Here is a 40,689-nt window from a genome sequence, read left to right as displayed (position 1 = left end):
AATTGACGTAGAACCAGTTTTTGGATTTCTGAAGGCTAATTTAGGTTTCACTCGATTCTCCGTCCGAGGAAAATCGAAAGTAAAAAATGAAATTGGCCTCGCATTAATGGCGACAAACTTAAGAAAATACGCAATAAGGGAATGGTAATTCCCAATTTGCGCATAAAAATAGAGAAGGTGATGTCAAATTCGACATCACCTTCTCTATTAAAGACTGGAATTTTTACTTATGTCCCAGCCTCTTCTTTTTATAGTGTTATATAAAAACCGCACTTACTTATGATACGGTTCATTTTTCATAATTCTAAAACTACGATACACCTGCTCAACTAACACAAGCTTCATTAACTGATGAGGCAGCGTCATTTTACCGAATGATAACAGGTCATTTGCGCGGCCTAGAACATCATCATGTAGTCCGAGTGAGCCGCCGATGACGAAGACGATTTTACTATGGCCGTATGTCATGCAGTTTTCGATGTCTTTTGAGAGCTGTTCAGATGAGCGCATTTTGCCGTTGATTGCGAGTGCAAAAACGTAGGCATCTTGTGGAATTTTCGCTAGGATGCGCTCGCCTTCTTTTTTCTTCACAATCTCCATCTCGGCATCGCTTAATTGCTCGGGTGCTTTTTCGTCTGGCACCTCAACTAAATCGATTTTTGTGTAGCCATTTAGACGCTTCACATACTCTTCAATGCCCATCTTTAAATATTTCTCTTTTAATTTCCCAACCGAAATAATGGTCACGCTCAATGCGAGTTCCTCCTTAAATTTACAAAGCAATTATCTGAGTTATCCACAGAATTCTGAAAGTTATCCACAGGCTACACTAGATATTGTAGGGGCTCATTTGTTCGCCACAATATATGTTGCTTTCGCGTCACAATACGCGCATTTTTGCGTTTCTTCGTCGTTTTCTTCGAGTTTATCCATAATTGGAAAATCTTTCTCATTCGCTACAAACATGTCAAGCGCGTGGCCTACGTGGTCCTCACAGCTATATGTTTTCATTTAATTACGTCCTTTCACGTCTATCCGTTGTTATGTCCATTTTAACAAACAAAAAGTGGATAGAAAAGCATTGTACGACTTTTCTATCCACTGAGTTATCCACATCTTGTGGATTACTTACTTTCGCTCAATGAGCCAGTGAGTGTTAATGTTTTATTAATTATTTCCCCGTTACGATATGCCTTCACTTTCATTTCATCGCCGACTTTTTTATCGTTGTATAAAATTTTGCGAAGACCAATCGCATCGTCTATTTTTTGACCATCAATTTCGACGATGACATCATATTTTTCAAGACCCGCTTTTGCGGCAGCTGTGCCACTTTGAACACCTGAAATAACGACACCTTTTGTAATATCTGATGGTAATTTTAATTGTCCTTGTTGGTAGTAAGAAGGGACATCTGTTAGATCTGCTAATGTGATCCCCATCGATGGACGTTCCACTTTACCATTTTTCTCAAGCTCATTGATAATTGGTACGGCTGTATCACTTGGAATCGCAAAGCCGATACCTTCTACAGATTCTTGTGTATTTGAGATTTTCATTGAGTTAATACCGATGACTTGGCCTGCCATATTAATTAGCGCGCCGCCTGAGTTCCCTGGGTTAATGGCCGCATCTGTTTGAAGAACATCGGCATTCCAGTCTGCTGTGCCGTCAGAATTTAAATCAACCGGTACAGAACGGTTTAAGCCTGAGATAACACCTGTTGTCACAGAGCCGTAGTAATCAAGGCCAAGTGGGTTCCCAATCGCGATAACCGATTCACCTTTTTTCAGTTTTGATGAGTCACCAAATGTTGCGACAGCTTTTACATCCTTACTTGGAATCGAAATAACAGCTAAGTCTGTCCAAATATCAGTACCGACTAATTTAGCCTTGACCTTTGTGCCGTCTGCTAATTTTACTTCTAATTCATCTGCGTCTTCGACAACGTGATTATTTGTAACAACATATGCTTTATCGCCATCTTTTTTATAGATAACGCCTGAGCCTGTGCCCGCTTCTTCTGTAATGGATGATTCGTTATTATCCTGTGTTGTACCACCTTGTTGGCTACCACCGAATGGTGATGAGCCCCATAGGTCCTGCTGTGTTTTTTGCATATTTACAACGCCAACAACCGCGCTATCAACCTTTTCGACAACCTTCGTTGTATCCGTTGAAACGTCCGTTGAAAGTTGAACGGGCTCTGTTGTTTGAACTTGTGTTTCTGAATTGCTCGCTACATTATTTGTCGTATTCATCACATTTGGAATAATCAGCCACACAAGTAATGCGCCGATGAGTACACCAATAAGCCCTGTAAAGAAATAGCCTGCCTTACTGCCTCCTTTACTGCGTCTTGGCGCTTGATTTGGATCTTGGTCGTAATACCCCATAATTGTTACCTCCTACGTATTTTGTTGTTAGTTATAGTTTAATAGCCGAACATGAAAATTAGATTAAAATCACTTAAAAATTTGTTCAAAATTAATGTGCCCGCTTTCCATTAAAAAAAACCTCCATCTCTGGAGGTTTTTTGTCTAAACAAGCACAAGTGGTGTCGGCTTCTCAGCGTCTGTATCATGTAAGTGCAGAAATTCACCAGCACGAATACCACATGATTCAAGCGTTTGAGAGACACTCATACGTGCGAGCTCTTTCATATTATTATCTTTACTTAAATGGGCTAAGTAAATTTGTGTTTCTTTTTCAGCAACGACTTCACTCATCGCAACCGCTGCATCCTCATTACTCACATGGCCCACATCGCTTAAAATACGACGTTTGATTTTCCACGGGTATGGCCCCATCTGCAGCATGCTCACGTCATGGTTGCTTTCAAACACATACGCATCAGCTGTTGAAATGAACCCTTTCATACGGTCGCTCACATAGCCCGTATCCGTCATCACAACGAGTTTACGGCCATCTTCTTGGAATGTGTAGAACATCGGCTCTGCCGCATCGTGAGACACCGCAAACGACTGGATATCGAGTCCACCGAATGTTTTCACTTCGTCGGTCTTCCATTCAAAGCGTTGGTCAAGGGGGATATTCCCAATCGATGAGTTCATCGCTTCCCATGTTTTAGCATTCGCGAATACAGGGATGTTATGCTTACGTGCAAGCACGCCAACTCCTTTAATATGATCTGAATGCTCATGCGTCACAAGAATGCCGCTTAGCTGTTTTGCCTCACGGTCGATTTGTGCAAGTAGCGCTTCCATCTTTTTACCGGTTAAACCCGCATCGACGATAAACGCGTGCTGACCATTCTCAACATAAATGGAGTTTCCTGTACTCCCACTTGCTAAAACACTAAACTTCATCGCTAAAACCCCTTAATTTGATTCAATTGATTCCTTGTTTTCCTGCATATCGATCACTTGTCCATCGACTGCATTGGCGTTCACGAAGAAATCGGCTTCTCTTATTGTATCATCTTTCTCTTTTAGTTCCACATGGATGCGCCAAGTTGGCGACAATACACGCGTTTCTGTTAGTGGCACAAGCGTTGAGTAGCCAAGCTCTGCAGATTTTACATGTGCATACTCTGGTAAATAGCCTTTTTCAAATAAAGTTTTCACAGCCTGATTCGCACCAATCAGCGTATTTTTCTCACCGAATGTTTTTAAATTTTGAAAGGCCGTTTGTTCATAACCGGTAATCGCATTGTCTTCATTCCAGGTAACTTTAATATACGCACTTTCATTATAGAAAATCGTATGGTTTTGAATCGTTTGGAAGAAGATAGCGATTCGTTTTTCATTATCAATTGAAAATAGCTTATACTCCTCACCTAGTGGCGCATAGCTCGCAACAAATGCACTTAATGACTGCTCATTAAATTCCTTCACTGGATAAGGTGTAATCAGCGCGCTTCGAAGAATTAACCCCGAGGTGCTAATCACAAACTTTTGATTCTCTTTATAAGATGCTAAATCCGCTTCTTCAAACGGTCTTGTTTTACCGGAAATATACGAGATTTTTTTGACATCTGTTGGAAGTTGGTCAATTGTAATATGCGATGCTTTTAGCTCATCATCCACATTGATTTGGCCAAGTGTTTCGAGTTTTTTTGCCTCATTGTAGCTGTTGACATACATCGAATAAAGAAAGACATTTAAAATCGAAAAGACGATAATAAAAATCGTTTTCGTCTTATTCCAATCCATATTGGTCACCTCCAACAGTTGCTTGTTCTGGCGCGACCGTAATCCAGTCCTCTTTTACTTTATAAAACCATGTTGGCTCAAGCGTAAAGACGACGGCACCGTTATCGCGTTCTTTAAACGACATACTGTACCCAAGGCGTAAATCTTCAATTTGATTTCTTTTTACAACCTGTTCTGTCACAAGCATACGATACACTTGACGCGCTGTTTTGAGCATCGTTAAGTTATTGCTTTCATCATCTGGAATCGTTTCAAGCTGATAATAAGGACGTGCATAACGCGCGACTGTGCCATTATTAATTTTCACTTCGATTTCCGTTGATGTCGTTTGCGTCGCTGGCTCTACCGGTAAATCAGACATAAAGAGCTGATACAGTACCTTCTGCTCGCCGTAATTGACGCTTTCATAGCGATAGTCATTCGTGAAGCCACCATGCTCATTGACGAAGCTCATCGTATGATCAATTAAATGTGATTTTGAAATTCGTTCATCGCTTTCAGCAGACATATTCGCAAAGTTCAATGTGTACTGGTTATTGTAAATCGTCATAACAGAGCGGTCATCAGAGTATTTATCAATATTCGTCATGGAGTCCTGACTCGTTTTTACGATTTTAGGATTCGTGAACAAGGCATTTTTAAATTGATCGACCTTCGCACTAACATTACGCGCAAAGTATTGCTGCTTCGCAAATTTTGGCTTATCAGCAAGCACATACATGATACGGCCACTAGATGTTTCAATGACGGTATATTCATCATATTTCTTCGTCATTTTTAACTGTTTCGCAATGAATGCTTCTGATTTTTTAAGATGCAGCTTCGCGCTATAGAGTTCATGTGTTTCTGGTGATGCAAAATAAACGTCTAGCTCATTATCATTAATGCTTTCATTATTTGGTTTCTTTAATGAAATTATCATTTGTGAAAACTCAATGCCTGACACTTTTTTATTCACAGTCGGTAAAATACTTTGGAAAATCGACATCGGTACTTCATCTGAAAACATAAGAGATACCGTATCATTCGCCTTCATTAGCTCATACATTTTTTCGTGTGATAGCTTTTCACTAATCATTGATAAATCCGATAGCTGTGAGTTTTTAAGCACATCGTATAATGCATCGATATCACTTGTCTTCACCGTACCTGAAAATTCATCGTCGTGCTGGGCAATGAGTTTATATGGTTTCACGACTTGTGAGATAGTTTTCTTTTTATCAATTACCACATTTTGTGGGACTGTTTTTTCGATTGTTTGGTAATTTGGGCTGTATGACCAAATTGAAAACGTTAACGTAATACTTAGTAGCACAAGGATGATTAACACAAATGTTTTGATTGGCTCAATATATTTCATCAATCCCATTCATCCTCCTCATCTACAAGACCATATGGCAGTGTAAAGAAGATGGATGTCCCTTTTCCTTCGATACTTTCCGCCCAAATCTTCCCGTTATGGGCAATAATCATTTCGCGTGAGATGGCCAGGCCAAGACCTGTACCACCCATCGAACGAGCACGCGCACGGTCAACACGGTAGAAACGGTCAAAGATGCGGTCCACTTGTTCTTTTGGAATCCCCATTCCTGTATCTTTGATTTCGACAAGAAGCTCGCCGTCATTTGCTGTTACCGTAAAGCGAATGCTCCCACCATCTGGTGAATATTTTTGCGCATTCGAAATAATATTGTCGATTACTTGCGTCACCTTATCCGTATCAATCTCCACATATAATGGCGTCACCGGAAGTTCACGAATAAACGTGATTTCCTTTGATTTCGCCATTTCAAAGCGGTCGATAATCCGATTAAAGAATTTCACAAAATCCACAAAATCAGTATTCAGCTCATATTCGCGGCTATCCATACGTGACAGCTGCAGTAAATCCGTCACAAGACGAATCATACGCTCTGTCTCCGTCTGTGCCACGCTAAGGAATTGCTTCCCAAGCTCTGGCTCATTGATTGCACCGTCAGATAATGCCTCTAAGTAACTACGCATCGTCGTTAGCGGCGTACGCAGCTCATGCGATACATTCGATACGAAATCGCGGCGCTCCATTTCGATTTTTTCTTGCTCTGTAATATCATGCAGCACCGTAATCAGACCGTTAACAAAGCCTGTTTCCTTTTGAATAACTGAAAATGTTGCACGCCAAATATACGGCTGTTCTAATGTGCTAAAGTTGAGGTTAATCGATTCTTGCATATGAATTAAATCCTCAAATGTATATTCCTCATCTAGCCCAAGCACTGCTGTAAGTGAACGACCCATTAACTCGTTTTGCTCACTCTTTAATAGCTTTTGCGCTGGGGCATTAATCAACATAATTTTCCCTTTACGGTCAGTCGCAATCACACCATCTGTCATATTTGTTAATACAGATGCGAGCTTACGCTTTTCCCCTTCCGTCGTCGATTGTGCCTCTTGCAGTCGGTTCGTTAAATGGTTAAACGCTACCGCAAGCTGACCAATCTCGTCATCACCATACACTTTTACTTTACGCGAATAGTTTCCCTTCGCCATTGCCTGTGCTTGGCGACGCATGTCTGAAATTGGCTTCGTAATCGTTTTTGAAATGAAGATTCCGAGCACCATCGTAATTAATAGTGCGAGTGCAGTACCACCAGCAAGAATTTTGTTAATTGTATTCATCTGGTCAAATACCGATTCGATATTTGCCTTCACATATAACGCGCCAATGACCTTGCCACCGGACTGAATCGGCTTCGCCACAACCCAAATACGCTTAGAGGAATCATCAAGTGCGATGTTTTCCATTTGTGTCGCAGAATTGAGCGCTGACTGGACAATAGCCTCACTTGAGCGCTGGCCTATGCTCTTTTGGTTATTCTCATCACTTGTCGCTAAAATACGCGAATGTGTACTGATAATTTGTACTTCTGTAATATCACCCGATGATAGCCCATTAATAATCGATGATAGATTGTCTTCAAGCTGGGTACCATCTTCATTTTGCGTTTTATTCATCTCTTCCTTGACGCTAAACTCTACAATTTTCAGGCGCTCTAAAATTGATGTTTCAAAATTCGTCTTCAACGTAGCTTCTAGTTTATTGGCAAAGTAGAGACCCATAATTTGCATCGCAATGATGATTAAAAGCATATAAATCAGTACAATTTTCATTTGTACTGATTTATAGAATCTCACTTTTTGCATTGGCTCCTACTCCTGTTCAGGGTTTCTTAAATAGTAACCGACACCACGACGTGTCACAATCCATGCAGGATGACTTGGGTTGTCCTCGATTTTTTCACGTAGACGACGAATCGTTACGTCGACTGTACGGACATCACCGAAGTAATCATAGCCCCACACAGTTTGTAGTAAATGCTCACGTGTCATCACTTGACCAATATGACGCGCTAAGTAATGCAGTAATTCAAATTCACGGTGTGTTAATTCAATTGTTTGGTCGCGTTTTAGCACTAAGTAGGCATCTGGTTGAATGGTTAATGAACCAACAACAATGTCATTGTTTTCTTCAACTTCTTCCTCTGGCTGCGCCACGGCTTGGTGACGACGCATATTGGCTTTTACACGCGCGATTAATTCACGTGTACTAAATGGTTTTGTGACATAGTCATCTGCACCTAATTCAAGGCCTAATACTTTATCGATTTCTGAATCCTTCGCTGTTAGCATAATGATTGGAATATCGTATTTTTTACGTACTTCACGACATACTTCCATCCCATCGCGCTTTGGTAGCATAATATCTAACAGCATTAAATCCGGTTGAACTTCCTCTACCTTCTCGAGTGCTTCCTCACCATCATATGCACAAACTACTTTGTAGCCCTCTTTAATTAAGTTAAACTGCAGAATATCTGCAATCGGTTTTTCATCATCTACAACTAAAATTGTTTTTTCCAAACTGTTTCTTCCTTTCGAAATATAATCTATATCAATATATTTTTGACGTTATTTACTAGGAATATCTAAAGATTCCCATTCCCTTATTTTAACGTATCATAAAAGAACTAGCTAGTTTACTGATTTTACACACTTGTAACGAACTTGAAAAATAACCTTCCAATTAAAGACAAACATGACAATTTTATAATAAAATAAAGACAGGTAGTTATTAAAGATGAGGAGGTACTTATGGACAATCCGCTTAAGCATGCGCAGCCTCTCTCGAAACCCGTACCAAAGTCTCGAGTCTTCATGCGCATTATCATGGTCATTATCGGTGCCATTATTATGGCACTTGGCCTCGAACAATTTCTCGTACCGAATAAAATTTTAGATGGTGGTATTGTCGGCATTTCAATCATTGCCTCACATCTTTTTGGCATTCCATTAGGCGTCTTTATTTTTATTTTGAATATTCCTTTTTTCTTTATTGGCTACAAGCAAATCGGTAAAACATTCGCATTATCGACAGCACTCGGTATTACGGTGCTATCGTTTGCGACAATCATGCTGCACCCTGTTGCCGCCTTTACAGATGACCTGCTGCTTAGCACCGTCTTTGGTGGCGTCATTCTCGGTACAGGTGTCGGTATCGTCATTCGCTACGGTGGCTCACTCGACGGTACAGAGATTATGGCGATTTTATTCAACCGAAAGTTGCCTTTTTCTGTTGGAGAAATCATTATGTTCTTTAATATTCTCATTTTCATCGTCGCCGGCTTTGTTTTTAATTGGGAGCAAACGATGTATTCAATGCTCGCTTATTTTATCGCCTATAAGACGATTGATATTGTCATTGAAGGGCTTGAAGAGTCTAAGGCGATTTACATTATTAGCGACGAATACGAGGAAATCGGCTCTGCTATTATGAATCGTCTAGGACGTGGTGTAACGTTTTTAAATGGTGCTGGTGGCTATACGGGAGACCCGAAAAATGTCATCTTCACCGTTGTCACACGTCTTGAGGAGTCAAAGCTCATCTCGATTGTTGAAGAGAAGGATCCGACTGCCTTCCTTGCAATTGGCAATATCGCCGAAGTGCGCGGCGGTCGCTTTAAAAAGAAAAACATTCACTAAAATGCAAGAGGCCAGGGATTACTCCTGACCTCTTTTTTGATGAAATAAAAAGACACCCGCCTTTGCCGAGCGGATGCCTTTTCTGCAATTATTTTGTACGTTATTGAAACGCTTCACTATCTAAAAGATAGGGAGCAATAGTACCGTATTTCATTTCTTACTTCTATTATCGATGATAGAGGAAAATTTAAACAATTGCAATGCTTAAATGGATTAGTTATCCCAAACGTCTACTAATACATTTGTTTGGTCACGGTCTGGACCTACAGAGAAAGTCGCAATGCTAATACCAGTTAATTCGCTTACACGTTTCACATAGTTTTGTGCGTTTTCTGGAAGGTCTTCTAGACGGCGTACGCCTGTGATATCCTCTTCCCAACCAGGAAGTTCTTCGTAGATTGGTTTACAATCTTCGATGATGTGGTTGTTTGCAGGATATTCAGTGATGCGTTCACCATTGTAATCATATGCTACACAGATTTTAACTGTATCTAAACCTGTTAATACGTCAATTGAGTTAAGTGCTAAGTCTGTAATACCAGATACACGACGAGAGTGACGTACGACTACTGAGTCAAACCAACCTACACGACGTGGACGGCCTGTAGTTGTACCGTATTCACGGCCTACTTCACGGATTTGGTGACCTACTTCGTCAAATAATTCAGTAGGGAATGGACCATCACCTACACGAGAAGTGTACGCTTTTGAAACGCCGATTACGCGTGTTACAGCAGAAGGTCCGATACCAGTACCAGTTGTAACACCACCCGCTACAGGGTTAGAAGATGTTACGTATGGGTACGTACCATGGTCAACGTCTAATAATACGCCTTGAGCGCCTTCAAATAATACTTTGCCTTCTGAATCGATTACGTCGTTTAATACTTTAGAAGTATCCGTTACGTATTTCGCGATTTGTTGGCCATATTCGTAGAACTGTTCGAACATATCATCGAAGTTTAAAGGTTCTACTTCATAGAATTTCGTGAATAGACGGTTTTTCATTTCTAGGTTAGAGCGAAGTTTTTGTTCAAATACTTCTTTATCTAAAAGATCAGCTACACGGATACCCATACGTTGTACTTTGTCTGTGTAACATGGTCCGATACCTTTACAAGTCGTACCAATTTTAGCGTCGCCGCGTGATTCTTCATCCACTTTATCTTGGTACACGTGGTAAGGAAGAATTACGTGAGCACGGTTAGAGATACGTAAGTTAGAAGTATCGATACCGCGGTCTTGAAGACCAGTCAATTCTTTAACTAAAGATTGTGGGTTGATAACCATACCGTTACCCATTACTGACGTTTTGTCGCTATAGAAAATACCTGATGGAATCAAGTGTAATTTATACGTTTCGCCTTCGAATTGAATTGTGTGTCCTGCGTTGTCGCCACCTGAGTAACGGGCAATCGCGTCTGCTTGTTTAGATAGGAAGTCAGTAATTTTACCTTTACCTTCGTCTCCCCATTGTGTTCCTACTACTACAACTGATGTCATTTAATCAGCACCTCCGTCAGGCAAATTATGTATGCCCTGATTCAAACAGACTTATTGTATCAACCAAATCGATAATAGTCAACCAAAAATGCGAAAAAACACGAACGTGATGCCAAGGTCAGACATCATTGTTCGTGTTTTGAGAAAATTAATAGCTTGACGGTGGCATCTGTTGAGACCAATCCACACTGACAAACTTATTATATTCTTTTTTAAATGCCAGTTTTACCGTATCGGTTGGACCGTTACGTTGTTTTGCTACAATAATTTCAATTGTATTAGCATCTTCAGTTTCTTTATCATAGTAGTCTTCACGATATAGGAAGGCTACGATATCGGCATCTTGCTCGATCGAACCTGATTCACGTAAATCACTCATCATCGGGCGCTTGTCTTGACGTTGCTCAACACCACGAGATAACTGAGATAACGCGATTACAGGAACTTCTAATTCACGGGCAAGCCCTTTTAATGAACGTGAAATATCCGATACTTCTTGTTGACGGTTTTGACCGGCTTTTCCGGGTCCTTGAATCAATTGAAGATAATCAATCAAAATCATGCCAAGGCCATGCTCTTGTTTCAGACGACGACATTTTGCTCGTATATCATTTATACGAATGCCAGCCGCATCATCAATGTAAATGCCCGCACGCGATAGTGCACCCATCGCAAGCGTCAATTTACCCCAGTCTTCTGTCGTTAGTGCACCCGTACGCAGCACCTGTGCATCAATATTTCCTTCTGCACAAAGCATACGCATAACAAGTTGTTCTGCACCCATCTCTAGTGAGAAGATGGCGACATTTTCATCGGTTTTTGTACCAACCGCCTGTGCTACATTTAGCGCAAACGCCGTTTTACCTACCGATGGACGTGCCGCAACGATAATTAAATCGCCACGCTGAAATCCTGCCGTTAACTTATCTAAATCTCGGAAGCCTGTTGGAATCCCTGTGATATCTCCTTGGCGATTTTGAAGTTGCTCCACATGGTCATACGTTTCTACAAGAACACCCTTGATGTGCTTGAAGTCAGACGAGTTTTTACGGCTCGCCACTTCCATGATTTGCTTCTCCGCTTCGCCTAAAAGCTCAGTGACTTCATCCTCACGCGTATAGCCATCTTCAACGATTTTTGTAGCGGTACGAATTAAGCGACGTAGTACCGATTTTTCCGCAACAATGCTTGCGTAAAACGCGACGTTTGCTGCAGTTGGTACCGCACTCGCAATTTCCGTAATGTACATGATACCACCGACATCATCCAGCATATTTTTGTTCGATAGCTCTTCTGCTACCGTCACTGTATCAATCGCTGTACGTTGGTCGTTCAATGTGAGCATCGTTTCAAAGATGAGCTTATGTGCAGCATTATAGAAATCCTCTGGCACCAATACCTCCGATGCAGTCACAAGTGCTTGTGGCTCTAAGAAAATAGCACCGATAACAGATTGCTCCGCCTCCTCATTGTGAGGCATGACGCGGTCCATTTCGTTCATACGCGTCTCCCTTTCTTACGCTTCTTCTGCAACATGTACTTTAAGAACAGCCGTTACTTCATGGTGTAATTTTACGTTCACATTCGTTACACCTAATGTACGGATAGCATCTTTTAAATCCATTTTACGTTTATCGATTTTGATGCCGTGATCTTTTTGCAGTTGTTCAGCAATTTGTTTTGATGTAATTGAACCGAATAAGCGACCATCTTTCCCTGGTTTCGCTGTTAATTCAATTGTTAATTTTTCTAATGTTTCTTTTAATTGTTTTGCATCTTCAAGCTCTTGTGCAGCGTTTTCTTCAGCGCGTTTATTGTTAGCGCGTAATTTCGCCATTTCAGCACTTGTTGCTTCAACTGCTTTTTTTTGTTTTAGTAAAACGTTACGTGCGTATCCATCCGATACTTCTTTCACTTCACCTTTTTTACCTTTACCTTTTACGTCTTCTAAGAAAATAACTTTCATTATTCCGAGCTCCCTTCTATTACATGATCGATTGCTGTTTTTAAGCGTGTCATTGCCTCTTCAATTGTATCCGCTTCAAGCTGACTTGCGGCGTTCGTTAAATGCCCACCGCCGCCAAGCTCTTCCATTACGAGTTGTACATTAATATCCCCTAATGAACGTGCAGAAATACCGATACGGCCATCTGCACGATGCGCGACAACAAAGGATGCGGAAATGCCTTGCATCGACAATAAAATATCCGCTGTTTGTGCAATCAATACTGAGTTATATACTTTTGTCCCTTGCCCACGAGCAATAGCAATCGTCTTGTGATAAATCTCTGCCGTTTCGACAATTTTTGAACGCATAATATACGTATCCATATCTTCCTTCAGTAAGTTCTGCACGAGCACAGTGTCTGCGCCGTTTGTACGAAGGTAAGATGCAGCCTCAAATGTACGCGCCCCTGTACGAAGCGTAAAGCTTTTCGTATCAACGATGATTCCCGCAAGAAGAGATGTTGCTTCCAACATAGTTAGTTTATCATTTTTTGGCTGATATTCGAGTAATTCGGTCACAAGTTCCGCTGTTGATGAAGCATAAGGCTCCATATAAACAAGCATCGGTCTATTAACGAACTCCTCACCACGTCGGTGATGGTCGATAACGACGACTTTATCGGTACGCTCTAATAAACGCTCATCAATCGTCATCGACGGCTTATGCGTATCGACAATGACTAATAATGATTTCTCCGTCATACGCTCCATCGCCTGCTCTGGCGTTAAGAATTTATCGAATAAATCCGATTTTTCCTTAATGACACGCATCAGACGTGTTGTACTGTTGTCGATATTATCAAAATCAATGACCACATAGCCGTTTATATTATTCATATCGGCCATTTTACGCACACCAATGGCCGCACCAATCGCGTCCATATCCGGCATTTTATGTCCCATAACAAACACTTGGTCACTATCTTGGATTAAATCACGTAGCGCATGGGAAATGACACGTGCACGCACACGCGTACGTTTTTCAACCGGGTTTGTTTTCCCGCCGTAAAATTTCACCTTACCATCAGGCTGCTTAATCGCCACCTGGTCCCCACCTCGCCCAAGTACTAAATCAAGACTCGACTGCGCAAGCTCACCAAGCTCTGATAGAGAGGGCGAACCCGCACCGATACCAATACTTAGCGTTAGTGGTAGACTTTGCTGCGCTGTTTCTTCGCGAATGTCATCCAAAATCGCAAATTTCTTTTTCTCAAGCTGTTGTAAAATCGACTCATTCATAATCGCAATAAAGCGGTCTGTGGAAATACGTTTAATGTAAATATCATGTGCATTTCCCCAGCGATTCACAAGCGATGTCACAAGCGCATTCGTTTGACTCTTATGCTGATCGTCCATATTTTCAGTAATATCATCGTAGTTATCAATAAATAAAATCCCGATAACCGTCCGATCATCATAATACAGTTCTTCAATTTCAACTTGCTCTGTAATATCAAAGAAGTATAAGAGCTTTTCATTGCGTTTATAAAGTGTTTGATACTGACGATTTTTAATTGTAACCGTCGTTTCATTTAAATCCGCATGCTTTACAAGTGCCTGTAGTTCCTCAGAAATCTCTAGTAAATCGATTCCTACAAGTGTATCTACCTGCATGACACGCTTCATAAATGGGTTTGCCCATTCCACCTGGAAATTATCATTTATTAATAACACCCCAAGTGGCATTTCTAATAATGCCTCTTCCCCGACTTCCTTTAGTCTGTAGGATAAGAGTTCGATATGCTTCTCTGTTTGCTCATATGCTTCACTTTCAGCTTTAAATGCAATCGCTAGTACGACAATAATAACGACTCCATAAATGGCACCTATTATCGGGAATTTCATGACGATAACAACGATGCTAATGACCGCAAGCAATGACAAGATGATGAGCGGATATCGAACCGGCCTTTTTCTAAATAGAGTATCCAAAAAATCAACTCCTATTTCTTTGTCTCACCAGTGATAAATCCACGAATATTAAATCCTAAATCCACTAAGCCAATTAGTGAAACAAACTGTAAAAACGGCAGCGCAATAATTGTTGCGATCACTACCACACCTTTTGGCATTCCCTTTTCCAAAATGAAAAAGTGAATCAGTGACAAGCCTTGTAGTGCCAATAGCATTGTCAAAATAGAGGATAAGTTTAAGATTGCCACATAAAGATATGTACCCTCTTCTGGTCTTACAAACAACGAAATAATAAGAACGATGAAGTAATACCAAAGAATGGAACGTGGTAACTGCATATAACGAAACGGTTTAAATTTTGGCACCTCTAGTTTTAAACGTTTTAACAGCGGCAAATTCACTGCAAGAATAATAAATGCGATGCCAAGGACCGCAAATACGAGTAGAGAAGGTACTAAATACGTAGCTGTCTTCTCCATTAACTCAAGCTGTTTTTCAAAGCTTGCCAACTGGTCAGCAGGCACATTTGACGCCTCCATCATTTTACGTGATGTATCAAATGATTGCATCGAGAGGTCGAGTGTTTGCTGGATAATATTAATATTTAAGATTTTTACAAAAGCAAAATAAACGATGGCGAATGTTGCAAGAATCGCGCCACTGGTTGCTAAAAAGATAGTCGCCTTGTTTTTCTTTAGACGAAGCATCGTCCCAAGCACGAGGCCAATCACAGCATACATAAAGGCTACTGGTAGCGCTAAAAAGCCGCCTCCAACGATAAATGACAACATAATCCCAGCAATTGTTACAGCAACTGATGAGCTCATATTATACTTTGCGCTATACCAAGCAATTGGTAATGGTAGCACCCAAGTAATCAATATCGATGTAAGCGGAATATATGTAGATACCGCAAGAAGCACCGTAAAAATAGCGACCATCATCGCGCCATGTGTAAGGCGACGCGTACGATTTTCTGGCATGTTGTACCTTCCTTTTTTAAGAGAAACTTTTAATATTTCATCTTCCCATTGTACCATGTTTCATAGTACCTAACAAAAAAACGACAGAGGTCATTGGTCCCTAAAATCGTACGATAGGAAGTAAAATTACACCTTATTTCTTTAAAAAAGAGCATAAGAAAAGAGACCAAGCGAATGCCTAGTCTCTCTAAGAACAGTGTCTTATTTTTCTTCAGCTACGAATGGAAGTAAAGCCATTACACGTGCAGTTTTGATAGCTAGAGTTAATTTACGTTGGTATTTAGCGCTAGTACCAGTTACGCGACGTGGTAAGATTTTGCCTCGTTCTGAGATGAATTTTTTTAATAAATCAACATCTTTATAATCGATGTGTTTGATGTTATTAGATGTGAAATAACAAACTTTACGGCGTTTGCGGCCTCCTCGACGTGGTGCCATGTTCAATTTCCCTCCTTCTTAAAATTAGAATGGAAGATCGTCTTCAGACACATCAACTTTTTTGTTGTCAGTTGGTGTTGCAAAAGGATCCTCATTCATGTTTGTGTAGTTTTGATTAGTTGGCTGATTCTGTTGATAAGATGGTTGTTGATAACCGCCTTGTTGAGAATTACCGAACTGGTTGCCACCAAATTGGTTTTGATTGCCGCCATTATAAGGCTGTTGTTGGTATCCACCTTGTTGTTGGAAACCGCCTTGACCTTGTTGATAATTGCTGTTAGCGTTTTTCGGTTCTAGGAACTGAACGTTATCAGCGATCACCTCTGTCGTGTAGACACGTTTACCGTCTTGGCCTTCATAGCTACCTGTTTGGATACGTCCTTGAACGCCCGCTAAGCTTCCTTTGTGCAGGAATTGTGCACAGTTTTCCGCTTGTTTGCGCCAAACAACGATGCTAATGAAGTCCGCTTGTTTTTCACCATTTTGGCTAGAAAAAGGACGGTTTACAGCAAGTGTGAAACGAGCTACAGCAACACCAGATTGTGTCTGGCGAAGTTCAGGGTCTTTTGTTAAGCGACCGACTAATACGACATTGTTAATCATCAGAATACAACCTCCTTACTTTATATATTATAACTGATTATTTTTCTTCTTCGCGTACAGCGATGTGACGGATGATGTCTTCGCTGATGTTAGCTAGACGAGTGTATTCGTTGATAGCTTCAGTTGGAGCATTAACTTTCATGATTTGGTAGAAACCTTCACGGAAGTCATTGATTTCGTAAGCAAGACGACGTTTGCCCCAATCTTTAGATTCAACTAATTCAGCACCGTTAGAAGTTAAGATTTCGTTGAAACGTTCAACTAGAGCTTTTTTAGCTTCTTCTTCGATGTTTGGACGAATGATGTACATTAATTCGTATTTGCGCATTTGTATTTGCACCTCCTCATGGTCTTTGGCCTACCTACCGTAGATAGGCAAGGAGAGTTAGTAACGTGTACTACTCACATCTTTAAATATTACCATATTCGACTTTTGTTCGCAACGATTATTATTCGCTATTTTATGAACGTTTTGCAATACTAAAGGTTAGGAGGTGGGGTCATGCGAGAACCAGTAAAATTCGCTGTGATCGAGCTAGATATGCACGAAGTAGGCAAGCAAAATTTATGGGTCACAATCGGTGCATCGGTCATTTTAGTTGGCATCTATGCCTACTTTTTTGGTTTTACTAATCATTTTGAATCATGGCGCTTTTTAGTCGATCTTTTATTATTTGCTGGGCTCTATATGCTCTTAATTGTGCTCCATGAGATCTGCCATCTCATCGGCTTTGTACTCTTTGGACGTGTGCCCTTATCATCGCTTAAATACGGCGTTAATTTAAAAATGGGCATTGCCTATGCCACAACGACGGAGTTACTTCCAAACGCTGTGATGCGAAAGGCGCTGTTACTCCCGTTTTGGCTAACGGGGGTCGTACCCGTCATTTTAGGCTTCTGGCTTCAAAGTCAGATGCTCGTGCTAGCAGGTGCTTGGCTAATCGCTGGCGCAGTGGGTGACTTTGCGATGTATGCCGGACTGTTAAAATATCCGAAAAACTGCCTTGTAAAAGATGATGAGAAATTTCCACGGCTCCATCTATATACACTTCATCCAGTCGAAAAAAAAGAGGACACCGCCAGCTAAGGCCGTGTCCTTTTTTGATTAAACGTTAAATAAGAATTCCATTACGTCGCCATCTTGTACAACGTATTCTTTCCCTTCAAGACGAAGGCGACCCGCTTCTTTTGCGGCTGGTTTTGAACCGTAAGCAACTAGGTCCTCAAATGAAATCGTTTCGGCACGGATGAACCCGCGTTCGAAATCAGAGTGGATAACGCCGGCACATTGTGGTGCTTTCATGCCTTTACGGAATGTCCATGCGCGTACTTCTTGTACACCTGCAGTGAAGTAAGTAGCTAAACCAAGTAGGCTGTATGCCGCTTTGATTAATTTATCTAAACCTGATTCTTCGATACCAAGCTCTTCTAAGAACATTGCTTTTTCATCGTCATCTAATTGCGCGATTTCTTCTTCAATCTTCGCACAAACAACGATTACTTCAGCGCCTTCTTTTGCAGCGTAGTCACGTACTTGTTGCACGTACTTATTGTTGTCAGCGTCTGCTACTTCATCTTCTGCAACATTTGCTACGTATAATGCTGGTTTTAGCGTTAATAGACTTAAGCCCTTGATGATTTTTTTCTCTTCATCACTTAGGTCAACTGAGCGAGCTGGCATTTCGTTTGCGAATGCTTCTTTTACTTTTTCAAGCACAGCTGCTTCTTCCATTGATTCTTTATCTTTTTGTTTCGCTAATTTACTTACTTTCGCATAGCGTTTGTCAACTGATTCTAAATCGGCAAGAATTAATTCTAAGTTGATTACTTCGATGTCACTAAGTGGGTCTACTTTACCTGCAACATGTGTGATGTTTTCATCTTCGAAGCAACGTACAACTTGTGTAATCGCATCTACTTCACGAATATGAGATAAGAATTTATTCCCTAAACCTTCACCTTGGCTAGCACCTTGTACAATACCAGCAATGTCAGTGAATTCAAATGAAGTTGCCACTGTTTTCTTTGGTTCTACTAATTCAGTTAATTTATCTAAACGAGCATCTGGCACTTCTACGATTCCTACGTTTGGGTCGATTGTTGCAAACGGATAGTTCGCTGCAAGCGCGCCTGCTTTTGTAATTGCGTTAAATAATGTTGATTTCCCTACGTTAGGTAAACCTACGATACCGGCTGTTAAAGCCATGTTCATCCACAACCTTTCAAATTGTTCCTACGTGTTTAACCTGTCTATTATAATTTTTCAGCACGTAAAAGTCTATTATTGTTCTGGTGCCTCAATAAGCACTTTTTTTAATTTCTTCTCAAACTCACGACGAGGAATCAGCACACTATGCTGGCAACCTGTACATTTAATGCGGATATCTGCACCTAAGCGAATAATTTTCCATGCATTTGTGCCACATGGATGTTGCTTTTTCATTTCGACGACATCATTTAACTTATACGTTTTCGCTTCCACTACTCTTCGCCCTCCTCTGAAATCGGTGTTGCTTCACGCTCATAAACCATCATTTTCGGATACGGAATGTCAATACCATTTGCATCAAACATCTCCTTCACATCGCGGCGAATCATACGTGAGATACCAAAATGCTGCATCGGCAATGTTTCAACAGAAATTCGTAAAACCACTTCTGCGCCAACGACACTTTGCACACCTAGAAGTGTCGGTTCTCCAACGATATTTTCATCCTTTTGAGGTAATGTACGTAAATAATCTATAATGAGCTCCTCAGCTTTATTAATGTCTGAGCTATACGCCACACTGACATCGATAATTGCTGTTGAGTTATTAATCGAATAGTTGATAACTTCAGTAATTGAACCGTTTGGCACAATATTAATTTCGCCACCCGCTCCTTTAATTTTCGTCGTACGCAGACCAATTTCAAGTACGGTTCCTTCAATATTCGTTAAACGAATATAATCTCCTACACCAAATTGATCCTCGAAAATAATAAAAAATCCTGTAATGACATCTTTCACTAAGCTTTGCGCACCAAAACCGATTGCTAAACCAACAACCCCAGCACCGGCAATTAAACCGGTGATGTTAATGCCAACAACCGATAAACAGGCCACGCCCGCGATAAAGTACACGACATACCCAACAATACTCTTCAATAGACGAAGTACCGTTCGATAACGACGATCTGCATTATACGTTTTATAACCGCCAGCTTGTAGCTTGTCAGTTAGACTCACACGCATCGTAAACGTTTTTGTAATCGCAGCGCGTGCAATACGGACGATAATCATCGCACCAAGAATAATGCTAATAATTTTCAACGAGTTTACGCCAAGTGTAATCCACATTTTTTCATCGATGATATAATTCATCACCGTATCATATGCATTCTGTAACATAAGTCGTCTCCTCTTCTTCATATTGAAAACAGCCATCTACGAAACGTAAATAGCTGTTTTGTCTATCATTCATTATAGTCAAAATACGTCGCAATTTCGATTGATTTTATGCGGAATTTAGAGAACGTACATAATTGCGACAATAATTGCCACAACTGGAATCGCCGGCAACGTATTCGCTACGCGTATTTTCGTTAAGCCAAGCATATTCAATCCAATGGCCGCAATCATAATCCCACCTGTCGCTGTTAATTGCTTTAAAAATAAATCAAGTGCCTCCTGCGGAATAAATGCACTAATGAAGCCTGCAAAAATCGCAATAAGCCCTTCATATAGCACAGTTGGTATTGCCGCTATCAACACACCAACACCCATTGTTGACGCTAATATCATCGCTGTAAAACCATCGATGATTCCCTTTGTAATTAATACTGAATGGTCGTTACGTAAACCCCCATCAAGCGCTCCAATAATACTCATCGAGCCAATAACAAAAATCAAGGTTCCTGTCACAAAGCCCTGCGCAAGACTTCCCTTATTCGCCTCTTTATTCGATAGCTTACCCCCATCGAGCTTGCCTTCCATCCATTGACCAAGTCGGTTCAACATTCCATCAATGTCAATTAACTCACCGATAATGGTCCCAAACACGAGACTTACCATGACAATAATAAAATTATCGCTCTGAATCCCCATTTGCACACCAAGCACAACAATTGCTAGTGCAATGACAAGCATGACCGTCTCTTTGACGCGATCTGGAATATTTTGCAGCAGACGACCAATAAACCCTCCAAGTAAAATGAGTGCGCCATTAATTAATGAACCTAGTAAAATCACTCTCTATTCCCCGCGTTCTTTTAATAAATTGATAATACGCTCCAAATCTTCGTCTGAGAAAAAGTCGATTTCAATTTTCCCTTTATTTTTTGATGACTTAATCGATACGCTTGTACCTAGATAATCGCGCAGTTCTGCCGCCGCCTCGTCCAGGTACAAGTTTTTAACCGATTTCTTTTTAGTTACACGTGAAACATCTTTATTTAGCGCATGTACATAACTCTCTAGCTGACGGACATTCATCTGCTGGTCGATAACTTTTTTCGCCACAATCGGAATAATATTTTTTCGCTTAATACCGATTAATGCGCGACCATGCCCCATCGACAATTCGCCGCGATCTACCATCTTTTGAATATCCTCTGGTAGCGTTAATAGGCGCACATGATTAGCAATGTATGAACGACTCTTACCGAGTCTCTCTGCAAGTACTTCCTGCGTCATATTTAGCGCATCCATCAGCTTACGATACGATTCCGCCTCTTCAATCGGCGTCAAATCTTCACGCTGTAAATTTTCAAGCGTCGCAAGCTCCATCATTTCGCGGTCATTGTAGTTACGCACAACCGCTGGAATTTCAGGAATCAAAGCTTTTTTCGTTGCACGAAAGCGTCGTTCCCCTGCAACAATCTCATAGAAGTTACCGGTTTTTCGCAAGATAATCGGCTGCAAAATCCCGTGCTCTTTAATCGATTGTGATAATTCTTCAAGCGCCTCCTCATTAAAAATACGACGAGGCTGAAACGGATTTGGTCGGATTTTTCGCACCGCTATATTTTCCACAATATCGCCATCTGCTACATCAATAAATGTCTCCTCCACAATGATTCCCCCTTTCATGCATTTCCTTTAGTGTAACAGATATCCTAAAATTTCTTATTTCAGAACATAAAAAATGTCACGAAATCGTTTATCAGAAATAGCCCCTCACCTTAGAAAGCGTGTTTTGACTACAACATAGTTTAAAATAAGTGCCAAAGCAAGCCATTTCACTTACGAAAAAAGGACAGATTAATAAGTATCCCGCAAAAGTCTGTCAATGAAAATTTTTATTCACTATTTTTCCTCATATCGTTACTATTTTTAATTATTAAATATGTCCTCAACTACCCCAAAATAAGTGAAAAATCGCCCTTTCGGCTTCTCCGAGGGGTGTTTTTTGCACAAATAGTTTATACAATCGCGCTGCACTGTCATTTATTTAGTTTTCATAAAAAGCGACAAATACAAACTCCGATTTGATGTTACAAAGGCAAAAAGGTTCCCGAAATAACGCAAAACGGGCTCAAAATCGGCCCGTATGGGGTGTTTTTTGCCCGTTTTTATTCATCATCTGTACAAAGTTATCGTAACTATCACCACAGAATTAATAAATATCTTTGAAAAAGGGCGTTTTGGCGAAATAATCACTAGATTTACAGCCCTATATACATAGCTCTGACGCATATCCAAAAATATGTCGTATCTAAAACCCGCTTCCTGAGGTTATCGTGAATGCAGGAGAAAAATGCGCAAAAAAAAATAGCGATGACAAAACCATTTCTGGCATCATCGCTACGTTGTTATTTTGATTTCTTTTTCGCGATGCGTACCGTTACTTGGAAGTAATCATCGTTCTCTTCTTCCTGCGTATCAATCGCAATGCCATTATCATGAATAACCGACACCGATTCACGAATCGTATTAAGCGCGATGCGTACGTCTTTATTAACGATACGACGCACACGTTTTTTCTTCGGCTTTTTATCTGCTTCGGTCAGTTGTTCAATACGTTGCTCCAACTGACGCACATTATAATCTTTTTCTAATGTTTCATTGAAAAGTAGTAGACGCTGCGCTTCATCTTTCAACGGAATAAGGGCGCGTGCATGACGCTCAGAAATTTGGCGATTTAAAATCGCGTCTTGGATTTCCTGCGGCAACTTCAACAGGCGCAGTTTATTCGCAATCGTTGATTGACCTTTCCCTAATTTTTCTGCAAGCGCACCTTGTGTCAGCTCATGCATTTCAAGTAATGCCTGATACGCATGGGCCTCCTCAATCGCCGTCAATTCTTCGCGCTGTAAGTTTTCAATCAACGCAATCGATGCCGTTTCACGTTCGCTCATTTCACGAATAATTGCAGGTGCCTCTGTCCAATTTAAGGATTGCATCGCACGATAACGACGCTCTCCTGCGATAATTTCAAAAATCCCGTCCTCTACCTCACGCACAACAATCGGCTGAATCACGCCATGGGACTCAATTGTTTGCGCAAGCTCTGCTAATTTGCCACTATCAAAAATCGTTCGCGGTTGATAGCGATTCGGTTGAATTTTATCCATTGGAAGCTGTACTACTGATTCATGATTTTTAGTTGGCGTCTGGTCGCTACTACCAAAAAATCGTGAAAAAGCACTTCTCATTTACGAGCACCACCTTTTTCGATATTTGCTACTTACCATTATAGTGAATTTCCCTCAAAAATACATGACTAAGTGTGGAAAAAAGAAAGTCCGACTCCCATTTGCTCGTTTTCATGACGTAACACACAAAAAAAGAATCGCACCATTGTACGATTCTTTTTAAGGCTTATTGAATAGGTGATTTATTCGGTACACCCGGTTTACGAGGGTACTTTTTCGGTGTCGCTTTCACTTTATTAAACGTGAAAATCACACGATCACTTTCTTCTACTGGTAATAAGAAATGATGCTCTTCATCAAGTTTTACACCAAGTGTTGTTAATGCTTTTTTCGCATCCTTCACTTCATCTTCGCCACTAGCAGCTTTCATTGCGACAAATTGGCCGCCTTCTTTGACAAGTGGTACACAAAGCTCTGATAGCACAGACATACGCGCAACGGCACGTGCTGTCACTAAGTCAAATTGCTCGCGGTATTGTGGATTACGTCCGAAATCTTCAGCGCGTGAATGCACAAAATTCACATGAGATAAGCCTAGCTCTTTGCTTAGGTGATTGAGGAACTGGATACGTTTATTTAATGAATCCACAATCGTGATGTGAAGATGTGGGAAACAAATTTTAATTGGGATACTTGGGAAGCCAGCGCCAGCGCCAACGTCACAAAGAGTCGTTACTTTTGCGAAATCAACGTAGAATGCTGCGCTGATTGAATCATAAAAGTGTTTTAAATAAACCGATTCTAAATCAGTGATAGCAGTTAGATTCATTTTTTCGTTCCATTCTACTAATGTTTCGAAATATGTTTTAAACTGCTGAAGTTGTTCTGTGGATAACTCAATGCCTTTTTCTTTTAATGCATCGAAAAATTGCTGTTCGTTCATCGTTTTCTCCTTTTATCCACAAAATAATCCACAGGCTGTGGATTATTTTGGTTGATTAATGAATTTTCGCGATTTTACCTTGTTCAATATACACAAGTAAAATTGAAATATCGGCAGGGTTTACACCTGAAATACGAGATGCTTGTGCAACCGATAATGGGCGAACTTCTTTTAATTTTTCTTTTGCTTCTGAAGCAATACCGCTGATGGCATCGTAGTCAATGTTTTCTGGAATACGTTTTGTTTCCATTTTTTTCATTTTCTCTACTTGTTGCATTGCTTTTTCGATATAGCCTTCATATTTCACTTGAATTTCAACTTGTTCAGTTACTTCTTCATCAAGCTCTGGCGCATCTGTTACTTCTGCAACGAAGCTATAATCAAGCTCAGGACGTTTTAATAAATCCGTACCGTGAATACCATCTTTTAATGGGCTACTACCTAGTGCTGTCAGTTGTTCGTTTACAAGACGTGGTTTAATACCAAACTCGCGTAAACGTTTTATTTCGGCATCTACTAGCGCTTTTTTCGCTTCAAATTTTTCGAAGCGCTCTGCTGATACAAGACCCGCTTTATACGCTTTTTCAGTTAGACGCATATCCGCATTATCATGACGTAATAATAGGCGGTACTCGGCGCGAGAAGTTAGTAGGCGGTAAGGTTCATTTGTTCCTTTTGTCACAAGGTCATCGATTAATACACCGATGTATGCTTCTGAACGGTTTAAAATGATTTCCTCTTTACCTAGGGCGCGAGCTGCTGCGTTGATACCAGCCATCATCCCTTGACCAGCCGCTTCTTCATAACCTGAAGTACCATTAATTTGTCCAGCTGTGTATAAGTTTTGGATACGTTTTGTTTCAAGTGTTGGCCATAATTGAGTCGGTACAATCGCATCGTACTCGATTGCGTAACCAGCACGCATCATTTCTGCTTTTTCTAAGCCAGGAATTGATTCAAGCATTTTACGTTGTACGTGCTCTGGTAGGCTTGTTGATAACCCTTGTACATAAACTTCTTCCGTATTACGACCTTCTGGCTCTAGGAATAGTTGGTGACGAGGTTTGTCAGCAAAACGAACGATTTTTGTTTCAATTGATGGGCAATAACGAGGACCTGTACCTACAATCACACCTGTATACATTGGTGATTGATCTAGGTTATCGTTAATGATTTTATGTGTTTCTTCGCTAGTATAAGTTAACCAGCAAGGGATTTGGTCTGTAATGAATTCAGTTGTTTCAAAGCTGAATGCACGTGGTTCTGGATCCCCTGGTTGAATTTCTGTTTTTGAGTAATCAATCGTTTTACTATTGACGCGAGGTGGTGTACCTGTTTTAAAGCGCACTAAGTCAAAGCCTAATTCTTTTAAGTTGTCGGCTAATTTGATTGATGGTTGTTGGTTGTTTGGACCTGAAGAATATTTTAAATCCCCAATAATGATTTCACCACGTAGGAATGTACCCGTTGTAATCACGACGGTTTTCGCACGGTAAATGTCACCTGTTTGCGTAATGACACCGACTACTTTTCCATCTTCAACCATTAACTCCTCAACCATACCTTGGCGAATCATTAAATCATCTTGTTGTTCAAGTAGCTGTTTCATTGCGTGTTGGTATTGGAATTTATCTGCTTGCGCACGTAATGCACGCACAGCAGGGCCTTTACCAGTGTTTAGCATACGCATTTGAATGTGCGTTTTATCGATGATTTTACCCATCGCACCGCCCATCGCATCGATTTCACGTACGACAATCCCTTTTGCAGGACCCCCGACAGATGGATTACATGGCATAAAGGCGATCATATCTAAATTAATTGTTAGCATTAATGTTTTTGCGCCCATACGTGCTGAAGCGTATGCAGATTCTACACCTGCGTGACCAGCACCGACGACGATAACATCAAACGTTCCTGCTTCATGAGTTTGCATGACTCATATACTTCCTCTCTATTTTCGAATTTATTATTTACCTAAACAGAATTGAGAGAACAGCTGATTGATTAATTCATCTTGTACTGTTTCCCCAATAATTTCACCGAGAATTTCCCAAGAGCGTGTTAAATCCATTTGAATCATATCCACAGGAACACCTGCTTCAGCAGCATCGATGGCATCGCGAATGCGGTCCTTCGCTTGGTGAAGTAGGGCGATGTGGCGCGCATTTGACACATAAGTTGGGTCTTCCGCTTCCACTTGACCAGAGAAGAATAGACGCGCGATGGCTTCCTCGAGTTGCTCGATGCCCTCGTCTTGTAAAATCGACGTCGTAATTACTTCATGACCGGCCGCGAGTTCTTTAATACGGTCTAAATCAATATTTTGTTCAAGGTCTGTTTTATTCACGACGACGATATAGTTCATATCTTGTACCGTTTCAAACAGGCGCTCATCCTCTGGAGATAGCACTTCATTATAGTTCATTAACAATAAAGTTAAATCGGCGTCGCGCAGTGCTTCACGCGAACGCTCTACACCGATTCGTTCAACGATATCTTCCGTTTCACGAATACCAGCCGTATCGACAAGACGAAGTGGTACGCCGCGAACATTGACGTATTCCTCAATAATATCACGAGTTGTCCCCGCAACATCTGTCACGATTGCTTTATTTTCTTGCACTAAATTATTTAAAAGGGATGATTTACCGACATTTGGACGGCCTAAAATGACCGTTGATAAACCTTCACGTAAAATTTTACCTTGTGAGGATGTATTTAAAAGTTTCGTAATTTCCGATTCTACCCAACCGCAGTTTTCAAGCATTAACGGAATCGTCACTTCTTCGACGTCGTCATACTCTGGGTAGTCGATATTTACCTCAACTTGAGCTAAAACTTCTAAAATCTTTTGGCGGAGTGATTTCACTAAGCGTGATAATTTACCGTCCATTTGACCAAGTGCGACATTCATCGCGCGGTCTGTTTTTGCACGAATTAAATCCATTACAGCTTCTGCTTGAGAAAGGTCAATACGGCCATTTAAAAAGGCACGTTTCGTAAATTCTCCTGGATCTGCCATGCGCGCACCATTACGAAGGACTAACTGTAGTACGCGATTGACTGTTACAAGCCCACCGTGACAGTTAATTTCGACAACATCTTCACGCGTAAATGTTTTAGGACCCTTCATTAATGACAACATCACTTCCTCGACGATTTCTCCTGTGTCGACTTCCTTTAAATGGCCATAATGAATTGTATGCGACGCTTGGTCCACTAATTTTTTGCCACTTGGTGAATGAAAGATTTTATCGGCAATTGCAACTGCCTCATCACCACTTAAGCGTACGATAGCAATCGCACCTTCACCCATAGGGGTTGAAATCGCAGCAATTGTATCAAACTCCATAAAAGATTCCCTCCTAAATAGTTATCCACATGTGAATAAGTAATTTCCTAACTGTTGATTCTAACATATTCTACGCTCACGTTATAGCGAGCTGTTTGAAGGAAAAATTTTCCTCCATACAATAATAAAAGCCCTTCTCAAAAATATGAGAAGGACTCTTTCACAATCCTTATTAAACGTTATAAAACTGGTTCGATCACTAAGTGACGGCGATTATTTTCGCCTTCTGAAAATGTATCAACGTCCAAACGTTTTGACAACGCATGATGGACGACTTTTCGCTCCGCCGATGGCATAGGTTCAAGCACGACTGCCTTGCGCGTACGCACTGCTTTATCCGCCATATTATTCGCAAAATCAACAAGTGATTCTTCGCGGCGATTACGATAATTTTCCACATCCAATTCTACCATAAGAAAATGATTTGTGTGTTTATAAATGACTAATTGCGTTAATTGTTGTAAAGAATTTAATGTTTGTCCACGCTTGCCAATTAATAGAGCTGCTTTTTCGCTTTTCAAATTAATTAACAACAGTTTGCCTTTTTTTTCTTCCACATCCATCGTCAAATCATCGATGCCCATACCAGCAGCTACTGTGTATAAGTACTCTTGTACTGCAGCAATTGTTTTAGAATTATCGCGGCGCTTTGGCGTTTTTTCGATAATTTCTGGCGCTGGTTGTGAGTTATCCACCGAGTTATCCACTGGTTGTGGAAAACTTTCAGACTTTTCTGAAGTGTTATCCACATTATCCACTGAGTTATCCACTGTATCCACAATATCTGTGGATATGTCGGCCTGGTTATCCACACTCTCCACAACATCCTGTGGTTTGTCCACAGTTGGGGTAGGGGATAACTCTTTTTCAGTGACAAGTACACGCGCTTTTTTCGCGCCAAGTCCTAAAAAACCTTTTTTCGGTTGTTGCAGGATTGAGATATCCACCTGTGCATAACTTAAATTTAATTCTTTAAGCGCCAAGTCGATTGCCTCATCCACAGTCTTGCCGATTTGAGTTGCTTGTTTCATGTTAAAGCCCCCCTAAATTCCAGGTCATCATCCAGTTATCCACAAAGTTATCCACTTTGTGGGAAAATCTTAATTTATTTTAGCATGGTTTACGTGTTTTGCTCTACCCGTTCTTTTTAAAACTTTCGCAACTTTTAATACATGTTCCAGACTTTTCTTTGTGTCGAAAAAGTCCATAGTGGCCGCCGGTTTTCTGGCGATAATGACATAATCCATGGACTGGGCCAATTCTTGATCCAGTTCATGGAACGCTTGACGGATATGGCGTTTGATTTGGTTACGCACTACGGCATTGCCTAGCTTTTTATTCACTGACAGCCCGATGCGAAATTCTGTTTGCTGTGGCTTTTCCAAACAGTAAACAACAAATTGACGGTTAGCGAATGATTTCCCTTTTTTAAACACCTTTTGGAAATCGCCGTTTTTCTTCACTCTGCGTTCTTTTTTCATTCTTGCACCTGCTTTATCCTCTATTGTATATAGAAGAAATTTGTCGTAATAGTACGGAAAGACGTTCCCATTCAGACCACTGGGAACGCCTTTCATCTTCTTCCTCTTTTTAACTTGTTCGATCAAGCTCTTTAAAGAAAAAAGACCACTGAATTGGTCAGTGGACTTATGCTGATAAAACTTTACGGCCTTTACGACGGCGAGCTGCTAATACGCGGCGACCGTTTTTAGTAGACATACGTGCGCGGAATCCGTGCACTTTGCTGTGTTTACGTTTTTTTGGTTGGTATGTGCGTTTCATTATATACACCTCCTACTACATGAAAGTCTATTAAAAAAAATTCATTACAGACAGTCCTTGCTATTATAGTGGTTTCTCCTATCTATTGTCAAGTTTGTTTATTAAAATGTTTCTGAAAATAGGGGAGTGCAATGCATTATTTTCTGTGGTAAAGTTAGTCACATTCCGTCTCACTTTTCCACAAGAACAGTGGATAACTCTGTGGATAATATTTTTCAGTAAAAAAGTTATACACAGCACTTATCCACAGGTTATCCACAAATCCACAGGGTGTGCATAACTTGCCTGTGTATAAATATACATTCTGTGGATAAGTACTTCAAACTATTGATTTAATAACGATTTATTGGTATGCTATCTGTGCATAACCTTGTGGATAACTTTTTATATACAAAACTTATCCACACTATCCACAGGCTGTGGATAACTTTCATCCACAGGGTGTGGATAGTTTTTTTTTTGCTTGTGGATAGTGTGGATAACATACATGCACTGAACTATATTGTGTGGTATTTTCTCACACAATATTTTTTTAAGAAAGGGAGAAGCCAGCTTGGATCACTTAGATGAACTATGGGAAAAGGTTTTATCTGAAGCGAAAGAAAAAATCTCTAAACCAAGCTTTGAAACTTGGCTTAAATCTACAAAGCTTCTTGCTTATACTGGTGATGCTGTAACCGTTGTTGCACCGAACTCATTCGGTCGTGAATGGTTAGAGAATCACTATGTAACGTTGATTTCATCTATATTAGAGGAATTAACGGGCGAATCATTACAAATTCGCTTTATCGTGCAGCAAGATGCCGACCTAGAGGATTTTGAATCGAAACCAATGAAACCTAAACCTAAAGAGAAAAAAGAGGAAGAAGAGCCGATATTTGACCAGGCAACGATGTTAAATACGAAAAATACATTCGATACATTCGTTATTGGTTCGGGTAATCGCTTTGCGCATGCAGCATCACTTGCTGTAGCTGAAGCACCTGCAAAGGCCTACAACCCCCTATTTATTTACGGCGGCGTTGGACTTGGGAAAACGCATTTAATGCATGCTATCGGGCATTACGTATTAGAGCATAACCCAAGTGCAAAGGTCGTTTACTTATCTTCTGAGAAATTCACAAACGAGTTTATTAACTCGATTCGTGACAATAAAACCGAAGAATTCCGCAACAAATACCGCAAAGTAGATGTGCTATTAATTGATGATATTCAGTTCCTAGCGGGGAAAGAATCTACACAGGAAGAGTTTTTCCACACCTTTAATACCCTTCACGAAGAATCAAAACAAATCGTTATTTCAAGTGATCGACAACCAAAGGAAATTCCTACATTAGAAGACCGCTTACGCTCACGCTTTGAATGGGGTTTGATTACGGATATTGCGCCTCCTGATTTAGAGACGCGTATTGCGATTTTACGCAAAAAAGCCATTGCAGATAAACTAACAGTGCCAAATGAGGTCATGCTATATATTGCGAATCAAATTGATTCAAATATTCGTGAACTTGAAGGTGCTTTAACGCGTGTTGTCGCCTACTCTTCATTAGTAGGGGAGACCATCACACCCGATGTGGCGGCACGTGCGCTGAAAAGTATCATTCAGGAGGGGGCACCAAGCTCACTTAATATTGGCGATATTAAACGCTCTGTTGGCGAACATTATCATATTGAAATCGATGAATTTGCGTCTAAAAAACGTACGAAAACTATCGCATTTCCTCGTCAAGTTGCGATGTATTTATCGCGTGAATTGACCGATAATTCACTGCCGAAAATTGGTGATGAATTTGGTGGTCGAGATCACACGACAGTTTTACACGCACATGAAAAAATCAGTTCACTCTTAAAAGAAGATATTCTTTTACAAGAAGATGTGAAACAGATTAAGATTACATTAGGCCAGTCATAAGCTGTTTTTAACCTGTGGATAAGTCACTAAGTTATCCACAGAGTTATCCACAGTTTATCCACAGGTGGATTGTTGATATACCAGTGCTTGAAGGCACTTATCCACAGTATCCACAGGCCCTACTATTATTTCTTTTTTAAATACTAAATATATATATAATATAAGAGAGGTCTTATTACATGAAATTTGATATCCAACGTGACCATTTATTAAATGGTGTAAATGACGTTTTAAAAGCTGTAAGTTCAAAAACAACGATTCCTATTTTGACTGGGATTAAATTAGATGCCACTAAAGATGGACTAGCTTTAACAGGGAGTGATGCAGATATTACAATCCAAGCATTCATTCCAGCTGAAAAAGATGGTGAAGAGTTAATCCATGTAACAGAACCAGGTTCAATCGTGTTACAGGCACGCATGTTTAATGAAATCGTTCGTAAGCTTCCTACAAACGATGTTGAGATTGAAGTAGCAGATAGCTATGAAACACGTATTCGTTCAGGAAAATCAGATTTCCATTTAATCGGCTTAGATGCTTCTGAATATCCAATGACACCAGATGTAACGAATGATAGCCAATTCACTTTAGCAGCGGATTTATTAAAACAAATTATTCGTGAAACTGTATTTGCGGTATCAGCAAGTGAATCTCGTCCCGTATTAACAGGCGTAAACTGGCAAGTAAAAGACAAAGACTTAGTTTGCGTTGCAACAGATAGTCACCGTCTTGCTCGTCGTAAAGTAGCTTTAGATAATTTACCAACGAATATGACAGGTGTTGCAATTCCAGGGAAAAGCTTAAATGAACTAAGTAAAGTCCTACCAGATGATCAAACATCTGTGGATATTTATTTAAATGCACAGCAAGTTGTCTTTAAAACAAATGATGTTGTGTTCTATTCTCGTTTATTAGAAGGCAACTACCCTGACACATCTCGTTTAATTCCAGAAGAATACCAAACAACAATTAAACTAAACGGTAAAGAATTATTACAAGCAATCGACCGTGCGTCATTACTTGCACGTGGCGACCGTAACAATGTGGTCCGTTTATCAATTGTGGATAACCAAACAATCGAAATTTCTTCTAACTCACCTGAAGTGGGTAAAGTAGAAGAACAAATTCCAGTTGAAGTATTTGAAGGCGATGATTTACGCATTTCATTTAGTGCGAAATTTATGATGGACGCGCTAAAAGCCATTGATGGCCAAGAAGTAGTGATTCAATTCACAGGTGCAATGCGTCCGTTCATTTTACGTTCTGTCCATGACGATGCTATTTTACAATTAATCTTACCAGTTCGAACTTATTAACAGCCTTATCCACAATATGTGGATAACTTTAACAAAAACGAGGACTCTACTCCCCCTCCGACAAGAATGGATGGGAGTCTGAGTCCTCGTTTTTTCAATAGAGAAAAAGGCACGCTGTGAATAACTTCAGCTTCTTTTACTTCTAGCCAAAATTTCGGTACAATATAGTAATAATGAGCAAAATTGAAGAGGATGAAAAATTTGAATCAAATTAAAATCAAAGATGAGTTTATTACGCTAGGACAATTTTTAAAATTAGCAGATATTATTAGTTCAGGCGGTCAAGCAAAATGGTTTTTACAAGAATATGAAGTGTATGTCAACGAGGAATTAGAAGACCGTCGAGGACGTAAATTGTATATTGGCGATGAAGTTGATATTCCTGGAGAAGGCCGCTTCGAAATTGTTACTGGAGAGTAGCCAATGTACATTGAACGTCTGAAGTTAACAAATTATCGAAATTACGATACAGAAGAACTGACATTTTCTAAAGAAATCAATGTTTTCATCGGGCAAAATGCGCAAGGTAAAACGAATGTCATGGAAGCCATCTATGTGCTTGCGATGGCAAAATCTCATCGAACATCAAACGAGAAAGAATTGATACGATGGGACACAGACTATGGTAAAATAGAAGGTGACATTCAAAAGAAATATGGTCGCCTTCCGCTTGAATTTATCATCTCGAAAAAAGGTAAAAAAGCGAAGGTCAATCACTTAGAACAAAGTCGTCTAAGCGACTATATCGGACAAATGAATGTTGTCATGTTTGCACCTGAAGATTTAACGGTCGTAAAAGGCAGTCCACAAGTTAGAAGACGTTTTTTAGATATGGAGATTGGGCAAATTTCTCCGGTCTATTTACACGATCTTGTGACGTTTCAAAAAATATTAAAGCAGCGTAATCATTTATTAAAAGATAGTCGCGGTAAAAAGTTGGATGAAACACTGTTCTCGATTTATACGGAGCAGTATGTAGCAGCGGCTGTGAAAGTGATTCGTAAACGCTTTGAATTTATGGAGCTTTTGCAACAATGGGCAGATCCGATTCATTTCGGTATATCACGAGAACTTGAAAAGCTCGAGATTAAATATCGTCCTGTTAGCGGATTGGAGCGAGATTTTACAGAGCAGCAAATGTGCGAACATTTATTGCAAAAGTTAGACGAACAAAAACAACGAGAACTTGAGCGCGGTGTGACGCTCGTTGGTCCCCACCGTGATGACTTAGCATTTTTTGTAAATGGCTATGATGTACAAACATACGGCTCACAAGGGCAACAGCGTACAACCGCTTTATCATTAAAGCTTGCGGAGATTGAATTAATTCAGCAAGAGACTGGCGAAGCGCCGATTTTACTGCTCGATGATGTTTTGTCTGAGCTAGACGACTATCGCCAATCGCATTTATTAAACACAATACGTGGGAAAGTGCAGACGTTTGTGACAACGACAAGTGTTGATGGAATTGAGCACGAAACAATACGTGAAGCGAAGATGTTTCATGTGAAACAAGGTTCTGTAGACGTGTAATACATCGCGTTTTCAGAGCCTTGTCAGGTTCGATAACAAAAATGGAACGCCATGAAAGAGTAGGTGGAGTAATAATGGCAGAAGAAACAAAGCCGGCTGCATATGATGCCGATCAGATACAAGTATTAGAAGGTCTAGAAGCTGTCCGAAAACGTCCAGGGATGTACATCGGTTCAACAAGCTCTAAAGGTCTTCACCATTTAGTATGGGAAATCGTCGATAACAGTATCGATGAAGCATTAGCAGGTTATGCGACTGATATCGTTGTAGCCATCGAGAAAGACAACTGGATTCGCGTTGAGGATAACGGTCGTGGGATTCCTGTTGATACACAAGAAAAAATGGGGAAACCAGCCGTAGAAGTTATTATGACTGTGTTACATGCCGGCGGTAAATTCGGCGGCGGCGGATATAAAGTATCAGGCGGTCTGCATGGTGTAGGGGCATCGGTTGTAAATGCGTTATCAACAACCACAATCGTTCAAGTACACCGCGACGGTCATATCCACGAAATTATTTTTGAACGTGGTCAAACAGTACAGCCTCTTAAAGTAATCGGGGATACAGACCATAATGGTACGACAACTCGCTTTAAAGCGGACCCTGAAATCTTTAAAGAAACAACTGTTTATGAATACGATATTTTAGCGCACCGCGTACGTGAGCTTGCTTACTTAAACCGTGGTATTCGCATTTCAATCGTTGATGAGCGTGAAGGACAAGAACGTCGTAATGATTATCATTACGAAGGCGGGATTAAATCTTATGTTGAACATATCAACGAGAAAAAAGAACCGCTTCATGAAGCAATTGACTTAAAAGGTGAAAAAGATGGAATCTCAATTGAAATTGCGATGCAATACAATTCAGGCTTCGCATCAAACATCTTCTCATTTGCGAACAACATTAATACGTATGAAGGTGGTACACATGAGTCTGGTTTCAAAACAGCACTTACACGTGTTATCAACGATTACGCACGTAAAAACAATCTATTAAAAGCTGCGGATGCGAATCTTTCAGGTGAAGATGTTCGTGAAGGCTTAGTAGCGATTGTGTCAATTAAGCACCCAGACCCTCAATTTGAAGGTCAAACGAAAACAAAACTAGGAAACTCAGAAGTGAGCACGATTACAAACTCATTGTTCTCTGAGCACTTTGAACGTTTCTTATTAGAGAATCCAACGGTTGCTCGTACAATCGTTGATAAAGGGTTAGTCGCTTCTCGCGCACGTGTTGCAGCGAAGAAGGCACGTGAAATGACACGTCGTAAATCGGCGCTTGAAGTTTCAAGCTTACCTGGTAAACTAGCAGACTGTTCTTCTCGTCATCCTGAAGAATGTGAAATCTACATTGTAGAAGGGGACTCTGCAGGTGGTTCAGCAAAATCTGGTCGTGACCGTCACTTCCAAGCTATCTTGCCACTACGCGGTAAAATCTTAAACGTTGAAAAAGCACGTTTAGATCGTATTTTATCGAATGCAGAGATCCGTATGATGATTACCGCAATCGGTACAGGTATTGGTGAAGAATTTAATTTAGAAAAAGCACGTTATCACAAAATCGTTATCATGACCGATGCCGATGTCGATGGCGCGCATATTCGTACCCTACTATTAACATTCTTCTTCCGCTTCATGCGTCCGTTAATCGAAGCAGGCTACGTGTACATTGCACAGCCACCACTTTATCAAGTGAAACAAGGCAAGCACGTTGAATATTGCTACTCAGATGCAGAGCTACAAGAAATTTTAACGCGTCTTCCACAACAACCAAAACCACTTGTACAACGCTACAAAGGTTTAGGGGAAATGAACGCTGACCAATTATGGGATACAACAATGGACCCTGCGCACCGCGTACTATTACAAGTAGAGTTAGATGATGCGCTTGAAGCAGACCGCGCATTTGAAGATTTAATGGGTGATGACGTAGAACCACGTCGTCAATTCATTCACGAAAACGCAGTATATGTTGAAAACTTAGATATTTAGGTGAGCGAAGGGAGGTCACATACGTTGACTGAAGCAAATAACTCCGGTGTAAAGGGAGTAAATATTACAAAGACAATTAAAACGGCATTCTTAGATTATGCGATGAGTGTTATCGTATCACGTGCTCTACCAGACGTACGTGACGGCTTAAAGCCAGTACAACGTCGTATTTTATACGGAATGCAAGAACTAGGTAGTACATCTGATAAACCATACAAAAAGTCAGCACGTATCGTCGGGGATGTAATGGGTAAGTATCACCCTCATGGTGACTCTTCTATTTACGAAGCGATGGTCCGCATGGCTCAAGATTTCAGCTACCGCTATATGCTCGTTGATGGTCATGGTAACTTCGGTTCTGTTGATGGTGACGGCGCCGCTGCGATGCGTTATACGGAATCTCGTATGTCAAAAATCGCAATGGAAATGCTACGTGATATTAACAAAAACACAATCGATTATAAAGACAACTACGATGGCAATGAAAAAGAGCCAGCTGTATTACCAGCGCGTTACCCGAACCTTTTAGTAAATGGTGCTTCTGGTATCGCAGTAGGTATGGCAACAAATATTCCACCTCACCAATTAGGTGAAATCATCAACGGTGTATTAGCGCTTTCTGAAAATCCAGCGATTACAACCGAAGAACTAATGGAAATTATTCCAGGACCCGATTTCCCAACTGGCGGTATTATTTTAGGCCGCAGCGGTATTCGTCAAGCGTACGAAACAGGTCGAGGCTCAATTATGATTCGTGCAAAAGTTGAAATCGAAGAAAAAGCGAGTGGCAAAGAAGTAATCGTCATTCATGAACTTCCTTACCAAGTCAATAAAGCAAAATTAATCGAAAAAATTGCAGAGCTTGTACGTGATAAAAAAATCGATGGTATCACAAGTTTACGTGATGAATCTGACCGTACTGGTATGCGTGTCACAATCGATGTGCGTAAAGATTCGAATGCGAATGTCGTATTAAACAACCTTTACAAACAAACAGCGATGCAATCAAGTTTCGGTATTAATACATTAGCTTTAGTCAATGGCCAACCAAAAACATTAAGCCTAAAAGAATGTTTATACCATTACTTAGAGCACCAAAAAGAAGTCATTCGTCGTCGTACAGAGTTTGAACTTAAAAAAGCAGAAGACCGCGCACATATCTTGGAAGGTTTACGTATTGCACTTGATCATATCGATGCAATCATCGCGCTAATTCGTGGTTCACAAACATCAGATGTTGCGAAACGTGGTTTAATTGAGGAATTCAAATTATCTGAACGCCAAGCACAAGCAATTTTAGATATGCGTCTACAACGTTTAACAGGTTTAGAGCGCGATAAAATTGAAGCAGAATACAATGAGCTTCAAGCGTTAATCCACCGATTACGTGATATCTTAGCGAATGAGGAAAAAATTATTGAAATCATTCATACCGAATTAAACGAAATTCGTGAAAAATTCAATGATGCTCGTCGTACAGAAATTATCGCAGGTGGCGCTGGTATGATCGAGGATGAAGATTTAATCCCTCGTGAAAACTCAGTACTTACATTAACGCATAATGGTTATATCAAACGTCTACCTGCTAACACTTACCGTAGTCAGCGACGTGGTGGTCGTGGTGTACAAGGTATGAATACGCATGAAGATGACTTTGTAGAACATCTATTGTATACATCAACGCATGATACGATTTTATTCTTCACATCAAAAGGTAAAGTATTCAAAGCAAAAGGCTATGAAATCCCTGAATACGGTCGTACTGCGAAAGGCTTGCCAATCGTCAACTTATTAAACGTTGATAAGGGTGAGCATGTCACTGCGATGATTCGTGTTCCTTCATACGAAGAAGATGCGTACTTTATCTTTACAACACGTACAGGTGTAACAAAACGTACTTCATTATCGCAATTCGCCAACATTCGTACGAACGGCTTAATCGCTATTTCATTACGTGAGGACGATGAGTTAATTTCAGTACGTCTAACAGATGGCACGAAAGAAATCGTTATCGGTACACATAACGGGATGCTTGTCCGCTTCAAAGAAGAAGACATTCGCCCAATGGGACGTACTGCCGGCGGTGTCCGTGGTGTTCGTTTGAAAAATGATGACTTCGTAGTCGGCATGGAAATTCTAGAGCCGGGTCAAGAAGTATTAGTTGTTACAGCGAATGGTTACGGTAAACGTACGTCAGAAGATGAGTATCGTCTACAAACTCGTGGTGGTGTCGGTATTAAAACCATCCAAGTAACAGATAAAAATGGTCCAATGGCTGCTGTGAAAACAGTAACTGGTGAAGAAGATATTATGCTGATTACGGATAATGGTATGTTGATCCGTATGGACGTTGAAGATATTTCTGTAATTGGACGTAGTACACAAGGTGTTCGTTTAATCCGTTTATCAGATGGCGAACATGTTGCGACTGTTGCAAAAGTAGAAAAAGAAGTACCTGAAGATGATATCGATGGCGATGAAGCGTCTGAATCAGAAGAATAATTTATAACTATAAGAGACTAGGATTTATTCCTGGTCTCTTTTTTATGTAAATTAAATAATGTTAATCATATTTAAAATATGATAAGATACTATTGACCTATTATTGGAGTAAAAAAATAATACTAATGCTATATAAAAGTAAATTTAATGAAGCATTTGAATCAAATTAAAAGAAGAGGTGTTCATATGGAAGGTGTATTAACGAAAATACCAGAAGTTCGCTTAGGAAGTATTGTGTGTGAAGATATTATGGGAAGTACTCAGTCACCAATTATTAAAAAAGGGACAAAGGTAACGCGTGAAGTGATTCAAGTATTTAATGCCTTTCAGGTGAAGACGGCATATGTTACGGGACCTGTTATGTCTACGGATGTTATTGAGCAGCAGACCATGATTACAACACCGCTCAATTTTGATGAACCATTAACACCATTTAAGAAGCGCTATCGTAATGCCGTTGAAAAATTTAAAAATGAATTTTTAAGCTGGGAGTCAGGTGCGAAGATTTCAATTCCAAATGTACGAGAAATCATTCTACCTCTTATTAATGATACGCTGCGCTACCGTCTACGGATTTTTACACTGAACGAATATTCAAATCCACGTGACTATATTTACAATCATGCCATTTCAACAGCACTTATTACAGCGGTAATCGCGCAAAAAATGAATTACACGAAAGGTGAGGTGATTCAGTTGGCACTTGCTTCTATGATTGCAGACAGTGGAATGGCTAAAATACCGAAAAAAATTCGTGAAAAGGCTGGTCCTCTTTCACAGTATGAATTTCAGATGATTAAAGAGCATCCTCGCGACAGTCTTCTTATGGTAAAAGAACTTCCATTAGTTAAAACAGAAATGAAGATTGCGATTTTTCAGCATCATGAACGTTTAGATGGTAGTGGCTATCCATGTAACTCTGTTGGTAATACGATTACTGTGTGCGCACATATTTTAGCTGTTGCAGATGTATTTCATGCCATGACTTGTGAGCGTATATATAAGAAAGCAACGTCTTCCTTTAATGTAATTGAAATGATTCAAAAAGAAGAGTTCGGTAAATTCCATATTGAACCTGTGCAAGCGTTATTAGATTGTGTGACAGATGTTGGCTTAGGAACGAGTGTTATGTTATCCAATCATTCAATAGGACAAATTGTTTTTACGAATAAGAATAATCCAACACGTCCAGTTGTAAAGATTGTAGGTTTTGATGAAACGATTGATCTTTCAAAAAGCAAAGATTTATATATAGAGAAAGTTTTAGTGAAAGATTAATAATAGAAGAATGAACTTATAGGGGCTTTGTATTGTATATAATGCGTACGTAATACGCTTTCATACGTTATTTTCATTCAAATAGTTTTCTTTAAAATTATTTCACAAAAGTTGTTGACTTCAATGGGGAATCTCTATATAATAAATTATGTTGAGTCGCCAAGAGCGTGACCGACAAAAACATAATAAAATTTCTTTTGAAAAAGTTGTTGACAACTTTAAAAAGATGTGTTATTATATATAAGTCGTTAAGATAACGGCAAACAAAATGAACCTTGAAAACTGAACAAGCAAGATGTAATCACAATAAATTCGGTTCAATTGAATCGAAAAAAATGTTATCAAGCAAGATAACGCTAGCAAAGCAAATGAGCTTTCAAACACTTTTTATGGAGAGTTTGATCCTGGCTCAGGACGAACGCTGGCGGCGTGCCTAATACATGCAAGTCGAGCGAATGATGAGAAGCTTGCTTCTCTGATTTAGCGGCGGACGGGTGAGTAACACGTGGGCAACCTGCCCTGTAGACTGGGATAACTTCGGGAAACCGGAGCTAATACCGGATAATTCTTTTAGCCTCATGGCTTTAAGCTAAAAGGCGCTTCGGCGTCACTACAGGATGGGCCCGCGGTGCATTAGCTAGTTGGTGGGGTAACGGCCTACCAAGGCAACGATGCATAGCCGACCTGAGAGGGTGATCGGCCACATTGGGACTGAGACACGGCCCAAACTCCTACGGGAGGCAGCAGTAGGGAATCTTCCACAATGGACGAAAGTCTGATGGAGCAACGCCGCGTGAGTGATGAAGGTTTTCGGATCGTAAAACTCTGTTGTAAGGGAAGAACAAGTGCGTTAGGTA

General features: G+C 40.3%; 38 protein-coding genes and 1 rRNA gene. 11 read left to right on the top strand and 28 right to left on the bottom strand.

The window, feature by feature from the left end:
- A partial coding sequence (locus QI30_RS05620; RefSeq protein WP_148113849.1) for a transposase occupies positions 1–148 on the top strand: 148 nt, incomplete at its 5' end.
- 125 nt (positions 149–273) lie between these two features.
- Here QI30_RS05620 and rlmH read toward each other — a convergent pair.
- The 8 genes from rlmH to yycF all read right to left on the bottom strand — a co-directional run bounded on the left by rlmH (position 274) and on the right by yycF (position 8,075).
- Positions 274–753 (bottom strand): 23S rRNA (pseudouridine(1915)-N(3))-methyltransferase RlmH, encoded by a 480-nt coding sequence (gene rlmH / locus QI30_RS05615; protein WP_126989955.1) that lies wholly within the window; start codon positions 751–753, stop codon positions 274–276.
- A 93-nt stretch (positions 754–846) separates the two neighbouring features.
- Complete coding sequence (locus tag QI30_RS05610) at positions 847–1,011, bottom strand: CxxH/CxxC protein (protein ID WP_126989954.1); 165 nt, start codon at positions 1,009–1,011, stop codon at positions 847–849.
- A 113-nt stretch (positions 1,012–1,124) separates the two neighbouring features.
- Positions 1,125–2,396: a S1C family serine protease gene (locus QI30_RS05605; protein WP_126989953.1), complete on the bottom strand. Its 1,272-nt coding sequence runs from the start codon at positions 2,394–2,396 to the stop codon at positions 1,125–1,127.
- A 144-nt stretch (positions 2,397–2,540) separates the two neighbouring features.
- On the bottom strand, positions 2,541–3,329 hold the full coding sequence (locus QI30_RS05600; RefSeq protein ID WP_126989952.1) for an MBL fold metallo-hydrolase: 789 nt from the start codon (positions 3,327–3,329) through the stop codon (positions 2,541–2,543).
- Positions 3,330–3,341: 12 nt separating this feature from the next.
- A complete protein-coding gene (locus tag QI30_RS05595; protein WP_126989951.1) occupies positions 3,342–4,175 on the bottom strand; it encodes a two-component system regulatory protein YycI in 834 nt (277 codons plus the stop codon).
- Entirely contained in the window at positions 4,162–5,535 is a 1,374-nt protein-coding gene (locus QI30_RS05590) for a YycH family regulatory protein (RefSeq protein ID WP_233600531.1), read from the bottom strand. The genes QI30_RS05595 and QI30_RS05590 overlap by 14 nt, the downstream gene beginning before the upstream one ends.
- Positions 5,535–7,358, bottom strand: a complete 1,824-nt coding sequence (gene walK / locus QI30_RS05585; protein ID WP_126989949.1) for a cell wall metabolism sensor histidine kinase WalK — start codon at positions 7,356–7,358, stop codon at positions 5,535–5,537. Before walK ends, QI30_RS05590 begins: the two co-directional genes overlap by 1 nt.
- Before the next feature lie 6 nt (positions 7,359–7,364).
- Positions 7,365–8,075, bottom strand: a complete 711-nt coding sequence (gene yycF, locus QI30_RS05580; protein WP_126989948.1) for a response regulator YycF — start codon at positions 8,073–8,075, stop codon at positions 7,365–7,367.
- Positions 8,076–8,369: 294 nt separating this feature from the next.
- On the opposite strand from yycF, the gene QI30_RS05575 reads away from it, so the two are divergent.
- Positions 8,370–9,194, top strand: a complete 825-nt coding sequence (locus QI30_RS05575) for a YitT family protein (RefSeq protein ID WP_370323590.1) — start codon at positions 8,370–8,372, stop codon at positions 9,192–9,194.
- 213 nt (positions 9,195–9,407) lie between these two features.
- Here the strand turns inward: QI30_RS05575 and QI30_RS05570 are convergent, their stop codons facing one another.
- The 8 genes from QI30_RS05570 to rpsF all read right to left on the bottom strand — a co-directional run bounded on the left by QI30_RS05570 (position 9,408) and on the right by rpsF (position 16,970).
- A complete protein-coding gene (locus QI30_RS05570; protein WP_126989946.1) occupies positions 9,408–10,697 on the bottom strand; it encodes an adenylosuccinate synthase in 1,290 nt (429 codons plus the stop codon).
- 148 nt (positions 10,698–10,845) lie between these two features.
- Positions 10,846–12,198, bottom strand: a complete 1,353-nt coding sequence (dnaB, locus tag QI30_RS05565; protein ID WP_126989945.1) for a replicative DNA helicase — start codon at positions 12,196–12,198, stop codon at positions 10,846–10,848.
- A gap of 15 nt (positions 12,199–12,213) precedes the next feature.
- A complete protein-coding gene (gene rplI, locus QI30_RS05560; RefSeq protein WP_126989944.1) occupies positions 12,214–12,663 on the bottom strand; it encodes a 50S ribosomal protein L9 in 450 nt (149 codons plus the stop codon).
- A complete protein-coding gene (locus QI30_RS05555; RefSeq protein WP_126989943.1) occupies positions 12,663–14,636 on the bottom strand; it encodes a DHH family phosphoesterase in 1,974 nt (657 codons plus the stop codon). The genes rplI and QI30_RS05555 overlap by 1 nt, the downstream gene beginning before the upstream one ends.
- 11 nt (positions 14,637–14,647) lie before the next feature.
- Positions 14,648–15,601, bottom strand: a complete 954-nt coding sequence (locus tag QI30_RS05550) for a YybS family protein (protein ID WP_126989942.1) — start codon at positions 15,599–15,601, stop codon at positions 14,648–14,650.
- Between the two features lie 201 nt (positions 15,602–15,802).
- The gene (gene rpsR, locus QI30_RS05545; protein WP_126989941.1) at positions 15,803–16,039 is read right to left on the bottom strand and encodes a 30S ribosomal protein S18; all 237 of its coding nucleotides are present in this window, start codon (positions 16,037–16,039) and stop codon (positions 15,803–15,805) included.
- A gap of 24 nt (positions 16,040–16,063) precedes the next feature.
- Positions 16,064–16,642 carry a single-stranded DNA-binding protein gene (locus QI30_RS05540; protein WP_126989940.1) on the bottom strand — a complete coding sequence of 193 codons (579 nt, stop codon included), beginning with the start codon at positions 16,640–16,642 and terminating at the stop codon, positions 16,064–16,066.
- A 37-nt stretch (positions 16,643–16,679) separates the two neighbouring features.
- Positions 16,680–16,970, bottom strand: coding sequence for a 30S ribosomal protein S6 (gene rpsF / locus QI30_RS05535; protein WP_126989939.1), 291 nt, complete (start codon positions 16,968–16,970; stop codon positions 16,680–16,682).
- A gap of 174 nt (positions 16,971–17,144) precedes the next feature.
- Between rpsF and QI30_RS05530 the strand changes: the two genes are divergently transcribed.
- Positions 17,145–17,729, top strand: a complete 585-nt coding sequence (locus QI30_RS05530; protein ID WP_126989938.1) for a DUF3267 domain-containing protein — start codon at positions 17,145–17,147, stop codon at positions 17,727–17,729.
- 18 nt (positions 17,730–17,747) lie between these two features.
- Here QI30_RS05530 and ychF read toward each other — a convergent pair whose 3' ends face one another.
- From ychF to rpmH, 12 genes are all read right to left on the bottom strand, one after another.
- Positions 17,748–18,848: a redox-regulated ATPase YchF gene (ychF, locus tag QI30_RS05525; protein WP_126989937.1), complete on the bottom strand. Its 1,101-nt coding sequence runs from the start codon at positions 18,846–18,848 to the stop codon at positions 17,748–17,750.
- 75 nt (positions 18,849–18,923) lie between these two features.
- On the bottom strand, positions 18,924–19,124 hold the full coding sequence (locus QI30_RS05520) for a DUF951 domain-containing protein (protein WP_126989936.1): 201 nt from the start codon (positions 19,122–19,124) through the stop codon (positions 18,924–18,926).
- Positions 19,124–20,032, bottom strand: coding sequence for a mechanosensitive ion channel family protein (locus QI30_RS05515; protein ID WP_126989935.1), 909 nt, complete (start codon positions 20,030–20,032; stop codon positions 19,124–19,126). The genes QI30_RS05520 and QI30_RS05515 overlap by 1 nt, the downstream gene beginning before the upstream one ends.
- A gap of 117 nt (positions 20,033–20,149) precedes the next feature.
- Positions 20,150–20,872 carry a DUF554 domain-containing protein gene (locus QI30_RS05510; RefSeq protein WP_126989934.1) on the bottom strand — a complete coding sequence of 241 codons (723 nt, stop codon included), beginning with the start codon at positions 20,870–20,872 and terminating at the stop codon, positions 20,150–20,152.
- Between the two features lie 3 nt (positions 20,873–20,875).
- Positions 20,876–21,712, bottom strand: coding sequence for a ParB/RepB/Spo0J family partition protein (locus QI30_RS05505; RefSeq protein WP_126989933.1), 837 nt, complete (start codon positions 21,710–21,712; stop codon positions 20,876–20,878).
- A gap of 722 nt (positions 21,713–22,434) precedes the next feature.
- Positions 22,435–23,277: a nucleoid occlusion protein gene (noc, locus tag QI30_RS05500; RefSeq protein WP_126989932.1), complete on the bottom strand. Its 843-nt coding sequence runs from the start codon at positions 23,275–23,277 to the stop codon at positions 22,435–22,437.
- A 166-nt stretch (positions 23,278–23,443) separates the two neighbouring features.
- Positions 23,444–24,160 (bottom strand): 16S rRNA (guanine(527)-N(7))-methyltransferase RsmG, encoded by a 717-nt coding sequence (gene rsmG, locus QI30_RS05495; protein ID WP_126989931.1) that lies wholly within the window; start codon positions 24,158–24,160, stop codon positions 23,444–23,446.
- Between the two features lie 55 nt (positions 24,161–24,215).
- Positions 24,216–26,096, bottom strand: a complete 1,881-nt coding sequence (gene mnmG, locus QI30_RS05490) for a tRNA uridine-5-carboxymethylaminomethyl(34) synthesis enzyme MnmG (protein ID WP_126989930.1) — start codon at positions 26,094–26,096, stop codon at positions 24,216–24,218.
- A gap of 33 nt (positions 26,097–26,129) precedes the next feature.
- Positions 26,130–27,515 carry a tRNA uridine-5-carboxymethylaminomethyl(34) synthesis GTPase MnmE gene (mnmE, locus tag QI30_RS05485; RefSeq protein WP_126989929.1) on the bottom strand — a complete coding sequence of 462 codons (1,386 nt, stop codon included), beginning with the start codon at positions 27,513–27,515 and terminating at the stop codon, positions 26,130–26,132.
- A 179-nt stretch (positions 27,516–27,694) separates the two neighbouring features.
- Positions 27,695–28,546, bottom strand: coding sequence for an RNA-binding cell elongation regulator Jag/EloR (gene jag, locus QI30_RS05480; protein WP_126989928.1), 852 nt, complete (start codon positions 28,544–28,546; stop codon positions 27,695–27,697).
- 69 nt (positions 28,547–28,615) lie between these two features.
- Positions 28,616–28,996, bottom strand: coding sequence for a ribonuclease P protein component (gene rnpA / locus QI30_RS05475; RefSeq protein WP_126989927.1), 381 nt, complete (start codon positions 28,994–28,996; stop codon positions 28,616–28,618).
- Between the two features lie 166 nt (positions 28,997–29,162).
- A complete protein-coding gene (rpmH, locus tag QI30_RS05470; protein WP_077590837.1) occupies positions 29,163–29,297 on the bottom strand; it encodes a 50S ribosomal protein L34 in 135 nt (44 codons plus the stop codon).
- A 553-nt stretch (positions 29,298–29,850) separates the two neighbouring features.
- Here rpmH and dnaA point away from each other — a divergent pair.
- The 8 genes from dnaA to QI30_RS05430 form a co-directional block, all read left to right on the top strand.
- The gene (gene dnaA / locus QI30_RS05465; protein ID WP_126989926.1) at positions 29,851–31,209 is read left to right on the top strand and encodes a chromosomal replication initiator protein DnaA; all 1,359 of its coding nucleotides are present in this window, start codon (positions 29,851–29,853) and stop codon (positions 31,207–31,209) included.
- Positions 31,210–31,388: 179 nt separating this feature from the next.
- Entirely contained in the window at positions 31,389–32,525 is a 1,137-nt protein-coding gene (gene dnaN / locus QI30_RS05460) for a DNA polymerase III subunit beta (protein ID WP_126989925.1), read from the top strand.
- 201 nt (positions 32,526–32,726) lie between these two features.
- Complete coding sequence (gene yaaA / locus QI30_RS05455; protein ID WP_126989924.1) at positions 32,727–32,945, top strand: S4 domain-containing protein YaaA; 219 nt, start codon at positions 32,727–32,729, stop codon at positions 32,943–32,945.
- 3 nt (positions 32,946–32,948) lie between these two features.
- Positions 32,949–34,058: a DNA replication/repair protein RecF gene (gene recF, locus QI30_RS05450; protein ID WP_126989923.1), complete on the top strand. Its 1,110-nt coding sequence runs from the start codon at positions 32,949–32,951 to the stop codon at positions 34,056–34,058.
- A gap of 74 nt (positions 34,059–34,132) precedes the next feature.
- Positions 34,133–36,052 (top strand): DNA topoisomerase (ATP-hydrolyzing) subunit B, encoded by a 1,920-nt coding sequence (gene gyrB, locus QI30_RS05445; protein ID WP_126989922.1) that lies wholly within the window; start codon positions 34,133–34,135, stop codon positions 36,050–36,052.
- Positions 36,053–36,076: 24 nt separating this feature from the next.
- The gene (gene gyrA / locus QI30_RS05440) at positions 36,077–38,554 is read left to right on the top strand and encodes a DNA gyrase subunit A (RefSeq protein WP_126989921.1); all 2,478 of its coding nucleotides are present in this window, start codon (positions 36,077–36,079) and stop codon (positions 38,552–38,554) included.
- Between the two features lie 186 nt (positions 38,555–38,740).
- On the top strand, positions 38,741–39,832 hold the full coding sequence (locus QI30_RS05435; RefSeq protein ID WP_126989920.1) for an HD-GYP domain-containing protein: 1,092 nt from the start codon (positions 38,741–38,743) through the stop codon (positions 39,830–39,832).
- Between the two features lie 386 nt (positions 39,833–40,218).
- Positions 40,219–40,689 (top strand): 16S ribosomal RNA (locus QI30_RS05430); the annotation flags it as partial.

Origin of the sequence: Candidatus Kurthia intestinigallinarum (assembly GCF_003991225.1) — a bacterium.
Classification (GTDB): domain Bacteria; phylum Bacillota; class Bacilli; order Bacillales_A; family Planococcaceae; genus Kurthia; species Kurthia populi.
The sequence above is the reverse complement of the archived record's forward strand: the minus strand, read 5'-3'. Positions and strand labels throughout refer to the sequence as shown.

What these genes read in the sequence shown, in the direction of transcription:
- QI30_RS05610 (WP_126989954.1), bottom strand. Translation starts at nt 1,011, where the DNA reads ATGAAAACATATAGCTGTGAGGACCACGTAGGCCACGCGCTTGACATG.
- QI30_RS05605 (WP_126989953.1), bottom strand. Translation starts at nt 2,396, where the DNA reads ATGGGGTATTACGACCAAGATCCAAATCAAGCGCCAAGACGCAGTAAA.
- QI30_RS05600 (WP_126989952.1), bottom strand. Translation starts at nt 3,329, where the DNA reads ATGAAGTTTAGTGTTTTAGCAAGTGGGAGTACAGGAAACTCCATTTAT.
- QI30_RS05595 (WP_126989951.1), bottom strand. Translation starts at nt 4,175, where the DNA reads ATGGATTGGAATAAGACGAAAACGATTTTTATTATCGTCTTTTCGATT.
- QI30_RS05590 (WP_233600531.1), bottom strand. Translation starts at nt 5,535, where the DNA reads ATGAAATATATTGAGCCAATCAAAACATTTGTGTTAATCATCCTTGTG.
- walK (WP_126989949.1), bottom strand. Translation starts at nt 7,358, where the DNA reads ATGCAAAAAGTGAGATTCTATAAATCAGTACAAATGAAAATTGTACTG.
- QI30_RS05575 (WP_370323590.1), top strand. Translation starts at nt 8,370, where the DNA reads ATGCGCATTATCATGGTCATTATCGGTGCCATTATTATGGCACTTGGC.
- QI30_RS05570 (WP_126989946.1), bottom strand. Translation starts at nt 10,697, where the DNA reads ATGACATCAGTTGTAGTAGTAGGAACACAATGGGGAGACGAAGGTAAA.
- dnaB (WP_126989945.1), bottom strand. Translation starts at nt 12,198, where the DNA reads ATGAACGAAATGGACCGCGTCATGCCTCACAATGAGGAGGCGGAGCAA.
- rplI (WP_126989944.1), bottom strand. Translation starts at nt 12,663, where the DNA reads ATGAAAGTTATTTTCTTAGAAGACGTAAAAGGTAAAGGTAAAAAAGGT.
- QI30_RS05550 (WP_126989942.1), bottom strand. Translation starts at nt 15,601, where the DNA reads ATGCCAGAAAATCGTACGCGTCGCCTTACACATGGCGCGATGATGGTC.
- rpsR (WP_126989941.1), bottom strand. Translation starts at nt 16,039, where the DNA reads ATGGCACCACGTCGAGGAGGCCGCAAACGCCGTAAAGTTTGTTATTTC.
- QI30_RS05540 (WP_126989940.1), bottom strand. Translation starts at nt 16,642, where the DNA reads ATGATTAACAATGTCGTATTAGTCGGTCGCTTAACAAAAGACCCTGAA.
- rpsF (WP_126989939.1), bottom strand. Translation starts at nt 16,970, where the DNA reads ATGCGCAAATACGAATTAATGTACATCATTCGTCCAAACATCGAAGAA.
- QI30_RS05530 (WP_126989938.1), top strand. Translation starts at nt 17,145, where the DNA reads ATGCGAGAACCAGTAAAATTCGCTGTGATCGAGCTAGATATGCACGAA.
- ychF (WP_126989937.1), bottom strand. Translation starts at nt 18,848, where the DNA reads ATGGCTTTAACAGCCGGTATCGTAGGTTTACCTAACGTAGGGAAATCA.
- QI30_RS05515 (WP_126989935.1), bottom strand. Translation starts at nt 20,032, where the DNA reads ATGTTACAGAATGCATATGATACGGTGATGAATTATATCATCGATGAA.
- QI30_RS05505 (WP_126989933.1), bottom strand. Translation starts at nt 21,712, where the DNA reads ATGAAAGGGGGAATCATTGTGGAGGAGACATTTATTGATGTAGCAGAT.
- noc (WP_126989932.1), bottom strand. Translation starts at nt 23,277, where the DNA reads ATGAGAAGTGCTTTTTCACGATTTTTTGGTAGTAGCGACCAGACGCCA.
- rsmG (WP_126989931.1), bottom strand. Translation starts at nt 24,160, where the DNA reads ATGAACGAACAGCAATTTTTCGATGCATTAAAAGAAAAAGGCATTGAG.
- mnmG (WP_126989930.1), bottom strand. Translation starts at nt 26,096, where the DNA reads ATGCAAACTCATGAAGCAGGAACGTTTGATGTTATCGTCGTCGGTGCT.
- mnmE (WP_126989929.1), bottom strand. Translation starts at nt 27,515, where the DNA reads ATGGAGTTTGATACAATTGCTGCGATTTCAACCCCTATGGGTGAAGGT.
- jag (WP_126989928.1), bottom strand. Translation starts at nt 28,546, where the DNA reads ATGAAACAAGCAACTCAAATCGGCAAGACTGTGGATGAGGCAATCGAC.
- rnpA (WP_126989927.1), bottom strand. Translation starts at nt 28,996, where the DNA reads ATGAAAAAAGAACGCAGAGTGAAGAAAAACGGCGATTTCCAAAAGGTG.
- rpmH (WP_077590837.1), bottom strand. Translation starts at nt 29,297, where the DNA reads ATGAAACGCACATACCAACCAAAAAAACGTAAACACAGCAAAGTGCAC.
- dnaN (WP_126989925.1), top strand. Translation starts at nt 31,389, where the DNA reads ATGAAATTTGATATCCAACGTGACCATTTATTAAATGGTGTAAATGAC.
- recF (WP_126989923.1), top strand. Translation starts at nt 32,949, where the DNA reads ATGTACATTGAACGTCTGAAGTTAACAAATTATCGAAATTACGATACA.
- gyrB (WP_126989922.1), top strand. Translation starts at nt 34,133, where the DNA reads ATGGCAGAAGAAACAAAGCCGGCTGCATATGATGCCGATCAGATACAA.
- QI30_RS05435 (WP_126989920.1), top strand. Translation starts at nt 38,741, where the DNA reads ATGGAAGGTGTATTAACGAAAATACCAGAAGTTCGCTTAGGAAGTATT.